This is a genomic window from Sphingomonas sp., from assembly GCF_031372575.1.
Taxonomy (GTDB): domain Bacteria; phylum Pseudomonadota; class Alphaproteobacteria; order Sphingomonadales; family Sphingomonadaceae; genus Sphingomicrobium.
In genome coordinates, this window is the sequence record NZ_JANMLM010000016.1 from 52,284 (window position 1) to 109,954 (window position 57,671).

Consider the following 57,671-nt stretch of genomic DNA (forward strand, 5'->3'; position numbering starts at 1 on the left):
GATCCGCGCACCGACCCTGTCGCCGGGCATGAGTTCGGACAATTGGCGCTTGAGCGTCGTCACATCGGGCCCGACCACCACGTCGACCACCGCGATCAGCATGTTGTTTCGGTCGTACAGGGTCAGGCTGGTGGTGCCAGCCTTCTTGCCGAGCACGTAGAGCGAACGGTTGGTGAGCGGCAGCAGATCGGCGATCTCGGGATTGCCGATCAATGCTTTGACGTACGGTCGGTCGGACCGGATCACCTGGCTCTTGTTGACCGGAACCGCGACTTCACCGGCGCTGACACCGTCGGCGACCGTGATTCCTTCGGCTTGGCCGGACGCGGGAATGACGATCGCCGATGTGGCCATCACGACCGCGAGCAGGGCCAGCCTGCGCAAAGCTTTATGAGCCATAATTGTTCACCTCATAGTCTTTGCCTTCCGTCCCGCGGACGATTTCGACACTGTTGGACTGGCTTGGCTTAGGTGCCCTGCTGACCGGAGGCGCAACTCGGCGAACCGGCCGCTGCGCGCTGGACTGGTTAGCGGCGGCAATGCGGGCGCGGGCTGGATCGAAAGCCGCCGCGAGGGACTGGCCGAAGCCGCCGCCAGCGATCCGCGAAGTACTAACGTAGCGATTGCCGCCATAAAGGCTGTAGCGAAGGTCATTGAGGCTGACGGTCTCGACCAGCGCACTATTTTGATCTTCGCCCGGCTTGCGCAGGACGAGGCTCAATGATCCGACCTGCTGGGCCAGCGCCAGCTTCTGCGCATCAAGCGGTTGGACCTCGAGCGTTGCCGTCTTGGCGATGCTCGGCGTGCCATCGGCATTCTTCGCATTCTGGTCGATCGCGATCACCCGCACGTTCTGCAGCAGGACATCGGTCAGCTGGTTGGCATCGCCTTGGCTACCGGCCTGACGTGTGACCAGCACATCGACCGAATCGTTGGGCTGGATAAAGCCCGCCACGCCGGAGACGTCGTTCAAGCGGATCGCAGCAGCCCGTTTCCCGTCAGGCAGCAAAGCGGAGATCGACGCACTCTGGCCTTCACCCGAAAGTTTAGACGCGAGGATCAATTCGTTGACCTGCATGGGGCGCAGCGCTACGCGCTTCTTGCCCGGTGGGAGCAATTGATCGAGCGTGCGGAAGCTACCTGCGGGCAGGCTTGCATTGGGGAAGTCGACGAACCGGATTTTCTCCGGCGTGACCTCAACCCCATAATCAAGTGGAACGGCTGCGACCGCAACGCGGGTCGTGCCCACCGCAGCGGCTTCGACCTTCACTTCGGACCGCGACAGATAGATGTTGGCGAGATAAACGGCGAGAACCCCCAAAACCAGGGATACGGCAAGTGCGATCAAGGATTCGCGTTTAATCATGGTCGGCCCCCGCTTGATTGCCTCTGCCACAAACTTGCAGACTTGCTTATTCCCGGCTCAGCAACCCCCGCCGCAATTGGCGATCTTATTGCCAGAACTGTTCATCGACCCCGAAATACTGTTGCCCAGTCCAATTGCGGCCACCGCAATCGCGGCCCCGACGATCGCCAGGATCAGCGCATATTCCGCTGCACTCGCACCAGTTTGATTGCGCAAAAAGTGAGTCAAAATCTGCACGGTCGCCCCGGTGATAAGTTGCACTGGCGCTCCCGAAGCAGCGCCAGTGCAAGGCTCAAATCAGCAAGCGCCATCCTGGCAATCAAGGATCCGGCTGGCCTGCGTGTTCATCGATCCGGAAATCGTGTTGCCGAGGCCGATGGCGGCCAACGCAAGCGCCGAACCAACGATCGCCAAGATCAGCGCATATTCAGCCGCCGAAGCGCCTGAGTCATCGCGCATCATGCGAATGATCGTGTTCATCATATTTCTCCCCAATAGAAGGGCCGACAAAATCGGCGCCTCATCCAATCAGCAAGCGCCGTCCTGACAGTCTTTGATCCGGCTTGCCTGCGTGTTCATCGATCCGGAAATCGTGTTGCCCAGGCCGATTGCGGCCAAAGCAAGCGCCGAACCGACGATTGCAAGAATGAGGGCATATTCGGCCGCCGACGCGCCCGACTGATCCCTCAGCATGTTGATAAATGTCTTCATGTGTCGTTCCTTTCCCCTAATTTCAGTTCCGCCTGACGACGGAAGCACCCGCCTGAAACACAGTGGGGAAAGTCTGCATAAACCCGAGCAAGTATCCATAACCGCTACAGATGCTGCATCCGGCAAGATGCCCCCCAAGGCTTCCAGCTGCCCAAAAGCTGCGCCTGTGTTAATTTTTTGTCAACCTGAACAATTAATCGAGGTTAATGTACGGCGAATTTCCCTGTTCAATGTAAGCTTTTGAATATGAACTATTTTTTGTCAAAAAGGTTACCGCAGGTAGAGTGCGAAATCGTCCCAAATTCGAACAGTCGATTAACTGGTCTGGCCATTTGGAACGCACAACGATGAGAAATTATCGGCCAATTGCCGCCATTTAGCCACTTCGCGACTCGGGCAATTCGTCGGCCTTTCCAGCCCTTAAATCGATTTTACAAACGGCATGTTCGGTGTAGCTTGCAATCGAATTGGTGCCGGGGGGCTGCCGTGCAGTGGATGAAGCAATCACCGGCCTCGACATGGGTGCACCAATTCCTGCTGCTTCCGGCGACGGTGTTCCCAGTTCTACTCATGCTGGCGTGCTGGACCAGTTTCACCAATCCGCCGCCAATCGACTTCTTCAGTTTCTGGACCGGCGCGCAGCTGGTGCTCGCCGGCAATGCAGCGCAAGCCTATCAATCGCAGATGTCCGGCTTTGGCTTGCTCATGCCGCTCGCTTACCCGCCGCCTTTCCTGCTGCTGATCGCGCCTTTTGGTCTCATATCCTTCGGCAGCGCCTTTGCCGTCTGGAGCATCGCGACAGGCGGGCTTTACCTGGCCGCAACAGGGTCCCCTCGTCGCGCTGCCTTGGCTTGCCCGCCCGCTGCCGCCAATGCGCTGGTAGGGCAAAATGGCTTTCTCACTACCGCGATCCTGCTGATCGGGTTGCGCCAATTGACGCAGCACCCGTGGCTGGTGGGTGCGATCTTCGGCCTGATGGTCATCAAGCCCCAGCTAGCGATGCTGCTGCCGCTTGCATTGGTCGCAGGTGGGCATTGGAAAGCATTGATTGGCGCGGCGGCGTCAGCCAGTTGCCTGATTGCGCTGGCCTTTTTCGTGTTCGGTTTTGGAGCTTACCAAGGGTTTGCCGACGTCCTGCTACGTTACTCGTCATTGCTCCAAGACGGTCGTTGGCCTTGGAATGAACTGGCGAGTAGTTACGCCCTCGTCCGCTGGTCGGGCGCAGGGCATGGCGTTGCGTTGTCAGTTCATATTGGGATCGCGTCGATTGCGGCGCTGATTGTCTGGACTGCCTGGCGCAATGACTGGGCATGCAAGGTCCCGGTGTTCGCCGCCGCAACGTTGCTGATCTCGCCCTATTTGTTCACTTACGACGCCGTGCTGCTCGCCGCGCCGCTCGCCTGGCTGACCATGCGCAAGCCCGGCTGGGCAATGGTTGTCTGGTGCCTCGCACTCGTCCCGCTGCTCCGGAATGTCGGCTATCCCGGCCCCAATGCCATACCATTGGCGGTGATCGCCGCTTTGGTCGCCATGATCTTGCCGGACCGGGATGGAGCAACGGCCGGCACTGCGAGCGATCCGGTATGATCCAGAGTTTGGACGCCCCCGCGGATACTTCTCCAGTTGGCCGTTGGATCATTCTGTCGATGGGAATGGCGGCGGCACTGCTGTTGCCTGCCGCTTACAATGGCTTCCCGCTGATCTTCCCCGATACCACCGCCTATCTCGGAGTCAGCTATGGCCAATATTGGACGCTCGATCGCTCCGGTTTTTATGGCTTGGCGCTGAAACCCATCCTGATGACGGCGTCGCCGATCGCAGGGTTGTGGATCGCGGTGGCGCTGCAGGCGGCGCTGATCGCCGCCATCCTGCTGATTGCCGTCCGACGGATTGCGCCCCGCTTGCCGCTTACGGCGGTGGCTCTTCCGATGCTCGCCATCATCCTGGTGACTTCCTTGCCTTGGCACGTGTCGCAATTGATGCCCGATGCGATGACCGGCGGATTGGTGCTGCTGGTCTGGGTTGCAACATCGAGCGAGCTCAAGGCACCGGGCACGGCTCTGTCCTGGCTTGGCGCGGGCTTCCTGGCCTTGGTCCATTATACGCATCTCGGGCTGTTCATTGCGGTCGTGGTGGCGGTGCTGGCGGCCTTGGCAATTGGCCGCGTTGCGGGGCGCGAGCTTATGTCGCGGGCGGTGGCGGCGGCAGTCGTGGTGGCCGCTGTCGCAAGCGCGCATGTGGCGGTCAATGGCGCCTATTTCGGCCGCTGGTCGATCGCGCCGATGAGCCCGTTGTTCCTGTTCGCACGGTTGAACGAGGACGGGTTGGTGCCGCGCTGGCTAGACCGCCATTGTGGCCGCGACGCCCCCGCAGAGCTGTGCGCCATCCGCCAATCGCTGCCGCGCGATAGCCAGAAAGCATTGTGGGACGACGCAGCCTCTCCGTTGACCGCCCTTATTCACCGCCGCGTCGGACAGCCGGAATCATGGCGCTGGATCGACATGCTGGACGAAGCTGTACGCGGCAGCATCCGCGACGAACCACTGGCCTTTAGCCGCAATGCGGTAAGCGGCGGGCTCCGCCAATTGGCGCATTTTCAGGTGCTGGACGATGAATGTCCAACGGTGTGCGAAAGTGCAATGAACGGACTGATTGCCGTCCGCCCCGCACTTGCCGAACCGATTGGCCAATCGCGTCAGTTGCGCGGAACGGTCGATCGGCCATTGGTCCAGTGGGTCACCTGGGCACCCGCGCTAGTTGGCCAATTGCTGTTAGTGCCAATGCTGATCGTTGCTTCCCGAAAACGCGACCGGCAGGCCGCCAGCCTGATCGCCGCAATCCTGGTCGCGCTTATCGCCAATGCGTTGATGGCCGGGGCCTTGTCCGACGTCCACGACCGCTATCAGAGCCGGATCGTCTGGCTGGCTCCCTTCGCCGCCCTGTGGACCGCGATCCGCTGGAGATGGCTCAGGCCGGCACCCGGTGACGGTACGTGACGTTCACGCGGGTGGAGAGGAGGAGGTAGGGCATCCACAACACAATGCTGATCATTGTTTTTTTGATATTGCCGGTCAGCACCGGCTGAAGCGCGTCGGCGACGGTGGCGGGAAGGTCGGCCATGCTGGCCACGAGCTGCCCGGTCCCCACCTGGATCGCCAGATCGAGCGCCCAGATCGCGACCAGCAAGCGCGGGAACAACGGCACCCGGCGAAGCGCCGCGACAAAGGCAATACAGTACAAGCTGGACATCAAGACAACGTCCAAAGTCATCATGAAACGAAGCATATCGAGCCATTGCGGCACCGGCCCCGCAATCGGCGGCATGGCCGCGAAATATTCCACCGCCCGCACCGGCACGTTGAGCAACATCCCGATCAGCAGGGACACCATGATCCCGCCCGCGCCGTAAAGCGGATGGCGAAGCGCCTGCAGCCGATCGAGCGAACGCCACTTGCTGACCCGCGCCAGCCGAATGATCGGTTGCGGCAATCGGTCGCCGTCGTGAAACCAGCGCAATGCCAGTACCATCGAGGCAAAGGGCGCGATGATCAGCAGGACATAGGGGGCGATGGTCCCGGCATCGATCCCGGTTGGGATGGGAGTGATCCAGATCCTCGCCGCAGCGACAAGACCCGCCACCAGCAGCCAATAGATCATGATCCGGTCGAGGCTCGATTCGATCGAAACCAACAGCGCGGCCGACTTGGCGTGCATCTTGCGGGTCATCGAGTCGAACATTGGAGTCGCGCGCCTTTTTTGGTTGCTAGCGCGTCCTCCCTAAACGCCGAGCCTTATGATGTGGTAAATGAGCCGGAGGGGGTTGCGGTTCCCCCAACCGCCCTCGTGCGCAACCTAATCGTGCCAGGTGAATCCGTGACGCTTGGCGAATTCGGTCGCCGCGACCGGCCCGCGCGTGCCCGCCGCATAAGGTTTGGGCGTGATCTTGGCGACGGCGAGCGCGGCGCGGATGCCGTCGATCCACTGCCACTGCGCCTCGACCTCGTCGCGGCGGACGAACAACGTCGGATTGCCCTCGATCAGATCGAGCAACAGCCGCTCATAAGCGATCCGCCGGCGATGGTCGGCAAAAGCGTCGTTGCGGCCGAGGTCGAGCGGGATCTCACGCAATCGGATGCCTTTGCGGTCAAGCCCGGGGGTCTTGGCCATCATCGCCAGCCCGATCGTCTCCTCCGGCTGCAACGAGATGATCAATTTATTGGGTGAGGTCTTGGCCCCGCCGGCGGCGAAGATCGAAAAGGGGATGCATTTGAACTGGATGAAGATCTCGCTCCGCCGCGCCGCAAGCCGTTTGCCGGTGCGCAGGTAGAAGGGCACGCCGTGCCACCGCCAATTGTCGATCTCGGCCTTGAGTGCGACAAACGTCTCGGTCTGGCTGTCGCGGCCCAGCTCCCCGTCATAGCCGGGGACCGCGACGCCATCGATCACGCCCGGTCCATATTGGCCGGTAACGCTGTCGTTGGCGACATCGGCGGCACTGATCGGATGCAGCGCGCGCAGCACCTTGACCTTTTCGTCGCGGACCGCGGTCGGGTCGAAATCGGTCGGCGGCTCCATCGCGACCAAGGCCAGCAATTGCAGCATGTGGTTCTGGACCATGTCGCGAAGTGCGCCCGCGCCTTCATAATAATCGACCCGCCCTTCGAGCCCGACCGCTTCGGAAACGGTGATCTGGACGTGATCGATATGGGCGTTGTTCCACAAAGGCTCGAACATCAAATTGGCAAATCGAAGCGCGAGCAAATTCTGGACCGGTTCCTTGCCGAGATAATGATCGACCCGGAAAATCCGGTCTTCGGTGAAGCGGGCCGCGACCGCGTCGTTGATTTCCTTGCTCGACGCAAGGTCGGAGCCGAGCGGCTTTTCGAGCGCGAGGCGCACGTTGTCCGTCGCCAGTCCGACCGACTCCAGCCCGGCAATGACCGGTTCGAACAAGCTCGGCGCGGTCGACAGGAAGATGGCGAGGCGCGGTTCCTTGTCGCCCACCGCCTTGGCGAGCTTGGCAAAGCTCTGCTCGTCGTTGATGTCGAGCGGGACGTAATCGAGCCGGGCGAGAAAGCGGGCCGCGACTTCTTCATCGAAGAAGCCGTCGGGCAAATGCTCCCCGAGCGCCTGGCGGGCGAGGGTGCGGAAGCCGTCGCCATCGAGGTCCGAGCGCGCGGTGCCGACAATGTTGAGATCGGGGGCGAGCAACCCGTCCGAATCGAGTCCGTAGAGAGAGGGAAGAAGCATGCGCCGGGCCAGGTCGCCGGTCGCGCCGAACATCAGGAATGCGGTGGATTTGTCAGCCATGGGGCCGATGTAACAAGCAAAGCGCGAAATGGCAGCGAATTTTGTTCTGCATTCCTATTCGATAAGGGGGCTGGATGATTGCCGCCCCGCAGATAGCCGATTCGTGGAGCCCGGCGGGGTGGCGCGCCTGTCCGGCCGTACAGCAGCCAGATTATGCCGATCGGGAATTGTTGTTGGACGTCGAGCGCGCGCTGGCGACGGCTACGCCGGTCGTGGCGATCGAGGATAGTGCCGCGCTTAGGGCGCTGGCGGCGCGGGTCGCGGCGGGCGACGGCTTCATCCTGCAAGGCGGGGATTGCGCCGAGACGCTCGGCCAGCCGCAAGGACCGGCGGTGGCCGGGATTAGCGACTTGTTCGACCAGCTTGGAACACACTTGCCGCAACCGCTGGTGAACATTGCGCGGATCGCGGGGCAATTCGCCAAGCCGCGTAGCAGCGCAGTCGAACAGCGCGGAATCATCGCGTTGCAAGCCTATCGCGGTGACGCGATCAATGGCAGCGATTTCACCGCCGCCGCACGCGAGCCCGACCCGGCGCGAATGATCGCGATCCATGCGCAATCGGTTGAGACGGCGCAATTGCTCGCAGGGGCGCGGATCGGACGATCGCCAATCTTTACCAGCCACGAGGCGATGCTGCTGCCGTACGAGCAAGCGCTGGCGCGGTGCGATGACGAGGGGCGCTGGTGGGCCACGTCAGGGCATATGGTGTGGATTGGCGACCGGACGCGGCAGGACGATGGGGCGCATGTCGAATTTGCGTCGGGGATCGAAAACCTGGTCGGGGTGAAATGCGGGCCAAGCCAGAGCGCGGACGAACTGATCCGCCTGCTCGACCGGATCGATCCCGCCAACCAGCCAGGCAAGATTGCGCTGATCGGGCGGTTTGGGGCGGAAGCGATTGAGCAGCACCTGCCCGCGCTGATGGAGGCGACCCGGCGCGCCGGGCGGCGCGTGCTGTGGATGATCGACCCGATGCATGGCAATGGCCGAATCGAGGGGTCGCGCAAGGTTCGCCGGGTGAGCGACATGCTGGCCGAGACCCGCGCTTTCTTCGCCATCGCGCGGGCGAGCGGGGTGCATCCCGCCGGGCTTCACCTGGAGATGAGCGCCGAAAAGATTATCGAGTGCGTTGGCCCCGACGAGGCGGCGAGCACAGGACATAGTTTCCAAAGCCTGTGCGATCCACGGCTCAACGCGGCACAGGCCGCCGAACTGGTGCAGCTGGTCGCCGGTCTGGTGCCCGAGCCGGCATGAGCAAGCTCACCGCGCGGCCGGGCAATGACCTGACCGGCATCGCGGCGATCCCCGGCGACAAGAGCTGTTCGCACCGCGCGCTGATCCTTGGCGCGATGGCCGAGGGTGAGAGCGTCATCACCAATCTCAACTCTGCCGAGGATGTGATGCGGACGATGCGCGCGGTAAAGGCATTTGGGGCGGTGGTTGAGCAGGATGGCGAGCAATGGCGGATGCGCGGCGCCAAGTGGCGGACGCCCGACGGGCCAATTGATTGCGGCAACAGCGGGACTACCGCGCGGCTGCTGATCGGCGCGGTGGCGGGGATGGCCGGGGTTAGTGCAAGCTTCGTTGGCGACGCCTCGCTCACCGCGCGGCCGATGCGGCGGCTGGTCGCGCCGCTGATCCGGATGGGCGCGATGATCGAGGGCGGCGACACGCTCCCGCTGACTGCGCACGGTGCGCGGCTCGGGGGAATCGACTTCACCAGTATCCCCGCCTCGGCGCAGGTCAAATCGGCGATCCTGCTGGCGGGTTTGAGTGGTTCGAGCCCGGTGCGGGTCGCCGAGCCGGTCGCCAGCCGCAATCATACCGAGATCATGCTCGGCGAGTTTGGCTGTATCGTTGAAGCGGTGAATGGCGGGATTGCGCTCGGGGCGGAGCGCGAGTTGGCCGCTTGTGCCATTACCATCGGCACTGACCCTTCGGCGGCGGCCTTCGCACTGACGGCGGCGGCGATCATCCCCGGATCGTCGGTCACGGTGCGCGACATGCTGGTCAACCCGCTGCGCACCGGATTGTTTGAAGTGCTTGAGGAAATGGGCGCGGCGGTCGCGCTTGCCAACGAACGGATCGTATCGGGCGAGATATTGGCTGATCTCACCATCGGCCATGGCCGGTTGCAGGGCGTGACCGTCGCTGCCGAACGCATTCCGGCGATGATCGACGAGATCCCCGCATTGGCAGTGGCGGCAGCGATGGCTGATGGCGAGACCGTCATTCACGGGCTGGCCGAGCTTCGAGTCAAGGAAAGCGACCGGCTCGGCGCGACGCTCGCCGGGCTGATCGCGTGCGGGGTGACCGCGTTGGCCGACGGCGACACGCTGCGGATTTTCGGGCGAGGCTCGGCGCGCGGGGGATGGGTGCTGGCGCATGGCGACCACCGGATCGCGATGGCGTTCCTGACGCTGGGGCTGGCCGCCGACGGGCCGGTCAGCGTAGACGATGGCGCCATGATCGCCACCAGCTTCCCCGACTTCGTCGACTCGATGCGTGGCCTTGGGGCGGACATCGGATGAGCATCAACAGTTTTGGGCGCCTGTTTCGACTGACGACCTGGGGGGAAAGCCACGGGGTTGGGATCGGTTGTGTCGTCGATGGTTGCCCGCCGGGGCTGACGATCGACGAAGCGTTGGTGCAGCGCTGGCTCGACCTTCGGCGGCCGGGGACGTCGGACGCGGTGTCGCCGCGCAATGAGCCCGACCGGGTGCGGATATTGTCGGGGGTTTACGAGGGGAGGACGACGGGGACGCCGATCGCGATGATGATCGACAATGTCGATGCGCGGAGCGGCGACTATCCCGCCGACGCGCCGCCCCGACCCGGCCACGCCGATGCAGCCTATGACGCCAAATATGGCGTGCGCGATCCGCGTGGCGGCGGGCGGGCGTCGGCGCGCGAGACCGCGATGCGGGTCGCCGGCGGGGCGGTGGCGCGGCTGGTGATTCCCGAGGTCGAGATCGTGGCGAAGGTCGTAGCGATCGGGGGTGAGGCGAACGAGGCGAAATGGGCCGACATGCTCAGCGCGGCGAAGGCCGATGGCGATAGTCTTGGCGCCTTGGTCGAATGCGTCGCTAGCGGGGTTCCAACAGGCTGGGGCGCGCCGGTCTATGCCAAGCTCGACGCCGAGCTGGCGGGGGCGTGCATGGGGATCAATGCGGTCAAGGCGGTCGAGATTGGCGAAGGATTCGGCGCGGCGACGACGAGCGGCCGTGCGAGCCGCGAGGCGATGGCGGCGAGTGGGATCGACGGGGGGATATCGACCGGGCGGCCGATCGTGGTGCGGGTGGCGTTCAAGCCGACGTCGAGCATCGGCATTGGTGGACGCCACGACCCGTGCGTCGGGATACGCGGTGCGCCGGTGGTCGAGGCGATGGTCGCGTTAGTGCTGGCCGATCACAAATTGCTGCATCGGGGACAGACCGCGCGTTAGTGACATTTGAAGCGATCGAACGGTTCGAGGCAGGCGGTGCAGCGCCACTGCGCCTTGCACGGGGTTGAGCCGAAGCGGCTGATCTCGACGGTTTCGGTCGAGCCGCATTGGGGACAAGTCGCACTGCGAGCCGTATCTGGCGGAGCGATGCCGTAAGCGAGCAGCGCGGCCTTGCCGGACTCGGTCATCCAGTCTGTGGTCCAGGGCGGCGCGAGGGTGGTTTCGATGGCGACGTCGCGAAAGCCGTTTGAATCCAGTGCATTACGGATGAGCTGCTCAATCGCGTGGCTGGCGGGGCAGCCTGAATAGGTCGGGGTGATCAGCACGCGCGCTAGCGAGACGTCGCGGACGATGCCGAGATCGGTGATCGAGATGACCGGGATCTCGGGATCCATCACTGCGCCAAGCACATCCCATATCGGGTTGTCGGTCACACGCGTTCCAGCACCATCGCGATGCCCTGCCCGACGCCGATGCACATTGTGCACAGAGCCAGCTTGCCGCCGGTGCGGTGGAGTTCCTCGGTTGCGGTAAGTGCGAGGCGCGCGCCCGACATGCCGAGCGGATGGCCGAGCGCGATGGCGCCGCCGTTGGGATTCACCTTGGGCGAATCGTCGGCGATCCCGAGCTGGCGGAGCACGGCGAGCCCCTGCGCGGCGAAGGCCTCGTTGAGCTCGATCACGTCGATCTGGTCGATGTGCAGTCCCAGCCGGTCGAGCAATTTGGCGGAAGCCGGGGCCGGGCCAATGCCCATGATGCGCGGCGGAACACCAGCGACGGCCGTGCTGAGAATGCGGGCGCGCGGGGCAAGGCCGTGGCGCTTCGCCGCCGCCTCCGACGCGATGATTAGCGCGGCCGCGCCATCGTTCACGCCTGAGGCATTGCCCGCCGTCACCGTGCCGTCCGTGCGGACGATGGGCTTCAAGGCGGCGAGCTGGTCGAGGCTTGTCAGGCGCGGATGTTCGTCGGTATCAACCATTACCGCATCGCCTTTGCGTTGCGGGATGGCGACCGCGACAATCTCAGCCGCGAGCCGCCCGGACGCTTGCGCGGCGGCGGCCTTCTGCTGGCTGCGCATCGCGAATGCGTCCTGGTCTTCGCGGCTGATGTGGAAATCGTCGGCGACATTTTCCGCCGTGCTCGGCATCGTGTCGTCGCCATAAGCCTCGCGCATCTTGGGATTGACGAAGCGCCAGCCGATGGTGGTGTCATAAATCTCGGCATTGCGGTCGAACGCCGACTGCGCCTTGGGCAGCACGAACGGCGCGCGGCTCATGCTTTCGCTGCCCCCCGCGATGATCAGATCGGCATCGCCGCCACGGATCGCACGCGCCGCCATCGCCACCGCATCGAGTCCGGAGCCGCACAGCCGGTTGAGGGTCACCCCGCCGCTGCTGTCGGGCAGGCCGGCGAGCAGCCCGGCCATCCGCGCGAGGTTGCGATTATCCTCTCCCGCCTGGTTGGCGCAGCCGAGGATGACATCGTCGAGCGCGCCCCAGTCGACGCCCGGATTGCGATCGATCAGCGCACGGATCGGGATGGCGGCGAGGTCGTCGGCGCGGATCGAGGAGAGGGCACCGCCGTAGCGACCGATCGGGGTGCGAATGGCGTCGCAGATGTAGGCGTCGGTCATGCGGATCAGATCACGCCTCGACGAATCTGATCCAACTCGATGCTCTCGAACAGGGCCTTGAAATTCCCTTCGCCGAAGCCTTCGTTGCCCTTGCGCTGGATGATTTCGAAGAAGATCGGGCCGATCACATTCTGGGTGAAAATCTGCAGCAGCAGCCCCTGCCCCTCGGTCGGTGCGCCATCCATCAATATGTTGCGTTTCTCCAGTTCCTCAAGCGATTCCTCATGGCCCTGGATACGCTCGTCGAGCAGTTCGTAATAGGTGTCGGGGGTGTCCTGGAACGGAATGCCGCGCGCGCCGAGGATGTCGACCGCGTTATATATATCGTCCGAACCGAGCGCGATATGCTGGATTCCCTCGCCCTTATATTCGCGCAGATATTCCTCGATCTGGCTCTTGTCGTCCTGGCTTTCGTTAAGCGGAATGCGGATCTTGCCGCACGGGCTGGTCATCGCCTTTGAGAACAGGCCCGAAACCTTGCCTTCGATATCGAAATAGCGAATCTCGCGGAAGTTAAAGAGCTTCTCGTAGAAATCGGCCCAGGTCGCCATGTTGCCGCGATTCACATTGTGGGTCAGGTGATCGAGGTAGGTCAGGCGCGAATCGGCCGCCTCCATGGTCTCCTGCCAGCCGTCGAAGAAGTCGAAATCGGTGTTGTAGATCGAGCCATTCGCGCCATATTGATCGACGAAATAGAGCCGCGATCCGCCAATGCCTTCGATTGCCGGGATCGGCAGTTCGCCGGCTTGGATGTCGGTCAGCGCATTGGTCGCGCCGAGCGACAAGGCGCGCTGGTGCGCCACCTTGGCGTCCTTGACGCGGAATGCCATCGCGCAGGCGCACGGCCCATGATCGGCCGCGAATTGCGCCTCGAAACTGTTGGGCTCGGCATTGATGATGAAGTTGATGTCACCCTGACGGTGGAGCGTGACGTCCTTGCGCTTGTGCCCGGCGACCGCCGGAAAGCCCATCTTGGTGAACAAGGCGCGCAGCAATTCGGGATCGGGCGCGGCATATTCGACAAATTCAAAGCCGTCGGTAGCCATCGGATTCTCGAGGCCGAGCGGGCCGAGTTCGATTGAGGGCTTGGGCGATACGGTGGTGGACATTGGTGACTCCTTGGCTTGTCGCCCACTTGCGCCGGTGGAGCATGGTTTTCAAGGTTGGCGGCGTGATGCTACGAAGCGCGAATGGATATTCCGGATGGATGGGCAGCGAGCGCCGACGGCAAGGCAATCGACAAAAGCTTTGCGTTTGCCGATTTTTCGGAAGCGTTCGGGTTTCTGACGCGGGTCGCGATGCACGCCGAAAAGATCGATCATCATCCCGAATTCACCTCGGTTTGGAACAAGGTTGATTTCCGGCTGACCAGCCATGATGCCAGCGGGGTGACCGATCGGGATGCGGCGCTGGCTCGCGCGATCGACAAACTGGCGGGCCAGTGAGCCAGGACCATTATGCCATATTGGGGGTAACGCCGACCGCCCAGCCCACGGTGATCCGCGCGGCTTATCTGGCATTGATGCGCGAATATCATCCCGATCGGAATGCCAGCCCGATGGCGGCGGAGCGTGCGCAGGCGATCGTCGCGGCCTATAAAGTGCTCGGCGATTTCGACCGACGACAGGAATATGACTGGGACCGGCGGCGTGTGCGGGAGGCGGCGGTGGCCATCGCCGCACGGCCCAAGCGAACACTTCCAGCGGCGGTCGTGGTGGCCGCCGGGTTGGGGCTCGCCGTGGTAGGGGCGGTAATGATGCGGCCCGGTGCAACTGCGGTAATGCCACCCGACCGATTGGCAGATGTCGGGACTGAAGTGGCGAAAACACTAAAGCGATCCGTACCACAAGCCCCGCCGCCTGTCATCGAACTGGCGGAACGTGCACCGGTGGTGATGCCGGTGCCGAAAGTCGAGCCGGTGGAACTGGTGTCCGAACTTTATCCAGCGCCATTGCCCGAGCCGGTTACGGCCAAGCGCGCGGTTACCAAGGTTGTGGAGGCCAAGGTTGGCGCCCGCGCGCCGGTGGAGAAAGTTGCGGCGGTCCAGCCCCCGCCCAAGGCTGTCGCCACGGTGGCGGCGGTCGTGCCGAAGCCGATGGCGCGGCTGGCGGCGAAACCGGTGGCGGTGGCCAAGCCGGTGACCGCAGGCGACCTCGCTTCGCTCGACCAGTTCGTCATGTCGTTTTACGGCCAGTCGTGGCGCTATGGCGATGCCCGCAAGCGCGCCGCACTCGAGCAATCGCGGAGCCTGTTCGTCGTTCGCCGCGCAGCCTGCGCCGCCGATTCGTGCAAGCGATCGGAGATGTTGCGACTGCAGCGCGAAGTGTCGGCGATCGTCGCAAGCGAACCGCTTCGCTGAACTACAGCGCCTGCGCCGCCGCAAAGGCGCTCGACCACGCCCATTGGAAATTATAGCCGCCGAGCCAGCCGGTCACATCCACCGCTTCGCCGATGGCGAACAGACCGGGCGCACGTTTCGATTCCATCGTCTGCGAGGAAAGTTCGGCGGTGCTGATCCCGCCGATGGTAACTTCGGCCTTGGCGAACCCCTCGCTGCCGTTGGGGGTGAAGCGCCAATCGGCGAGGCGGGCCTCGGCAGCATCGAGCGCGCGGTCGGGCACATTGGCGAATTCTGACGACAAAGCGAGTTGGTCGGCGAGGGTCTCGGCGAGACGCGCGGGGAGGTGGCTGGCGAGGGTTCGGCGGAGGGTCGAGCGCGGATCTTTGCGCTTCGCAGCGCGGAGCCAGCCCGGCGCGAGATCGGGGAGGAAGTCGATTTCGACGGCATCGCCATTGCGCCAATAGGACGAGATTTGGAGGATTGCGGGGCCGGACAGGCCGCGATGGGTGAACAAGGCGGCCTCGCGAAAGCTGCCCTTGTTGGCGCGGGCGACAACGTCGGTGGCGACACCCGAGAGCGTGGCAAACAATGCCTCGTCGCCCGACAGGGTGAGTGGGACGAGCGCGGGGCGCGGCTCGACGATCTTGAGGCCGAAGCGGCGCGCGGTATCGTAAGCGAACGGGGTCGCGCCGAGCTTGGGGATCGACAGGCCGCCGGTGGCGAGCACTAAAGCGGGAGCGGTGGCATCATTGACGTGGAACTGGCCATCGCGATGCTCGACACTGGCGGAGGCGCCGAACGCAAGCGAGACTCCGCCAACAGCGCATTCGGCGAGCAACATTGCCACAATCTGTTTCGCCGAGCCGTCGCAGAATAATTGGCCAAGCGTCTTCTCGTGCCACGCGATGCCGTGCCGGTCGACCAGGGCGATGAAGTCCGCCGGGGTGTGGCGCGACAAGGCCGACTTGGCGAAGTGCGGGTTGACGGAGATGAAATTGTCGTGGGCCGCGCCGATGTTGGTGAAGTTGCAGCGGCCACCGCCCGAGATCAATATCTTGGCGCCGGGCGTGTCGTTGTGGTCGATCAGCAGGACTCGGCGGCCGCGCTGCCCGGCGAGCGCGGCGCAATACAGACCGGCGGCACCGGCCCCGATGATGATCGCGTCATAGTGGCCGGAAATTCCCATCCGCCGCCCCTATCGCACGGGGCGGCGAATGCGAACTGCCCGTTGGCTTAGAACTTCAACTGAAACGCGAGTTTGGCAGTATGGTCGCTGGCAACGCCGCCGATCGTCCCGGCATAGCCGGCCGTGACCCTGGCCGCGCCGAAGTCGAGATCCATGTCGAGACCGACCTTGGCCGCGTTATGCGCCAGCGCCGCGCCGGTGATGTCGAAATCGACCCCGCCCGACTGGAAGGCATTGGTCGTCCGGCCGGTCGTGTCGCCCATCACCCGCTGCCACGCAATGGTCGAGCGCGGGGTGAGCTTGGCCCAGCCGAGATCGGCCACTGCCGACAGTTTGAAGCCGAGCTGGGCGGTGGTCAGGTTGCGCGAGACCGAGGCCACGTCGAGCGCAGCAAGCCCGCCATTTTCGGACAAAGCATCAAGCTTCAAATGACTACGCGCGAGGCCGACGAACGGCTCGATCGTGACCCCGCTTACCATGCTGGCGTAACCCAGCTGGCCGAACAGGTGATAGCCATTGCCCTTGCGGCTCGACGAGGCGGTCTCGGCAAAGCCCGGGAAGATGATCGCCCGATCGGTCGACACCTTGTGCGCGGCATAATTGCCGCCCGCGACGGCATGGATGCCGAGATCGGCGCCATAGGCCAGCTGGCCGCCGAACAACCAGCTCTTGGCCTTGGCCCTGCTGTCGCGATCGTCGATTTCGATCTTGTCGATCACGCGGCCACCGGCGAGCGTGACTGTGATCGGGCCACGGGTCCAGTTGAAGCCGCCGAGCAGGTCGCTGGTATCGGTCGAGGTAGTCGCATTGCCGCGCGCGGTCGAATGGTCGAACGTACCCCAGCTCTTGCCCGCATCGAGCCACAGGCTCATCCCGTCGCTGCGCAGCCGGTTGCTGGCCATCGCATCCTGCAGCCGGTCGCGCTTGGCGAAGATGGCGGTCTGGGTCGAGGTGTAGATTTCCCCCGACAGCGCATCATAAGCTTGCCGCGCGCCATCCGCCGACTGGACCAGCACCGCGTCATAGAGCGGGCTGACGCCGAGCGACTGGACCGACCCGGCCACTGCCGCCTGGTTGGGGTTGGCCGCAACATCGGTGAAGTTGATGTCGTTGCGGCGTAGCACCAGCACCACTGAGCGCGGATTATATTCGAGGCCCGGGGTGAGGAAGGCAAGGTTGGAGGTGATATTGGCGAAGGTACCGGTGACCGATGTCGGTGTATCGAGGATCGTGTAGCGGGTCAGCGGATTGTAGGCGGTGCCGGTGGCGAGCACCTGGACGGTGCCACCGTTGATCGTGATGTTGCCGGTGGCGCTCACACTGTCGGCCGCGGTCGGGGTGGTTTCGACCTGGAAGATCGACCCGGCCGCGAAGCTGAGCGGGCCATTGACCGTGAGGTGGCCGATCGAATTGCCCGGCGCGAGGATCCCGCCCGAGAGGATCGAAACTGATCCGGTGATCAGGCCATTGCCACCGAGACGGCCGCCATTGTTGACACTGACGTTCGACGCCAGCGATCCGTTGATCGCCAACGATCCGGCGTTGATCGCCATTGCCGTAACAACGTTGTTGCCGGTCAGGTTGACGAGACCGACGCCGATCTTGCTGCCCGTTTCGAAGCCGGTGAAATTGCCGGCGTAGGTGACCGAGCCAGCGACGTTGAACAGCAAGCTGTCGGTGCCTGCGCCGCCATCGACATTAACGCTGATCGCGCCACCAAATGAGGTGAAGCTGTCATTGCCGGTGCCGAGCAGGGCGCCACCGAGGCTTCCGGTCGAGGCCAAAGTGAAGGTATCGATGCCGGTGCCGCCCGCAGCGTTATAGACGCCGTTGAGCGCGCCCGCGACAGTGGCGATGCGCGATCCCGCTCCGGCGGAGAGGATCGTGCCATTGGTGATCGATCCGGCCTGGAGGTCGATGCTGACCGCATTGTCGGTCGCCACCAGCACCGATCCGGTGCCGCCGCCGATCGTTCCGCCCGACTGGTTGACGAGCGATCCGCTCGACCCGGCCGCGAACTGGACGCCATAGCCGAACGTGGCATTGTTACCGCCGGTGAGCGTCCCCGAATTGGTGATGCTGCTGGCACCAGTGACGGCGATGCCCGAGGCATTGGCGGCCGAGATGGTCCCCGAGTTGGTAATATTTGCCGCGGCGCCATTGAATACCGTGACCCCATCGACGGGGTTGGCCGAGTTGGTGCGGATGGTACCGCGATTATCGAGAGTCAGCGCACCGCCGGCATTCACGCCGGCGCCGTTGGTGGCGGTAATGGTCCCGCTGTTCGTCAACGACTGGCTCGTTCCACTGTAACTCATCACGCCGTTGACTGTGCCATTGATCGTCCCGCTATTGGTGACGATCGCGCCATTGGCGTTGGTGACGATGCCGGTGTCGGCGTTGATCAGCCCGGCATTGGTCAGATTGACCGCGCCGCCCGTGGCGTAAATGCCCCAGCCGCCGCTGCCGAGTGCCGTGATCGTGCCGCCGAGCTGATTGGTGACCGTGCCACCGCCGAACAGGCTGACACCATTGTCGATCGCCGCGCGTATCGTGCCGGCGTTGGTCACGGTGCCAAGGCCGCCGGCGATGTAGACGCCGCGATACTGACCGTCGATCAGGCCGCCGGCGAAGTTGTTGACGGTGCCGCCGTTGAAGAACAATGCGGCATAACCCTGCGACGCGGTGGCGGCCGTGCTGGTGATCGTACCGCTGTTGTTGAGCACGTCATTGGCGCCACTGAACTGGACGGCGCGGGCGGCAGTGATGGTGCCGCCGACATTGTTGGTCACGCTCGAGTTTGCGCCAAGCAGATATACGCCATAGTCGAATGCGTCGGTGCCGCTCATGATGGCACCGCCGTTGGTGACGGTCGAATTGGCACCCGTGGACGTCACCGCCTCGATGTTGGACGTGATGCTTGCGCCACTCCGATTGTCGAGAATGAGCCGGTTGTAGCTGATCACCCCATAGACGTTACCGCTGATCTGGCCGCCGGCGAGGTTGGTGACGCTGCCACCTTGATCGAGTTGGATCGCGTTATTGCCACCCACGGTGATCGTGTCGCCACTGATCGTGCCCGAGGCGATGCGCCCCGAATTGGTGATGACATCGCCAGCATTGCGGCCGACCACGCCCCAGCCCGACCCGACTATGTCGCCCGCATTGCTGAGCGTCAGGCGCCCGCCATTCGACATGTCAATCGCCGAGCCGAACACGACGCGGACGATGTTGCCGCTGGCGTTGTTGGTAATGTTGAGGTTGCCGCCGCCGGTCGAGACCACGCCGCCGGTGATATCGCCCGAGTTGGTGATCGTGGTCGCTGCAACGCCGGTCGACTGGAACGCCGCCGATCCGCCGTTGATCGTCCCGCCGAGACGGTTGATGATGGTGCCGCCGCCCGAGGTCAGGATGGCGGTGTTGTTGGCCGTGACCGAGCCGTCGTTGGTCAGCGTGAAGGCGGCGTTGGCAACGATCGCCTGCGTGACGCCATTGAGCTGGCCACCGGCGAGATTGTTGATCGTCGCGCCATTGGTCTGGTTGAAGATCGCCGTGTCGCCGCTGATCGTCCCGGCGTTGGTGATGGCGAGGCCATTGCCAGTGAGGTCGGCAATGCCATTGGTTGCACCATTGACGGTTCCGCCAGCGAGATTGTTGAGCGTCAGGCCATTGCCAACGGTGTAAATGCCGAAGCCGCCATTGCCGTTGGCGTTGGCGCCGTTGATCAACCCGGCGTTGGTGACGCTGAGCGCCGCGCCGGTGGTGTAGATGCCGCTGATCGAGCCCAAGATCTGGCCGCCGGCGAGGTTGTTGATCATGCCGCCGTTCAGCGCCTGTACGCCGTCATTGCCGTCGGAGTAGCTGAAGGTCGTGCCGCTGAGCGTGCCCGAGCCAATCAGGCCCGAGTTGGTCAGGTTGATCGCACCGTTCGACTGAACGCCGGCAGAGCGGCCGACAATTTGACCGGCATTGGTGATCGTCACCATCGTGCCGCGCACGCCAATCGCGCTGTCGCCGATGATCTGCCCGGTCGAGCGGTTGGTGAGGTTGAGGATCGGGCTGTTGATACCGTCGAGCGACGTGCCGTGGATCAGGCCGTAATTGTCGACGGTCAGCAAGGCATTGCCCGAGGCGACACCAATGAAGCCGCCAGTGATCGACGCGTTGGAGTCGGTCGCCGAGCCGTTGTTGATGACTCCGCCGCCAGCAAGATTGACCGCAATGTCGTTGGTCGATGCAATCGCGCCCAGATTGTTGACCGTTGCAGCGTTGACCGGAGCAAAGATCGCCGGTGTGTTGCCGGTGGAGACCGAGGCATTGTCGAGCACGTTGACGGTCGCGCCAGCACCATTGATCAGCACCGCAATGCCGCTGGTGGCATTGGCCGTGCCGCCAATGGCGATGGTCGAACCGTCGTTGAGGTCGATGCCGCTGTTGGTGAGGTTGCCGGCGAAGGTCAGGGTTTCGCCCGCGCCAAGCCCGCTGACGCCGATACGGCCCGATCCGCTGATATTCTGAGCGACGGTGCCGCTGGCGGGCTGGACGTAATTGAGCGCGCCGTCCACGACGATCGAACCGCCCGAAATGGTGTCGCTCGCGCCCTGCAGCGTCGCGCCGCTATCGATGGTCGTCGTCCCGGCCCACAGATTGGCGGTGTTGGTCAGGACGATCGTGCCATTACCGCCGATGGTGACATATTGATCGCCAACCATCGGATCCTGCGTGATCGAGCCGGTCAGCGTCGCGGTCGCGCTGTTCAAGGCTTCGAGGCGGGTCGGATCGAGGCTGCCGTCGCCCGGGACCGACAGCAGGATGTTGTTCGAATAGGTGCCGGTCGCGGCATATTGGACGGTCGGGTCGATGGTGTGGATCGTGCCGGTGCCGAACGCGCCCGCAGTGTTGGCGCGGATGATCGCGCCATTGACGTAAATGTCGCCGGTTAAACCGGTGGTGCCGTCAAAGATCAGCAGGCCATCGTCATTATAGCCATTGCCGGCGAAGATTGCGGCATCGAGCGAGGCCGAGGTGCCGGTCAGGATCAGGGTTCCAAGGCCGATTTTCTCGATCGATTCAAACGCGATCAGTGCGTCGAGGCCCAACGACGACGAACCGCCATTGGCGATATCGGCGGTGAAGCGGTCATTGCCCGCGCCGCCATCGAGCGTGCCGCCGATCGTGCCACCGAACGTGGTGAAGCTGTCGTCGGCGCTGCCGAACAGGACATTGGTCAGCGATCCGGCGGTGCCGAGCGTGACATTGCTGTTGCTGGTCGCGGCGCTGGCGTCGATCGAGCCATTGAGCGCGCCATCGACATTGATCGCGCGCGATCCGCCACCGATAGCGACGATATCTCCGTTGGTGATCGACCCGGCGAGCAGATTGATGGTGGTATTTCCATCGACCAGCACCGCCGTCGTCGTCCCGCTGCCCGCCGTAAGGGTGCCGCCACTGGTCAGGTCGAGACCCACCTTGGCGTTGATCGCAAAGCCGAACACGCTGCCGCCGCCGGTGATGTTTCCGCCGGCCTGGTTGTTGACCGTCAGCAAGCTGTCGAACGCGACCACGCCGGCGTTTCCGGCAGCGGAAATCGAGCCGCTGTTGGTCAGGTTCAGGGCACCGAACGCGCTGATCCCGTCCTGGTTGGCGCCGCCCGTGCCACTGCTGATGATCGAACCGCTGTTGGTGACCATACCGCCAGCATTGAGGAACAGGCCGCTGTTGCCGCCATCGATCGTCCCGCTGTTGTCGAGCGTGAGTGCGCCGCCGGCGTTCACCCCGGCGCTGTTGGTGGCGACGATCATGCCGGCATTGGTCACATTGGCCGTGCCGCCAGTGCGAATACCGTCGCTGTTCGCGTTGATCGATGCGCCAACCTGGTTGTCGACGGTCAGCGGACCAGTATTAGTATAAATGCCCGCGCCGCCCGATGAGGAAATCGTCCCGCCCGACAGGTTGGTGACATTGGTCGCCCCGCTATTGCCGAACACGCCATAGGTGCCGCCGCTGATCTGGCCCGAATTGGTCAGGCCGAGCGTCGCATTGAAGCCGCTGACGCCGGTATTGGTGCCAGCGATCGAGCCGCTGTTGGTGACCGTTCCGCTAGTGCTGTCGATCGACGCGCCGAACTGGCCGGTGATTGAGCCCGCGTTAGCGATCGAGCCAGCGGTGCTGAAGATGTACGCGCCATAGCCATTGGCGTTGGCGATCGTGCCGGTCGCATTGTTGGTGATCGAACCACCGCCAAACAGGATGACCGCGATATCATTGGCGAGGGTCGAGGTGATCGAGCCATTATTGATGACCGTCGTCGTCGAGGCCCCTTGGCCGCCGATGCCGCGGCCCGAACTGGTAATTACGCCCGTCGCGGCATTGGTGATCGTTCCGCCGTTGAACAGGACGATCGCGGTGCACTGGAAGCTGGGGGCGGCGCAGTTGGAGGTGATCGTGCCCGCGTTGGTGATTGTTGCGGTACCCGTGGCCTGGACGCCGCGACCGCCGGTGATCGTGCCGCCCAGCTGATTGTCGAGCGTGCCTCCGGCGGTCGTGAAGTAGACGCCGCGATTGAACTGGCCGGTGCCGCCGGTGATCGAACCGGCGTTGGTGACGCTGGTGACACCGCTCGTTTGAACGGCGGTGGTACCAAGGATCTGGCCGCCCGCCAGATTGGTGACGCTACCACCCGATGCGAGCAAGACCCCCTGATTGCCACCACTCGTGATGGTGTCGCCGCTGATCGTGCCCGACGCGATGCGCCCCGAATTGGTGATGCTGTCGCCCGCATTGCGACCGACAATGCCCCAGCCTGAACCAACCACATCGCCGGCATTGGTCAGCGTCAGCGCGCCGCCATTCGACAAATCGATCGCCGAGCCGAACACGACTCGGACGATGTTGCCGCTGGCCGCATTGTCGATGATGAGGTTGCCGCCGCCGGTCGAGACGATACCGTTGGTGATGTCGCCGCCATTGTTGATCGTCGTGGCACCGAGGCCGGCCGACTGGATCGCCTGCGTCGTGCCGCTGATCGTACCGCCCGCTGCATTGTCGACGGTGAACCCGCCGCTGCCATTGACCAGGATCGCGCCACTGCCGCCGCTGATCGCGCCGCCGCTGATCAGCGATACGTTACCGTTGCCCGTAAAGGTGACGACGTTTCCCGACACGCCGGTTAGCGCAAATGCGCCGGTGTTGAAGGTGGTGAGATCGGTGATCGTCGGCAGTCCGCCGGTCAGCGTGATCGCGTTGTCGAGGATGATCGTGTCGCTACCCGCGCTGGCGTTGGCGGCGTTGATCGCGGCGATCAGGCTGGCTTCGTCGGTGACGTTATAAGTTGCCGCCGCAGCGGGACCGGCAACCAGCGCGGTCGAAGCGAGGAGAATTGCAAGGCGCCGCGAGTTGATGAGCGGGTTGGAACGGTTCGACAGGGCCACGGCATAATCTCCATTTTGGTGAGGAGATTGTGCGGGCTGATCGACCGCGAGCGGCGAATCCTCGCCGGACGGATCAGATGAAACGCGTACAAGCCCCCCTTAGGGCGAGTAAGCGCGATTGCATTAAGTCGGTTACGGATCAATGAATTTTTGTTAATCGGATCAAAATAAATATTGGCGTTTTGAGGTGGTTAATAAGCGACTCTTGATAAAGGTGGCGTTCACTGTCCCAGTGCGATATCCATGCCCCATGAATGCAACGCTCCACCCCGATCACAACAATGCGCGCACCCTTTATTATACGAAGGTGGTGGAGTTCGGCTGAGCGCGTCCATTCGCTCCGGCCCATCCGCCGCCCCGCCCTAGCCCCCTCGCTTCGGCGGGGTTTTTTATTGCCCACAAGGAATTGACCATGTTTCAGCCCGACACCGCCACTGCCGCCCGCCAGCCGACCCGCTGGCAGGATTATGTCGTGGCGCAGGATTGGGCGCATTTCACGGCCCAAGAGCATGATGTGTGGGATCTGCTGTTCGCGCGGCAGGTGCCCTATCTCGGGACGCGGATCGTTGCGCCGTTCCTCGCCGGGATCCCTCTGCTCGGGCTCGATGGGCCGGGGATCCCGGAGCTTGGGGCGCTCAACGCGCGGCTGACGCCGCTGAGCGGCTGGACCCTGGTGCCGGTCGCCGGGATCGTCCCCGACGCGGCGTTCTTCGCGATTCTCGCCGAGCGCATGTTTCCGATCGGTAATTTCATCCGTGGTGCCGACAGCCTCGATTATCTCGAGGAGCCCGACTGCTTCCACGATATTTTCGGCCATGTGCCGATGCTCAGTTCTCCCGCGATCGGGCGGCTGATGCAGGCGATTGGCAAGCTTGGGGTCAAGGCGATTGCGGCGGGGCATGGCGACACGATCGCCCGGCTCTATTGGTATAGCGTCGAATTCGGGCTGGCGCGCGAGGGTGGAGAAGTGAAGATTCTCGGCGCCGGCCTCGCCAGCTCGTTCGGCGAAGCGCATGTCGCGATCGAGGCTGATTTGCCGCGCCCGCGGTTCACGCTGACCGATGCCGCCCGCACGCCGTACCGCAACGACATTTTCCAGCCGCTTTATTTCGTGTCGGACTCGCTCGAGGGCGTCGCTGCCGAGCTCGAGGCGCTCGACCTTGCCGGATTGAAGGCGCTGGCGGCTCCGCTATAGCGGCAGGCATGTCGACCGACGCACCGCCTTCTTCCCCCCGCGAATATCGCGCCGGGTCCGACCCCCGGACGTTGCGCGACGCCCTGGGCTGTTTCGCGACCGGGGTGACGGTGGTTACCTGCCTCGACGCCGACGGCCAGCCGGTTGGCTTAACCGCCAACAGCTTCACCAGCGTCAGCCTCGATCCGCCCTTGCTGTTGGTGTGCATCGGCAAGAATGCGGCGAGCGCGGCGGCGATGATCGGGGCCAGCCACTTCGCGGTCAATGTGCTCCAGACCGAGCAGCAGCCGGCCTCAATCCGCTTTGCAACGCGCCACGAGGATCGCTTCGGCCCCAACGACTGGTCGCCCGGTGAATATGAAGCGCCGTTGCTCGAAAGCTCGCTCGGGGTGTTCGAATGCGAGGCGCATGCAGTGCATGATGGCGGCGATCATCACATGCTGATCGGGCGGGTGGTGAAGGCACGGTTCGACGCCGCACTCGACCCGTTGCTCTATTTTCGCGGCAGCTATCGCCGGCTGCATTTCGATTAGCGGATCAACGAATAGCCGATCGCGATTGCGGCCAGCGACAGGATCACGCTCAGCCCGACATAGCCAAAAGCAAGCCCGGCCTCGCCGCGCTGGTATAAGGTCAGGGCGTCGAGGCTGAACGCCGAAAAGGTCGTGAAACCGCCCAGCACCCCGGTGATCAGGAACAGTCGCGATGACTGGCCGACCCCCGGATGCGTGGCGAACCAGCCGGCCAGCAGCCCCATGATCAGGCTGCCCAACATATTGACTATCATCGTGCCCACCGGGAAGCCAGTGCCCCCCAGCATGACAGTCACTCGCCCGACCGCGTGACGCAGCACTGCACCGATCCCGCCGCCGATGAACACGAGCAGCGCCGAACCCATTGTCAGTCGACGATCAAGTCTTCGGGACGCTTGGTCAAGCGGCGGACGATCACGACGATGATGCCGCCAACGACCAGTCCCGCCACGGCACCGCCAAGCGCGGTGACCAGCCATTCGACCAGCGGCCCCAGTGGGCCCGCCTGGCCGCCGACCGTGACCGACCAGTCATGCAGGGTGAGCGGAATGACCTCAGCGACGTGCAGCTCCTCAAGGCCGTGGACGATGATCCCGCCGCCAACCCACAGCATCGCCGCAGTGCCGATTCCCGACAACCCGGTGAGCAATTTGGGCACGACGTGCACCAGTCCGTCGCCAAATGCCCGAGCAACGCCATTTTTGCGCTGGGCGAGGTGAAGGCCGATATCGTCGAGCTTCACGATCAGCGCGACCGCCCCGTAGACACCGGCGGTGATCGCGAACGACACTGCGGTGAGCGCCGCAGCAGTCATCGCCAGCGACATCTTGCCCAAGCTGGCCAGCGCGATCGCCATAATCTCCGCCGACAGGATGAAGTCGGTGCGGATCGCGCCCTTGACCTGCATCGCTTCAAGGTCGGCGGGATCGGCCATGGCGTCGACCAATTGGTCCTCATGGTGATGGTCGTGGAGCAATTTTTCGGCGATCTTCTCCGTCGCCTCGAACGCCAGATAAGCGCCACCAATCATCAACAAGGGGGTGATCAGGGCCGGCGCAAAGGCAGTTAGCAGCAAGGCAATCGGCAGCAGGATCAGTAATTTGTTGCGCAACGAGCCGATCGCGATCTTGCCGATGATCGGCAGTTCGCGCTCGGGCGCCAGCCCGACGACATAACGCGGGGTTACCGCCGTATCGTCGATCACCACCCCCGCCGCCTTGGCCCCGGCCTTGGCGGTGGCGGCGCCGATGTCGTCGAGCGAGGCAGCAGCGAGCTTGGCAATGGTCGCGACATCGTCGAGCAAGGCAATTAATCCGGACGGCATAATGATCTCGCGGTAGTGGCGGTGAACCTCGCTCTAGCTACCGCCAGCGCGTGCGCCAAGACGTGATCAGGCGGCGGAAAGGCGCTCGCCGTGAATTTCGAAGAAACCTTGGAATTGAGCGCGCAAATTGGCGTCACGGATGGTGGCGAGGATAGCCAACAAGCGCTGTCCCTGGTCATCTTCGGGACGAACCAGGCCCATGTCCCATTCCCCGAACTGGCGATCGTCGACATCCCGTTGGTCGACGATGACGGGCGCATAATGTCGCGTATCGCCCAATATCCGGTCGTATGTCGCGCGAACCGCTGCCTCATCGCCTTCGAGCAATTGCAGGAAGCGTCGATTGCCAACCATCAACAAGCCGGTAACCCCAGATCGCCGGTTATTGACCCTCGATGTTCTCAGAATCTGCTCGATATCGGCGGGTTCGAGCGTGGTCCTGGCCGAACTGATGTAACAAAGTAGGTACGTGCATGCCTCTGGGTTGGCGCGATTGAACCGCACTCGATTATCGACGGTGCGTTAATCTGAAGTAAACAGCATGGGCGGAATGCCCGTGCTTGCATGCCGCAGTTGAGTGCGGCAGTGCGAGCGTCATGTTGAGTTTGGATTTCATCAAGACCAACCGCGCCGATGTCGAGCGCGCGATCCGCGACAAGGGGGTCGCGATCGACCTCGACGCACTGCTTGCGCTCGATGCCGAAATTCGCGGCGCGAAGGGCGAGATCGAGACACTGCGGGCGAGCCGCAATGCGATCAGCGCGCGCTTCAAGGATGCCGCGCCGGAGGAGAGAGCCGCGCTTGGGGCCGAGGCCAAGGCGGCGGGCGCCAAGGCGAGCGAGCTTGAGGGCGCACTCGGCGAGAAGGAGGCGGCGCTCAAGCACCTTATGCTCGAACTCCCCGGGATCCCGTGGGATGGCGCGCCGGTCGGCCCGAATGAGGATTCGAACATTGTCATCCGCACCGAGGGCGCGGTGCCGCAATTCGGGTTCGAGCCGATCGATCATGTCGCGCTGATCGAGAAGAATGACTGGGCCGAATTGAGCCGAATCGTCCAAGTGTCGGGCAGCCGGACCTATTGCCTCAAGGGGCGGCTGGCGTTGCTCGAAACCAAGCTGATGGGCTGGGCGCTCGAGCAGATTGCAGACCACGGCTTCACCCCGATCACCGTCCCGGCCATCGCGCGCGAGCAGGCGTTCCTCAACCAAGGCCAGTTTCCGGGACACGTCGAGGAAACCTACGCACTGCCCAATGACGATGCGTGGCTGGCGGGGACGGCCGAAGTTGCGCTGACCGGGCTTCATTCGGGCGAGATCCTCGATCTTACGTCGCTCCCGGTGCGCTACGCCGGTTTCTCGCCTTGCTTTCGCCGCGAGGCGGGGAGCGCGGGCAAGGATGTGCGCGGACTGCTGCGCGTCCACCAGTTTCTCAAGGTCGAGCAATATGTGATCTGCGAGGCCGACGAGGCGGTCAGCGCCGAGTGGCATGCGAAGTTGCTCGGCTTGGCGGAGATGCTGCTGACCAAGCTCGAGATTCCCTATCAGGTGATAGAGACCTCGACCGGGGATATGGGGCTGGGCAAGTTTCGAATGAACGATATCGAAAGCTGGGTGCCGTCCTTAAGCAAATATCGCGAGACGCACAGTTGCTCGACATTGCACGACTGGCAGGCGCGGCGGGCCAACATTCGCTATCGCGATGCCCAAGGCAAAGTGCGGTTCGCGCATACGCTCAACAATACCGCGCTCGCGTCCCCGCGGATTCTGGTGCCGTTGCTCGAAAATCACCAGCAGGCCGATGGGCGGGTGCGGCTGCCTGAAGCGATCCGCAGCCTGATGGGCGGCGATGAATATCTCTAGGACCGACGAGGAAGCGCCCCCGTCGTGGATGCGGCTGTCCGAAGCGGCGTGGCTTGGCGTGCGGGCGTGGCGCGGGTTCGGGCACCTCGGGCCACGCGGGCCGATCAATGGACCGCCGGCGTTGGTCATTCCGGGCTTCATCGCCAGCGACCGCACGACGATGGCCCTGCGCCGTGCGCTCGCCGCCGATGGCTGGCGGGTGCACCCGTGGGAATTGGGGTGGAACATGGGCGCCACCGCCGACACGGTCGAGCGATTGCGCGCGCGGATCGACACCATCTCGCCCGACCAGCCGATGCTGATCGTCGGCTGGAGCCTGGGCGGAGTGTTTGCCCGGGCGTTGGCGCTGGCTCATCCCGAGCGGGTCAAGGCGGTGGTGACATTGGGCTCGCCATTCTCGGGCGATCCGCGCGCCAACAATGTGTGGAAATTGTACGAGCTGGTGGCGGGACACAAGGTCGATGCACCGCCGATCCAACGTAACAGCGCCAAGCCGCAGGTGCCAACGCTTGCCATCTGGTCGCGCAAGGACGGGATTATCGCCCCCGCCGCAGCGCGCGGCCAGCCGCACGAGAGCGACCGATCGGTCGAGCTGGATTGCACCCACATGGGCTTTGGCGTGTCCAAACGCACCGCCAGCCAAGTGGTGCGCGAAATCCATAGCTTCGTGAAAAGTGCCGCCTGACCGCGACAAATTCTTGTTACGGTAACCAAAGCACCCCAGTTTAGCCGCATGAAGTGGGAACGGACCCCCGACGCACCCGCCGCCGCGCCCCCAGCGGCGCCTGCGCTTGATTCCGATGCGCTGGCACCGCCGTCGTGGCACAGCTTGGTCGAGGTAATGTGGCACTTCCCGCGACTGCTGGCCGGATTGGGGCCGCTCGGTCCGCGCGGGCCCGTGGACGGGCCGCCGGTTTTGGTGGTGCCCGGATTCCTGGCCACCGATCGCACAACGATGGATTTGCGCCGCGCGCTGGCGCGGGGCGGGTGGCGCGCACACCCGTGGCTGATGGGGATGAACAAGGGCGCCAAGATCGATACGCTCGACCTGATGTGCAGCCGCCTCGACGCCATCTATGACGGGCGGCCAGTACTGCTGGTCGGGTGGAGCCTGGGCGGGATGTTCGTCCGCGAAATGGCCTATCGCTGCCCCGACAGGATCCGCGCGGTGGTGACGATGGGCACGCCTTTTTCGGGCGATTTGAAAACCAACACCAACATTCGCGAATTTTACGAGCGGATTGCCGGGCATGACGTCAATCTGCCGCCGTTCGAGCGGCACCAGGGCAAGCTCGCTGTGCCGAGCCTGTCCTTCTGGTCACGGCGCGACGGGATCGTCGCACCGGCGGCGGCGCGCGGCGATGGCGAAGTCGACAAGTCGGTCGAGATCGACACATTGCACATGGGCTTTGCGGTCGATCGCCCGGCCTTGAGCCGGATGGTGCGCGAGATCGCCATTTTCCTGACCGCGATTGAGGGCAAGGCCCCGGTAATGGGGAAAATTCCGGTCAAATAAGTCCGTCGCTTGACTCTCGAACGCGAGCGGGAGGATAAGAACAAAAGTAGAACAACGTGATGCGAGTCGTGTGGCAGCAGGTCTTTCCCTGGTGCCCGGCGGCGGGATTGCGCGCGGGCCCGACGGGTCCGGCGATCCTGGCCGTGCGGGCCATCGATCGGCGAGGGTTTCCCTCGGTGAACCATGGCGGCTGCCAGGTGCCGGTGGTGGGTCGCCGACCCTGTCCGAAATCTTCGCCGCTTCATCGCGCGATGGCGGCTGGGCGGGGTTCCTGTTGGGGCAGATCCACGCCAGGCGGCCATTGCTGTGGGTGCAGGACCGGATGGCGATCCTCGAGAGCGGGCGGGTGCATCCGCCGGGACTTTTGGCGGCGGGACTGGGCGTGGCCGAGCTCATCCATGTCGAGGCACGCGATTCCAAAGCGGCGCTGTGGGCGATGGAGGAAGGCTTAAGATGCGCCGCGATCGGGGCCGTGATCGGCGAAATCTGGGGCGACCCGATAGCACTGGACTTTACCGCCACGCGGCGGCTTGCCGTGGCGGCCGAGCGGCATGGTGTCGCGGCCTATCTGGTGCGGCTAAGCAGCACCGCCAATTTGAGCGGGGCGCGGCTGCGCTGGCGGGTGGCGAGTGCGCCCAGCCTGCCCCACCCGCTCAACCCGCGCGCGCCGGGGCAAGCGACGTGGCAGGCCGAGCTGTTCCGCGCGCGGGGTTCACAACCCGGAACGTGGCAGCTCGCGCATGAAGCGGATGGTCTCCATCTGGTTGCCGAGCCTGTCGATCGAACGCTGGACGAAACTGGCTTCAAGCGAGTCGGGCGCAAATGACTCAAATGGGCGCGTCGCTTTGGTCGATGAGGGGCCGCACGGCCAGTTGATCGGCGCGGTGACCGAGGCGGCGCGGGCCGCCGGTGTGCGCCCCGGAATGCGACTGACCGATGCACGTGCGCTCGATCCCGGACTGGTCGCGGTGGCCGCCGATAATGCTGGCGACCGCGATTTGCTCGACCGGCTGGCGCGCTGGTCATCGCGCTGGTCGCCACTGGTCGAGGTCGATGGCGCTGACGGGATCAGGCTCGACGTCAGCGGGGTCGCGCATCTGTTCGGCGGCCAGGCAGGGCTGTTGCGCGACATCGAGACGCGGTTCGCCTCGATCGGGCTGACCGCGCGGGTGGCGATGGCGGAGACGGCGGGCGCGGCGTGGGGACTGGCGCGGTTTGGGTCGGGACGGACGGGCGACGGAATCGACGCGGTCGCGCCGCTACCGATCGCGGCATTGCGGTTGCCGGCGGGGGTGGTACGGACCTTGCAACGGCTGGGTTTGAAGACCGTTGGCGCGTTGGTCGGAGTGCCGCGGCGGAGCCTGGCGCGGCGGTTTCGCGAGGCGGATAATCCGCTCGATGCGCTCGACCGGATGCTTGGGCGGACGCCCGAGCCGCTCAGCGCGACCCCGGTCGATCCGCCGCCGCGCGCGTTGCTGCGGCTGGCCGAGCCGGTCGCCGACCCGAGCGCGGCGGCCCAGGCACTGGCGCTGCTGGTGCCCGATCTTGCCAGGCAATTGGAGGCGCGGCGACTGGGGGTGCGGCGGCTGGTGCTGGCCGGGTATCGGGTCGATGGCGAGGTGCAGGTGGCGGACGCGGCGTGCGCGATCCCGACGCGCGAGGCGGCGCATCTGCTGCGGTTGCTCAAGGACAAGACCGACACGCTCGATCCGGGGTTCGGGTTCGACGCGTTTGCGTTGGAGGCGAGCTGGTTCGAGCCACTGGATTCGGCGCAGGACGGGTTGGTTGGCGGGCCGCCAGCCGCGCTCGAGGTGGCGCGGCTGGTCGATCGGTTGAGCGTCAAGCTGGGCGCGGACAAGGTGCGGCGGCCGGTCGCGCGGGCTAGCCATGTGCCTGAGCGGGCGAGCGGGTGGCGGTTGGCGGTTGAGGAAGGCCCCACCCCCGACCCCTCCCGCGAGCGGGAGGGGGGAAGTCGCCCGCAACGCCTGCTCGACCGGCCCGAGGCGATTGCGGTGATTTATGCGACTCCCGAGGGGTTGCCGCGGCGGTTCGTGTGGCGGCGCGGGGTGCATGATGTGATGCGCGCCGAAGGGCCGGAGCGGATCGCGCCCGAATGGTGGCGCGAACGCGGGAGCGCACGGCTACGCGATTATTACCTGGTCGAGGACGCCCAGGGGCGGCGCTACTGGATTTATCGCGAAGGCTTGTTCGGCGACGGGCGCGGGGGCGATCCCGTCTGGTATTTGCATGGCCTGTTCGGATGAACATCACTAAATCAAAAGCGTTCCCCTGATGCCCGAAACCAGCAATTTCGCACGGCGCAAACTGGTGCGCGACGAGGGGTCGGCCGAGGTGCTCGCCAAGGCGCCGTTCGTCGAGCTCGGGCTGTCGTCCCCATTCAGCTTCCTGCGCGGGGCGTCGGATTCGATCGAGCTGGTGCTGACCGGGCTTGAGCATGGGATGGACGCCATCGGGATTGCCGACCGCAACACGTTGGCCGGGGTGGTGCGATTGCATAGCGCGGCGAAGGGCGCGGGGATGCGGCCGCTGATCGGGTGTCGGCTGGATCCGGTCGATGCGCCGAGCCTGCTCGCTTACCCGATCGACCGCGAGGGCTATGGCCGGCTGTCGCGGATGCTCAGCCTCGGCAAGATGCGCTCGGCAAAGGGCGAGTGCGACCTTAAGCTGTCCGAAGTCGCACTCCACCATGAGGGCATCGCCTTCATCGCCCTGCCCGAGGAGAATCTCGACGCGTTCGAGAAAGCGCTGCCCGCGCTGGTCGCCGCGCTTCCGGGGATGCGCCATGTCGCGGCGGCGCATCTGTATCGCGGCGATGATCTGGCGCGGATCGAGCGGCTCGACCGGATGGCGCGCAGCCACGGCCTCGCGATCCTCGCCACCAACGACGTGCTGTATCACGCCCCCGACCGCCGCCCGCTGCAGGACGTGATGAGCTGCATCCGCGAGAAAGTGACGCTCGAGACGGCGGGCTTCCTGCTCAACCCCAATGCCGAGCGGCACCTCAAATCGCCGACCGAGATGATGCGTCTGTTCGAGCGCTGGCCGCACGCGATTGAAGCGACCCGCGCCTTTGCCGATGCGCTCCACTTCAGCCTCGACGAATTGAAATATGAATATCCGCGCGAGAGCGTTCCCGACGGGCGCAGCCCGCAGGCGCAGTTGGAGCATCTCACCTGGATCGGCGCCTCGCGGCATTGGGTCGGCGGGGTGCCGCCCGCGATCGTCAAGCAGTTGAAGCATGAGCTGAAGCTGATCGCCAAGCTCGACTTTGCGCGTTACTTTCTCACCGTCCACGACATCGTCGCTTTCGCGCGCAGCCTCGACCCGCCGATCCTGTGCCAGGGACGCGGCAGCGCGGCCAATAGCGCGGTCTGCTATTGCCTGGGGATCACGGCGGTCGACCCGTCGACCAACAGCCTGCTGTTCGAGCGGTTTATCAGCGAGGAGCGAAAGGAGCCGCCCGACATCGACGTCGATTTCGAGCATGAGCGGCGCGAGGAAGTGATCCAGCACATTTACGGCAAATATGGCCGCGAACGGGCGGGGATTGCGGCGACCGTAATCCATTACCGCCCGCGATCGGCGATCCGCGAAGTGGGCAAGGTGATGGGGCTGAGCGAGGACGTCACCTCGGCCATCGCATCGACCCATTGGGGCAGCATGGAGGCCGATATCGAGGACGCGCGGGTCGGCGAGGCGGGGCTCGATTTTTCCGATCCGCACCTGCGCCGGACGATCAGGCTGGCCAAGCAATTGATCGGCATGCCGCGCCATCTGAGCCAGCATGTCGGCGGCTTCATCCTGACCGAGCGGCCGCTGACCGAGACGGTGCCGGTGGGCAATGGCGCAATGCCCGACCGCACGTTCATCGAATGGGACAAGGACGATATCGAGGAGCTTGGCATCCTCAAGATCGACGTGCTCGCGCTCGGCATGCTGACGTGTATCCGGAAAGCGTTCGACCTGATCGAAGCGCATCATGGCGAGCGGTTCGAACTGGCGACCGTCCCGCGCGAGGTACCGGAAGTCTACGACATGCTGTGCAAGGGCGATTCGCTCGGCGTGTTCCAGGTCGAAAGCCGGGCGCAGATGAACATGCTGCCCCGGCTTCGTCCGCGCTGCTTCTACGACCTGGTGATCGAGGTGGCGATCGTCCGCCCCGGGCCGATCCAGGGCGACATGGTCCACCCGTTCCTCAAGCGGCGGCAGGGCAAGGAAGCAGTGACCTTCCCCTGCCCTGACAGCGATCATGGCGAACCCGACGAGCTGGAGAAGATTCTTGGGCGAACCTTGGGCGTCCCGATCTTCCAGGAGCAGGCGATGAAGATCGCGCTCGACGCGGCCAAGTTCAGCCCGGCCGAGGCCAATCAGTTGCGCAAGGCGATGGCTACGTTTCGATCGCGCGGGACGATCGACTTGCTGCAGGACAAGATGGTCGGACGAATGGTCGAGCGCGGCTACGACCCCGAATTCGCCGCGCGCTGTTTCCACCAGATCCGCGGGTTCGGCGAATATGGTTTCCCCGAGAGCCACGCGGCGAGCTTCGCGCATCTGGTCTATGTCTCGAGCTGGATCAAATGGCGCTATCCGGCAGCGTTCGCCTGCGCCTTGCTCAACAGCCAGCCAATGGGGTTTTATGCGCCGGCGCAGATCGTGCGCGATGCCAGGGAGCATGGGGTTGAGGTGGCCGGGGTGGATGTCAATCACAGCGAGTGGGATTCGGTGCTGGAAGACGCGACCCTCCGCCTCGGCCTGCGCCAGATCGAGGGGCTTCGGCTCGATGCCGCGACGCGGATTGTCGCCGCGCGGGGCGACACGCCCTACGCCAGCGTCGAACAGGTCCGCAGCCGATCGGGCACCAATGTCGCAGCGGTCGAGCGGTTGGCGGAGGCCGATGCGTTCCGGTCGATCAAACTCGACCGGCGCGGAGCATTGTGGGATGCGCGGGCATTGAAGGGGGCGCCGGAGTTGCCGTTGTTTGCCCATGCCGACACGCGCGATGAGGGGTGGGAGACCGAGGTGGTGCGGCTGCCCGCAATGCCCTTGTCCGAGCAGGTGGTGAGCGATTACCAGACCATCCGCCTCAGCCTGAAAGCCCATCCGATGCGCTTCCTCCGAGCGCATTATGCGCGCCGCCGGTTCGTCACGGCGGGCGAGCTTCGCGGGCTTCGCTATGGCCGGCGCGTGTCGCTTGCCGGGCTGGTGCTGATCCGCCAGCGGCCGGGGAGCGCCAAGGGGGTGTGCTTCATCACGCTGGAGGATGAGACCGGGGTCGCCAATCTGGTGGTGTGGCCCGACAAGTTCGCGGCGCAGCGCAATGTCGTCATGGGGGCGCGGCTGATGGTGGTCCACGGGCTGGTCCAGCATGACGAGGCAGTGGTGCATGTGGTGGCGGCGCGGCTGGAGGATGACACGCACATGCTGCGCCAATTGTCGGAGGATTCGCTGCCCTCGACCTTGAGCGCGGGGGATGGCGGCGGAAGCTGGCGGCCGCCCGCCGGATCGCACCCGCGCGACGTCAATATCATCCCCAAAAGCCGCGATTTCCATTGATGCCGTTGCACGGAGCCGCGCGGCAAGGCAAAGCGCCACCGTGAGCAGCGTCAACCAGTGGATCGAGCAATATGGCGTGCTCGGGGTGTTCCTTGCCGCCGCGGCGGAAGGCGAAATTGGCGTGCTTATCGGCGGCGCGATGGCGCATCTCGGTCGGCTAAGCCCGGTGATGGTCGGGCTCGCCGCCTGGGCCGGATCGTTTCTTTCGACCCAAGCTTTTTTCCACATCGGCCGGTCGCAGCGCGACGGGCGCTGGGTGCGCCACGTCAAGCGCCGCAGGGCCTTCGCCAAGACCATCAAGTGGATCGAGAAACGCCCGCGAACATTCTGTTTCTTCTATCGCTACGTCTACGGATTCCGCGTCGCCGGACCGATCGGGATCAGCCTGAGCAAGGTCAGCGGCACGACCTTCGCGGTGATTAACCTGGTTTCGGCCTTGCTATGGGGCATCGGAGCGACCGCGCTTGGCTGGTGGGCCGGGCCGACCGTGTTCAGGAAATTGGGGCAATGGTTCGATTGGCACGACCTGCTGATCGTCGCGGTCGGCGGAATGACGCTGTTGCTGCTCACCCTTGGCTGGCGCAGGATGCGGCCGAAAGAGGAGTAGACCCATGCTGTCGATGTTCGCGCTGATTGCGGCGCAGGATGCGGTTACCCCGGCTGGCCGGTGGAAGAATCCGTCAGGCAGCGTGATCGTCGCGATCGACAATTGCGGCGCGGCTTATTGCGGCAGGGTCGACTGGGCTTCGGACAAAGCCAAGGTCGACGCGCGCCGGGGCGGAACCGCGACGCTGGTCGGAACCCAGTTGATGACCGACTTTACCCCGGCGGGCAGCGGACGATGGAAGGGTCAATTGTTCATTCCCGACATGAACCGCCGCAGCAAAGCCGAGCTTCGAGTGCACGGCGTCGGGCAGCTCAAGGTCACCGGTTGCGCCGTGGGGCGAGTGATCTGCAAATCGCAATATTGGACGAGGGCGGACTAGGCCCCAATCTCCCCCGCCAGCACTGCCGCCTGCAATGCGGCCATTTCGTCGGCCCAATAGCGGTCGGTTTCGAGGTGGGGCGACAGGCTGCGAACCTTGGCATGCACCGCCTGAAGCTTGGGCGAGGTCTTGACCGGCGCGTGATAATCGACCCCCTGCGCCGCCGAGATCAGCTCGATCGCAATCACCCCGGCGGCGTTGCGCGCGATGGTCACCGCCTTGCGCGCGGCGATCGGCGCCATCGAGACATGATCCTCCTGCCCGGCCGACGTCGGGATCGAATCGACCGACGCGGGGAACGCGAGGCCCTTATTCTCGCTGACCAAAGCGGCGGCGGTGACCTGCGGGATCATCAGCCCCGAATTGAGCCCGCCGTCGTCGGTCAGGAACGCCGGCAAATGGCTCATGTGCGGATCGACCAGCACCGAGGTGCGGCGCTCCGAAATCGACCCGACTTCGCACAGCGCCATGGCGATGATATCGGCGGCGAAGGCAACCGGCTGGGCATGGAAATTGCCGCCGCTGATGACTTCGTCCGCATCGGGGAACAGGATCGGATTGTCGGTCACCGCATTGGCCTCGATCGTAAGCGTCCGCGCGGCGTTGGTCAGCAAATCGAGGCTCGCGCCCATCACCTGCGGCTGGCAGCGGAAGCTGTAGGGGTCCTGCACCCGGTCGCATTCATGGTGGCTGGTGACGATGTCGCTTCCGTCGAGCAGGTCGCGCATCCATGCCGCGACCGCGATCTGCCCCGGCTGACCGCGGAGCGCGTGAATCCGCTCGTCGAACGGGGCGCAGCTGCCCTTCAGGGCATCGACCGACATTGCGCCGGCGTGGATTGCGGCATCGAACACGCGGGTACCGAGGAACAAGGCGTCCAATGCGATGGCGGTCGAGGCCTGGGTACCGTTGATCAACGCGAGCCCTTCCTTCGGCGCGAGGACGAGCGGGTCGCGGCCCATGCGGCTTAGCGCGGCGGCGGCGGGGATGATTTCGCCGCCAAGGTCGATCCGTCCTTCGCCCATCAGTGCCGCGACCAGATGCGCCAACGGTGCAAGATCGCCCGACGCGCCGACACTGCCCTGGCTGGGAATCAAGGGCATTGCATCGGCATCGAGCAGCGCCTGCAACGCGTCGATCACGTCGCGCCGAACCCCCGAATGCCCGCGCCCGAGGCCGATCAGTTTGAGGATGATCATCATGCGGACAGTGTTGCGCGGGAGCGGGTCGCCGAGGCCGCAACTGTGACTGAGGATCAGGTTGCGCTGAAGATCGGCCAGTTGCGCGGCGGGGATGCGGGTTTGGGCGAGCAGGCCGAAGCCGGTGTTGATGCCATAGACCGTCTTGCCCGAGGCGACGACCCGGTCGACCGCAGCCGCGGCGATGTCGATCGCGGTAAGCGCGCTATCGGCGAGGCGAGCGGGCGCGCCGCTCCACAAGTCGCGAAGTTGGTCGAGGGTAACGGTGCCGGGGGTGAGAATGATCATTGCGCCATCTAATCTGATTTGCGCGCGGCGAACATGCCTTTGGTTCGGCTGGTGAGGTGAAACTGGCGGCACAAGTCGCAGCGGTAGGGGGTTAACCGGAACGGTGCATCGCGGCCTGCCGACGCAGCGGCCGCAGCGGTCGGATAGCGCTTCTTCCGGGTGCAAATGTTGACGCTGGTACGCATTGGCTAAAGGATCATCGGCAAGTCGAGACCCTGTTCGCGGGCGCAGTCGATTGCCTCGTCATACCCTGCGTCGGCGTGGCGCATGACGCCGGTGGCGGGGTCGTTCCACAGGACTCGTTTAAGCCGCCGTGCGGCGTCGTCGGTGCCGTCGGCGACGATCACCATGCCTGAGTGCTGCGAATAGCCCATGCCGACGCCGCCGCCGTGGTGGAGCGAGACCCAGGTTGCGCCGCTGGCGGTGTTGAGCAAGGCGTTGAGCAAGGGCCAGTCGCTGACCGCGTCGCTGCCGTCCTTCATCGCTTCGGTTTCGCGGTTAGGGGAGGCGACGCTACCGCTGTCGAGGTGATCGCGGCCGATGACGATCGGGGCCGAGACTTCGCCATTCCTGACCATTTCGTTGAAGGCGAGGCCGAGCCGGTGGCGCTGTCCCAGCCCGACCCAGCAGATTCGCGCGGGGAGCCCCTGAAACGCGATGCGTTCGCGCGCCATGTCGAGCCAGCGATGAAGGTTGGCGTCGTCGGGGATGAGTTCCTTGACGCGCTGGTCGGTGCGGTAAATGTCCTCGGGATCGCCGCTCAATGCCACCCAGCGGAACGGGCCGACGCCGCGACAGAATAAAGGGCGGACGTAAGCCGGGACGAATCCGGGGAAGTCGAACGCGTTAGCGACGCCGTCGTCGAGCGCTTCCTGGCGGATGTTGTTGCCATAATCGAAGGTCGGGATGCCCATCGCCTTGAATGCGAGCATCGCTTCGACATGGCGGGCCATCGAGTGGCGGGCGGCGGTGGCGACGGCGGCGGGATCGCTTTCGCGTTTCGCAATCCATTCGGCGACGGTCCAGCCGGCGGGGCAATAGCCGTTGGCGGGATCGTGGGCGCTGGTCTGGTCGGTGACCGCGTCGGGGCGGATACCGCGTGCGACCATTTCGGGCAGGATTTCGGCGGCATTGCCGAGCAGCCCGACGCTGGTCGGTTCGGTCGCGGCGGCGATGATCGCCAGCGCCTCGTCGATGCTGGTCGCGCGATGATCGAGGTAGCGCGTGGCGAGGCGCTTTTCGATCGAGCTTTCCTGGCATTCGACCGCGATGCAATGCGCCCCCGCCATGACGGCGGCGAGCGGCTGCGCCCCACCCATCCCGCCGAGGCCGGCCGTGAGGATCCACTTGCCCGACAAATCGCCACCATAATGCTGGCGGCCCATTTCGGCGAAGGTCTCGTAAGTTCCTTGTACGATGCCCTGCGTACCGATGTAGATCCACGATCCCGCAGTCATCTGGCCGTACATCATCAGCCCGAGCCGATCGAGCTCGTTGAATTTCTCCCACGTCGCCCATTTGGGGACGAGGTTGGAATTGGCGATTAGCACGCGCGGGGCATCGGCGTGGGTCTTGAACACGCCGACCGGCTTGCCCGACTGGACCAGCAGCGTCTCGTCGTTTTCGAGGCGCTCGAGCGTTTCGACGATGGTGTCGTAGCATTGCCAGTTGCGCGCGGCCCGGCCGATCCCGCCATAGACAACCAGGCTCTGCGGGTCCTCGGCGACCTCGGCGTCGAGGTTATTCATCAGCATCCGCACTGCGGCTTCGGTGAGCCAGCTTTTGGCGACAAGGGTGGAGCCGGTGCGCGCCTTGATGTGGCGGCTATTGTCGAGGCGGAGATTCTTGCCGGTCATCCGAACATCAGTGCCCACCAGCACAATATCAGCCCGGCCAGCGACACGCTGAAGACCATCGTGCGGATCTTGGGGATGCCCGCGGCATAGAGGGGAAGATAGATCAGGCGACCGATGGCGTAGAGGCTAGCCCCCACTTCGGTTTTCCAGCCGAGCCGGTCGAGATAGGCCGCGCCGAGCACGGCGGCGATGAACAGGGGAAGGGTCTCGTAGAGATTGGCCTGTGCGCGGAGCAAGCGAGCGGCGAGCGGGTTAAGCGGTGGCATCTTTTCATCGCGCGCGCCCATGTTCCATTCGGTGCCATATTGTCTGGTGCGGACATTCCCCGCCCACAAGATGTTGATCAACGCGAGCGCGATGGTCGCGCCTAGCATGATGAACTCGATCTTCATTCGCCGCCCCTTTGATTGTCCATCCCGCCGAAAATCCGCCGTTCCGGTCCGGGCATGCCGATCCAATAGCCGAGTTCACTTAAGTCATCGACCCGCCACGCGCAGAGGTCCGCCGCCTTGCCGGCTTCGATGCTGCCGATGTCATGCGCAAGGCCGAGTGCGCGCGCCGCGTTGATGGTCATTCCGGCAATCGCTTCTTCGGGCGTAAGTCCGAACAAAGTGCACGCCATGTTCATCGCTAGTTGCGGGTTGAGCAAGGGCGAGGTTCCGGGGTTGCAATCGGTCGCGATGGCGATCGGGACGCCGGCGTCGCGCAGCATCTGTACCGGCGGTTTGCGGGTTTCCTGAAGCGCGTAAAAGGCGCCGGGGAGCAATACCGCAACGGTACCCGCGGCGGCCATTGCCTTGGCCCCGGCGGCGTCAAGATGTTCGAGATGATAGGCCGACAGCGCCTTATATTTGGCGGCCAGCGCGGCGCCGTTCTGATTCGACAATTGCTCGGCGTGAAGGCGGACGGGCAGCCCGTTGGCGCGCGCCGCGGTGAACACGCGCTCGACTTCGGCGGGGGTGAAGGCGATGCTTTCGCAAAAGGCGTCGACGCTGGTCGCGAGCCTTGCTTTGGCGACGGTGGGGATCATCTCGTCGACAATCATCTTTACATAGACGTCGCGGTCCGCACCCGGCGGGAGCGCATGGGCGGCGAGCAGCGTCGGGACGATCCGCACCGGCTGGTCGCGGCCGATCGCGATGGCGGTGTTGAGCATCCGCATCTCGGACGCCGTATCGAGCCCGTAGCCCGACTTGATCTCGACCGTGGTCACCCCGCCCGCCATCAGCGCCTGCAGACGGCGGCGCGATTGATCGCGCAGTTCGTCCGATCCGGCGGCCTTGGTCGCGGCAACGGTCGAGGCGATGCCGCCCCCGGCCCCGGCGATCTCCGCGTAGGACGCGCCAGCACGGCGCATGGCATGTTCCGCCGCGCGGGTGCCGCCGAACACCAGATGCGTATGGCAATCGACCAGTCCCGGCGTGACCCACGCCCCGCCCAGCGCGACCACTTCCTTCGCCCGGAAGCCGGCCAATTCGGTGCGCTTGCCGACGCGGACGATCCGCCCGCCGTCGATCCCGATCGCGGCATTGGGGAATAGCCCGAGCGGGTTGCCGGGCTGTGGCACCATCGTCGCGACGTGGCAGTCAGTGATCAGGCGGTCCCACATTTAGGGTTCAAACCGACGGCTAGCGAGGATCGCGACGCGTCGAGTTCGGATGCGGGGCGAGAAGCAGAGCGAAGAACGGGCCATTGGCCCCCGTTCGAGCGCCGCGACGAAGTGCCGCGCCGAAATCGACGCGCCCTGCGGGTGGGAAGAAAAAGCCGACTGGCGCGTTCGCTTGATTGACAGATAGGCTCCGCAATCTGTCGGCTCGCGCTCACTTCCAGCCAGCTTTTTCTTCTCCATCGCGACCTCGCTAGCCGTCGGTTTGAACCCTTAGGGTGGCAATGGCGGCGCGCGATGCTAGTCGTCAAGCATGTGCTGGCCCAACCTCACCGACCTGTTGATCGCCGCCGATGCTGATGCACCCATAGGATTGGTCGGCGCGCCGCTGGCCGCCGGATCGGTCACGCCGGGGCGCTGCGACTTGGCGCCGGCCGCATTGCGCACGGTGTTGCGGCGGATCGGTCGTTACGATGTCGAAACCGGCCGCGAACTGGCGAGCCGGATCGCCGACCATGGCGATGTCGCGATTGACGGGATGAGCATCGAGGCCGCGACTGGGCCGATCCGCGATGCCTGCGCGGCGAGCGTCAAGCGGCACCGGCTGACCTTGTTGGTGGGCGGGAATAATGCGGTCACGCGGCCAGCGGTGCACGCCATCGGGCTGCCGCTCGAGCAAATCGGGCTGATCACCCTCGACGCGCATTTCGACCTTCGCAACACCAGCGACGGGCTTGGCAATGGCAATCCAGTTCGGGCGCTTCGGGAGGATGGTCTGCCGGGGCGCAACATCGCGCAAATCGGCCTCGCGCCGTTCGCCAATTCGGTCGCGATGCACCGCGATGCGATCAACGGGGGGCATATGGTGGCGACGATCGGCGAAGTGCGAACCGCCGGCATCGCGGCAGTGATCGAGCGCGCTTTGGCCCAGGTCGCGCACTGCACCGCGCTGGTCGTCGATTGCGACATTGACGTGATCGACCGCGGTCAATTGCCCGGCGCACCTGGCGCGCGGCCTGGCGGAATGGCGGCAAGCGACTTCTTCGCCGCGACGCGGATGCTCGCGGCTTGTCCCAAGGTGCGGCTGATCGATCTGACCGAATGGGACCCGCCGCTGGACCCAACTGACCTGAGTGCATTGGTCGCCGGACGATGGCTCGCGGAATGCCTTGCCGGGTTCGAACAGCGCCCCGGCTGAAGGCCGCGCCGAGGCGTTTGAAATCCCCGATTGGGACGCCTCGTACATGACCCAATCCATTGACTCACATCAATTATGGTTACACCAACGTTAACGCGCGTTTAAGCGAGTCGTCGGACGGCCAGCCGATAATGCGCGTTCATGATTGGGGGATCGTGCATGGGGGCTCGGGACAATCGTTATGCGCTGGGGGCGGTCATCGCCGGGACCAGCCTGTTGGCGGCAATGCCCGCTGCCGCGCAATCGCTCGCACCGACGCGCGACGAACTCACCCGCCAGCAACCCGATGCCACGCCGCCCAAATCGACGCTCAATGTGATCGGCGGGGTCGAGCGATCACCCTGCCCGCTGGCCGACCCCGAATTCAAGGATGTCCGGGTCAAGCTGAGCGATGTCCAGTTCAATAATCTCAAGGGCGCAACCGACGTCGAGCTTCGTCCAAGCTGGGCCGATTATGCCGGTACCGACCAGCCGGTGGCGGTGATTTGCGAAATCCGCGACCGCGCCGCCACTTATTTGCGCGACAAGGGCTATCTCGCCGCAGTCCAGGTCCCGACCCAGAAAATCGAGAACGGAGTGGTCCGGCTCGAGGTCCTTTTTGCCCGGGTGACGACGATCCGCGCGCGGGGCCAGACCAGCGGTGCGGAAGCCAAGCTTGCCGGTTATCTGTCGAAGCTGACCGAGGACGAGATTTTCGATCGCAACCGCGCCGAGCGTTACCTGCTGCTGGCGCGCGATCTCCCCGGCTATAACGTCCAGTTGACGCTCAAGCCAGCCGGAACCGGGCCGGGCGAGTTGATCGGCGAAGTGTCGGTCATCCGCCAGGCCTATGCGCTCGATGCCGTTATCCAGAATCTCGCGGCGAGCGAGACGGGCCGTTGGGGCGGGCAATTGCGCGGGCAGGCCTACGGGCTGACCGGGCTTGGCGATTCGACCTTTATCTCGGCTTATTCGACGCTCGATTTCAAGGAACAGCAGATCCTTCAGATCGGGCACAGCTTCCGCCCCGGATCCGAAGGACTGACGATCAACGGGCAGGTTACCTATGCCTGGACCCAGCCGTCGATCGACCGCAATCCGGGCGACCCGAGGATCAAGGCGCGAACCTTGTTCGCCTCGCTCGGCGTGTCCTATCCGCTGATCCGGACCCAGTCGCATAATTTGACGCTTGGCGGCGGGTTCGATTTCGTCGACCAGAAGGTGAATTTTTTCGGCCCGCTGACGCGCGATCATCTGCGGGTTGCCTTCCTCCGCGCCGATTTCAATGCGATCGACCTGACGTCGCGGCGTCCGCAATGGAAGATTGGTGGCGGGATCGAGTTTCGCCAGGGACTGAACATTTTCGGTGCCAGCGAACGCTGCCCCTGTGTTGGCGAAACCCCGCCCAGCCGCGCCGATGGCCGCGCCACCGCGACCGTGCTGCGCGCCAGTGCAAGCGGCGAATTCGCGATCGGCAAGTCGCTTGCGATCGCGGTCAGCCCGCGGGCGCAGATCGGTTTCAATCCGGTGCTCAGCTTCGAGGAGTTCACGGTCGGCAATTACACCATCGGGCGCGGCTATGACCCGGCAGTGATTGCCGGCGACAGCGGGGCCGGCGTGGCGGTCGAACTGCGCGGCCCGCGCTTCACCCCGTTCAAGCGATCGAGGGCGGTCGTCCAGCCATATGTGTTCGGCGATGCCGCCTGGGTGTGGAACAAGAATGACGGGCTTGGCGCCGAACATGCCAAATCGGCCGGCGGCGGATTGCGCGCCGGGCTCAATGACCGGCTGGCGATCGACGCGGCGGTCGCCGTCCCGCTCGAACGGGCCGGCATCGACAATCGACGCGGAAGTCCGCGCTTCCTGCTGACCCTGACCACCCGCTTGCTCCCATGGAGATCCTGATGCGTAACCTCGCCATGCCGTCGCGCCGCGCCCGGACCAGCTGCTCGGTCCTTGCGCTGGCCACCGTCATGCTGGTCGGGCCGACCCCGGCAGCGGCGCAAAGCTTTCTTGGCAGCGGGACGTTCGCCACCAATGGCGGCGGGGTTGCTGGGATTACCAACCCGACCGCGACGACCACCACGATCACCGTCAATGGCGGGCAAAGCGTGATCGACTGGACGCCGACCGACAATGCGACCGGTGGCGGGAACATTGCCTTTCAGCTGAGCGGCACCACCGCAACCTTCACCGGCGCGACCGACTTTGCCGTGCTCAACCGCATCAACCAGTCCGACATGAACCGGGCGATCTCGCTCAACGGCACAATCAACTCGCTGGTCAACGGCCAGCAGGGCGGCAGCCTCTATTTCTATTCGGCGGGCGGCTTCCTGCTCGGCGGCAACAGCATCATCAATGTCGGTTCGCTGGTGCTGTCGGCATCGCCGCTAACGCTCGATGGGTCGGGCAATTTCATCAATGGGACCAGCGTCACCTTTGGGCAGGCGCTCAACCCCACGGCCGGGATAGTTACCGCCAGCACGTCGGCGATCAATGCCAATGCCGGCGATGCTTATGTCGCGATGATCGCACCGAATGTCACCCACAACGGGGGGATTGTCGTCAATGGCTCGGCGGCGCTGGTTGCGGCGGATGCGGCAACGATCAATTTCTCGCCCGACGGGCTGTTCGACATCCAGGTGACGTCGGGAACCAGCGCTAGCACGGGGGTAAGTGTTAACGGTGGGACGATCACCGGTTCGGCGAGTAGCGGGGCTGGCGATATTCACCGTGCCTACCTGGTTGCCGTGCCCAAGAACAACGCACTGACGCTGCTGATCAGCAATGGGAGCAGCCTTGGTTTTGACGTTGCCAGCGCGGCGAACGTCGTCGGCAATACGGTAGTGCTGTCAGCGGGATATGACGTGGTTGATGGCGCAATCCAAACGACCCGGTCGGCTGGGGGTGGAACAGGGCTCAGCGACATCACCGTCTACGACACCGATTTTACATCACAGGTGGAAGCGTCGGCAACTGACCTTGGGCTGTTCGTGGCGAGCTTGACGACGGCCAGCATGGCTGCAGGCCTCAATTTACGCGCCGCCGACGCGCAGTTCAACGCGTTCAACGCCGGCATCCACCAGGTTACCGGCTCCGTCTTCCTTGATAGCAACAACTTTGGTGTCGGAACCGGCCAGACCGGCGGCCGATCAAGCGTTTTCGCCGGGTCGGGCGGGACGATCAATATCGGCGGGGACCTGACCGTGCGGTCGCAGGGCATCGGCCTGGCAGGAGTCAGTGGCACCGGCGGTCTGGCCACAATTGGCTCCAATTTGGGCAGCAGTATCTCGGTTGGCGGCATATTGCGCCTGAATGCCGACGGTATCGGCGGCGCGGGCGCGATGGGCCTCGGTGGCTTCGTCGACCTGGTTGCCGGGACGAATTCCGCATTGTCAGCCGGATCGCTCAACGCCAGTGCCGACGGCGTTGGCGGAGCCGACGCCGGGTCGGGCGCCGGCAATGGCACCGGCGGAAACGCGCGCTTGCTCGCCACGGGGACGGAATCGTCGATCACGATCGCCAACATCGTCACGGGGGGTACCCAGGACCAGCGCGACTTCATCTCGGTGGAGGGGCGCGGCGGCCGGACCAATGGTAACGGCAGTGGCATTGGCGGGACGGGGCAAGGCGGATCGCTGTTGATCCGAGGCGAGGCTGGCGGATCGATCGCTTTGCCCAATATCGCTGACTCGGTCGCGGTGCGGATCCTGTCGCGTGGCTATGGCGGCAATGCCTCGGTCAGTGGCACGACGGGCGGATTGGGCGTAGCGGGCGCGCTCAACCTGCAACTCGACAATGCGACCTTGACGGCCGGACCGCTGCTATTGAGTGCCGTCGGGCTGGGTGGCTTCTCGGTTGGCACCGGCGATATAAACGGTGGCAATGCCATCGGCGGAACGCGCGCCATCAGCGTGCTCAATGGATCGACATTGACGCTCGGGCTGCCGGGCGGGGTTGCCGGTGGCGGCGGCGGTGATGGAAGTGGGACCGGGGTCGGCGGCAATGCGAGCGGCGGAACGGCCAGCTTGCTGGTCGACAATTCGACTGTGAATTTCAGTTCACGAAGCATCATCATCACGCAAAACCAGGGCGGCACGGGAAGCACTGGCGGCAGCGCGAGCGGCGGCAACACCAATGTGACGATTCGCAACGGCGGGATCGTCAATGTGGCGGACGATCCACTCACGACCGCCGACCTGTCGATCGGGTCAAATTCGTTCGGTAGCGATATTGCCGCCCTAGGAAACGGGGGCAGTGCGACCGCCGGCAACGTCAATGTGGCGCTTCAGGGCGGCACCATCAATCTGGCTGGTGGGTTGGTGGTTTCGGCGGAGGCCTATGGTGGCGGCGCCGCAAGTAATGGGAACGGCGGCAATGCAACCGGCGGCAATGTAAGTTTCGTCGCCAGCGGCGGAAATAACTCGATCACCGGGCCAGGGTCGGCCACCTTCACGGCCAATGCCTACGGCGGCGGATCGGCGGCTGGAAATGGTGGCAACGCAACCGGCGGCAATGTGAATGTCAGCACGGCCACCGGTGCGGCGTTGACCATCGCATCGTCGTTGATTGCGAGCGCCAACGGCTTCGGCGGGATTAGCGTCACACTTGGCGGCAACGGGTTTGGCGGATTTGCCCAAATTTTTGCCGGAAGCGGAAGCAGCCTGACGATTGGCGGTCTTGCGCAGATCGAAGCGAACGGGCTGGGCGGCGCGGGCAACGGCGGCGAATGCTTTAGCTGCAATGGCCAAGGCGGCTTCGCCGATGGCGGTGTCGCTGCAGTTTCGGCCTTAAGCGGCGGCGCACTCACATTTAACGGCAACGTGACGGTCAGCGCGTCGGCGACCGGCGGAAGCACGAGCGGCGGACTGGGCGGCGACGCGTTAGGCGGGACCGCTCGCCTGGCAGCCAATGGTGGCACAATTTCAGCTGGCGCGGGTCTCACGCTAGATGGTAGCGCGACTGGTGGCACCGGGAGCAGCGGCGGCAATGCCATTGCCCTCGTTTCGCCACCGACCAACGAATCGTCTCCGGTTGCGGTGGCTCTCTATGCCACCAACGGCGGCTCGATCACGATCAGCGGCGGAGCGACGCTCGATGGTCATGCCATGGGTGGCGTGGCATTGAACGGCAACGGCGGCAATGCGATCGGTGGCGAAGCCGACGTGGTTCCCTTTGTCGGCGCCATCAGTCTTGGCAGCCTCTCGCTTAACGTCAGCGCCCAAGGCGGCAATGGCGGCAATGGCGGCAATGGCGGGTCTGGTCAGGGCGGCGTCGTCGACGTGGCCTTCGGCTTGAACAACGCCCCGATCAACGGAACGATCACCCTTGGAAGCGCGACGATTAGCGCCGATGGATATGGCGGCAATGGCGGCGCCGGAAGCAACGCCAATTTCGGCGGCAATGGCGGCGCCGGTGGCGCTGGGTCGGGCGGCTCAATCGGGTTTGTTGGAAGCGCCGCGGGCGGCACGCTCAACAGTGGGCCTGCCATCCTGACGGCACTTGGCACTGGCGGGCAAGGCGGCGCTGGCGGCAATGGCGATTCAGGCACTGGCGGCAGCGGCGGCAGCGGCGGGGCTGGCACCGGCGGCTTCATCCAAGCCGGAACAGTCAGCCAAAGCAATTCACCCGGATCGGGCGGCGGCGCTAATTATAGCACACTCACAATCAACTCCAGCGCGATCGGCGGCAGTGGCGGCAACGGTGGTACCGGCGGCGGCGGCGATGGCGCGGGCGGCAATGGCGGTAACGCCAATGGTGGCCGATCCACTTTCCTGATGCGCGGAGTCTTGGGAACAGCTGATAGCGTGACGCTGATGGCTAATGCGACCGGCGGCGAGGGCGGCTCTGGCACGGTCCAAGGCAACGGTGGCAACGCCGTTACGGGCAGCATTGCGGTCGAGTCAAAAGACCGGTTCGAAGTGCCGGCCGAGCGTGGCGTACTTAATGTCAATTCGATCGTCGGAAGCGCAATCGCGCTTGGCGGCGGCGGTGCGACCAACGGCACATCCACCGTGATCGGCGGCAGCTACTTCCGCGTTCTCAACGGCGACGCGACCATCGGCTCGGTCTCGATCACCCTGTCCGGAAACCTGATCGACTCGAGCTTCGGTCCGAGTTTCGTCTCGGTCCGCGACGGGACGGCAAATATCGGGTCGTTCAGCTTCGTCACCGACGGCACGCTGGCGCTCGACGCCAACAACGGCGCGATGGACGCCGCTTCCATCCAGCTCCATGCGGCCGATTTCGTGCCCCATGTGGTCGACCCCGCGCCGGTCGTCGGGGGCACTTACTCGGCCGACAGCTTTGACATCCTGACCGACAGCAATTTCGTTACCACCGCGCATCTCGACAGCGTCCAGACGCTGACTATCGTCGCGCCCGGTGCGATCCAGATCGGCAATGTTACTGGCGGCAGTGACATCTTCCTCGAGGCGCAGGGTGCAGAGGTCGATATCGGCACTGTCCTCGCGGGGGGCGGGATCGACCTAAACGCGGCCGGCTTCATCACGACCGGCAACATCGCCGGCAACGGAATCATCGATCTTGATGCCGGATTGTCGATCGGCACTGGCTCGATCCTCAACACAAGTAACACCAGCCTCAATGCCGGAACCTTGATCAATGTCGGCACGATCAATTCTGGCTCGGGCAGCGTCACGCTGGTCACCAACAATTCGGGCTACATCTCCGGCAGCAGTGTCGCTGGCGGATCGATCTTTGCCGACAGTGATGGCGACATCTTCCTCGGCAATCTGACCGCGCCGGGGGATATCGAGCTGGTCGCGATCGGCAACATCCTCGTCGGCAATGCGCTGGCGGGCGAATCGATTGATCTCGACGCGGGCGGCTACATCGATGGCGGCACCATGACCGCGGGCGATTCGGTTTATGCAATCGCTGGCGGATCAATTGACCTGCTCGATATCTCGGCCGGGATCATCAACCAATCTACCGGCTATGACGCCGATTATAATGTCGGACTGCTCGCCGGAACGACGATCGACAGTGGCGATATCGAGGCGTTCAACAGCATCGGCCTTGGCGCAGCGGGAAATATCTTCACCGGAACCATCGACGCCGGGGACATCTTCTTGGCGCTCGGTGGCGGCAATATGAGCTTCGGTTCGATCAATTCGGGCGGCACCACCTACCTCGCCGATGATTCGATGATTCCGCTCGGCGGCAACCCGTTCATTGGCGATTTCGCCGCCTCCCCGATCCTCGCGGCGACCCCGGTTGTCAGCGGCGGGTCGATCACTTTACGCGGCCCGGTGGCAGCCGGGCGGTTCATCGCTGCGGCGGGCAGTACCCTGACCGGATCGACGATTACCAGCGATAGCTCGATCTATGCCGTGAGCGGCGGCCTGCAGAGCCTGACAGATCTCGACGCGGGGACGTCCATCTTCCAGCGCGCATCGGGTACGATCACCGAAAATGACCTGACCGCAGGGACGTTCATCGACGTCCGATCGAACGGCGCCATGTCGCTCGGCGATTTGGGCGCCGGCGATTATATCGACCTTCGCTCCAACAATGCGATTGGCCTGGGCAACGCGACCTCGGGCCAGACAATCAACTTCCAGACCCTCGGCACGTTGACGGGTCTCACCATCACGGCAGGCAATTCGGTGCTTGGCCAGTCGGTCGGGGCGATGCAGCTTGGCGCGATCACGGCGGGCATTACCAACCCGAGCAATGTGCCGGGCGCAATCTATCGCGTCGGGCTGGCATCGGATGGCAATATCACGACCGGGAACATCAATTCGTTGGGCAACATCGGATTTGGAACGCCGGCCAATCTGGTCACCGGCAATCTGACGTCCGGCGGCGGCATCATGGCCCTGATCGGCGGCAATTTGACCGCCGGATCAATGACTACGGGCAATAGCGGCTACGTCTATCTCGCCAATTATTCGATGTCCCCGCTGGGCGGCGCGTTCCTGACCTTTAATCGGGCACCGATACTGGCCGTGTTCCCGGTTGCGACGGGCGGCTCGATCACGATCGGCGGACCGGTCGTAACCGGCAATTTCCGCGCCTCTGCGGGGACCACGTTCGACGCCGGCGCAATCACATCCGACACCATCATCCTGGTCGATTCCGGCGGCAACATAACGCTAGGCAATCTCAACGCCGGGCTTTCGCCCGGAGGTGTCGATACCGACGCGATCCGATTCAACAGCGGCGGGAACATCGTCTTCGGCAACGCGATCGCCAAGGACGGGATCGACTTCGACGCCCAAGGCAGCGTGACCGGGGGTAATTTGACCACCGGGCGAGAAATCGGCGGCAACGCTGAAGGGGCAGTCACGCTCGGCAACCTGTCCGCCGGAATCGTCAATCCGCAAGGCCCGCTCGATGACGCCTTCTCGGTCGGCATCAGCTCGGCCACGTCGATCTCGGTCGGCAATGTCACCGGCGCCGAGGCGGTCGGTTTCGCTACCCTCGGCGCGATCACCACCGGGACGATCAACGCCGGCACCGACTTCCTGGTCATGGCGACCGGCAATATGTCGTTCGGCGCAATCACCGCTGGCGGTCGAGTCTATCTGGCCGATTCCTCGATGTTCATCGCTGCGGGCGGTGGCGACGCCGACAATTTCGATCCCGAGCTGGTATTTGCTGCAGCACCGGTCGCGTCGGGTGGGTCGATCACCGCTGGCGTAATCAATGCGGGCAGCGTCCAGGCAGCAGCCGGGACCACGCTCAACGTCGGCACAATCAGCGCCGGCGGGCTGGTCGACCTGTCGTCGGGCGGCGCGATGCAGACCCAGAATATCACCGGCGGAGATGCACTGCGGCTGACCTCGGGCGGTTCAATCACCGGCGGCAATCTGGTCGCCGACACATCGGTCCGCGTGTCCGGTGCCGGCGCGGTCAACGTCGGCAATATCACCATCGTCCATCCGCAAAACTTTGCCCCAGTAATCGGCGGCGTAATCTTTGACGTCGGCCCGGGATCGCCGGTCGAACTATTCGGCGCGTCGATCGCGACCGGCAACATTGCGACCGACGGCTATGTCGGGCTCTACACACCGGGCACGTTGACGGTCGGCACGATCAACGCCAGCCATGATGTCATCGCGCTCGCCGGGGGCAATGCCAGTTTTGGCGCGATCGCCACGCCCGAACGCTTCCTGCTGGGCGGCTACACCATGTTTGCCGGGCTCGGTGCCGGCCTTGCCTTCAACCCGGGGTTGGCGTTCGGCCTGCCCAAGACCAGCACCGGCGGATCCGCGACTTTCGGCGGCGCATCATCGGCCAGTTCATTCCAGGCCTATGTCGGCGGCGCCGTGTCGCTGCAGTCGCTGACCACTTCCAATTCAGCGCTGATCGACGCGCTCGGGCTGTTCACGCTAGGCGGCACGCTCAATGGCAATAGCCAGATCATCTCGAACGACATCGACATCGGCTCTGGTGGCGCGGTCAATACCGGCAACTTGCAACTGGTCTCGCGTAACGCCACCCAGACCGTGGTCGGCGACGGCGTGACGGGCGCCGGTTACCTATTGTCCGATGCCGAATTCGACCGGATTCATACCCCGCTGTCGGTGGTCGCGGACGTCTCCTATGGCGCGGCGGCGAGGATGCTGATCGGCGACCTCACTGCGACCGTTTCAGGCGTGAGCCAGACCGGATATGATTATCTGTTCGCAACACGCAACGGCAATAGCGCAACTTCGGTTGGGTCGATCAAGGTGCTTGGCGACGTGACGTTCACGGGCCTTAGCCTGACCGACGAAGTGACGTTCCAATCGAACCGGTTCGAACTCGACGCGGCGACCGGATCGATCAATCTGTTCGGATCGGGGACGACGCTTGGCGGTATCCTCGGGCTTTACGCACCCAACGTATGGGTCGCGAGCGGAGACATATTAACCAAGCTTGAGGCCAATGCCCGTTACCCGGGCTACATCGCCGAACTCAACGCACCGGCCGCCGTCCAGCGTCCGGAAGGCGTGCTTCGCGCAGCATCGATCGATATCGACACCGGGCAGGAGAATCTCCAAAGCTTCCTCGTCCAGAACACTGGGACCCAGCTGACCCCTGCTGGCTTCCTGATCAATGCTGATAGCGTCGGCGACGACGGCGAGGACACTAACCCGCCCGGCTCGGTCAACCTTGTCATCAACGGGCAGCTCATCACCCAAGAGGGAACGCTTACCGGAATCGCGGTCCGCGACTTCTTCGTCGCCGAGCTCGGGACCACGCGCTTCGTCGCGGAGAGCATGATCAACGGCTGCCCGCTGACCGGCGACTGCAACGCGCCGCCGCCGCCGCCGCCAACGTTTAATACGGTGGTCAGCACCGACGTTCAGTTGAGCGACAATAGCGGCCTTGGCGATAGTCTATTCGGCAATGAGGCCGATATTGCGGGCGAAGCCGGCACCGCGGGCGAAGGTGGCGGCGCGGACGAAGGTGGCGGCGACCAGTCAAGCCCAATCTCCCCGCCGACTCCGTTGTTCGATACGCGACCACTCAATGCGTCCGACGACGTTAACGATCCGGCCTCCGGCGCAGGCAATCCGTCGCTTTACGGCAACCCCGACGAAGATGATCAAAGCGACGAACAAAAGAAGGCCAGTAAGGCCAAGAAGGGAGACGGCAAGTGAGCCGCATTACCGCCGTGACTTCGCGCCTCCTGTTGCTGGGAACGGCCATTGCATCGACATCGGCAGCGATCGGCGCGCCCGCGCTGCCAATCGCCAATCGCTCGAGCTTCCGGCTCGGCGATGCGGGGGTGATGTGTACCGCCCAGTCTCGCGCCACCGACCCCCGCCTGACGGGAATCTTCGATCGTGGCTATATGCTCACCTGCCGGGATGCGGCGAGCGCGGTGGGGAGCCTGCTCGCGGTGCGGCGCAGTGTCGATGCAACGACCGAGCCGAGTGCGCTCAAGGCCGGAATCCTGTCGTGCGGGGCGCCAACGCAGGTGGTGGTCGAAGGGGCCGGAGCGGCAACCAGCCTGACGTGCCGCGACGAGGCGGCCAAGCTCGATTACAAGCGTTATTCGCTGACCCGCGGCAAGACGAGTTACCTGGTCGAAGGTCTGTCCGGTTACGATCCAGCGCTTCGCTTTGCACTCGGCTCGGTGGTCAGTGACCGGCCCCAGAGCGGCGCGGTGCGCGTTGCCACAACCGAAGTCAGCGACGCTGCGGCCTTTGCCAGAACCCAGGCCGGATCACTTGATCCTGCGGCCGCCCGGATTGAGGCGTATACGCTCAACAATGGCGGGCAATTTGCCCAGTCGGAGCAGTTTTTCGAGACCATCGCTCTGCGCGACCGCAACGATGCGCCGGCGCTTGCGGAAGCGCTTGCCAACCAGGGGCTGCAGCAGTCCAACCTCAGCAACTTCAGCGCCGCGATAAGATTGTTCGACCAGGCCGAGAGCAAGGCGCCGCGGACCGACCCGGTACTCCAACGGTTGATCCGCAATTATCGTGCAATCAATCAGATCAACCAACGCCAGGCCGATAATGCGCTGACCGAACTTGCCAAGCCGGTGGCCACGATCCAGTTGACCGAAGACCAGGACTTGCGCAACGGGCTGATTACGCTGGCGTTGGCCGACGAAATCAACCGCGAAAGCAACGCGTATAAACAGGTCGATGTCGGCACTGGTTTGCGCCCCGCCGAGCGTGCCATGGTGCTCGACGCGCAAGCATTGCAATTGTCCGGGATTGCCCTGCGGATGAACAGCAAGCTTGCCCAAGCCAGCGCGGACCTGAGCAAAGCACAGGGGCTATTGAGAAAAGTTCGCGACGGCAAATTGGCGTCGGCCGGATGGTTGAGCGCCGACATCGAGGTCGAGCGGGCGTTAGTTGCCGAGGCGTCTGGCAACGGCGGATCAGCCATTGCCGCTTATGATTCGGCGATCAATTTGCTGGCCCATAACTACCCCGATTCGCCGATGCTGCTCGCCGCCCGGGCACGCAAAGCCTCGTTTCTGGCGCGGAGCGGTGACGCGGTCGGTGCGCGCACCTTGTTCGCCGACCTGGTCGACCAAAGCGCCTTAATCCCCGATAGCGGAATCGCGCTCCGCAACCTGCTCACCCCTTATTTCGAACTGCTGGCGAAGGATGGCTCGGCAGCTTCGGCGGTGCTCATGTTCCGCGGTGCACAAGCGCTTGCCCGGCCAGGGGTCGCGCAGACGCAGGCCGTGCTCGCCCGGCAATTGTCCGAAGGAGATGGTGAGGCATCCGCGCTGTTCCGGCTCGCGGTCAAGCGCACCCGCGAGATTGCGCGGACCGAGGCCGAATTGATCGACCTATCGGCCAAGAAGGCACCGAGCCCCGCTGATGTCGCGACGCTAACCGCGACCAAGGCCAGCATCGAGCAGATGCGGGCGGACCAGACCAGCCTGCAATCGCAGCTCGCCGCTTTCCCGCGCTACAAGGTGCTCGCCCCGCAACAGACCGATTTGTCCGAATTGCAATCGGCGCTTCGCGCTGGCGAGGGCTATTACAAGATGATGGCGGTCGGCGACCGACTTTATGCCGTCTTCGCAACCCACGAAACCGCGCGGGCGATGCGGATCGGCCTCAATCGCAACGTCATGGCCGACAAGGTATCGCAGATCCGCAATAGCATCGTTCGGTTTGAAAATGGCCAGGCGACCACCGATCCGTTCGACGCCGATAATGCGCGGTCGCTCTATCTCGACCTGTTCGCGCCGATCGATGGCGAGGTGCAAGCGCTGAAACATCTGGTGTTCGAACCCGATGGCCCAATGCTCCAGCTGCCGCCTTATTTGCTGATTGCCAAGCAAGGCGGGCTCGACGCGTACAAAGCTCGACAAAAGCTGGTCAATGCCGATGAGTTTGACATGCGCGGGGTCGATTGGCTCGGTCGCGGGCGTGAAATTTCGATTTCGGTCAGTCCGCGAAGCTTCCTCGATGTGCGCGCGATCGCGCCATCGCGGGCGCGCAACGCCTATCTCGGGCTGGGCGATAATGCGCCAATCACGGTCAAGCCAGTCGCCGCCGTGGCCGACGATTGCGACTGGCCGGTGCAGCAGTGGCAGACGCCGATCTCGTCGGCCGAGCTGACGCTGGCAAGCGCGGTCTTCGGGCCGTCGAACAGCAAGTTGCTGACCGGCGCGGCCTTCACCGACACCGCCTTGCTTCAGGATGGCCAACTGGACAACTACCGGATCCTGCATTTCGCGACCCACGGGCTGGTTACGGCCCCGCGTCCCGATTGCCCGCCACGACCGGCGTTGGTCACATCGTTCGGCGGCCCTGAATCAGACGGCTTGCTCAGCTTCCGCGAAATTTTCGACCTCAAACTCGATGCCGACGTCGTCATCCTCTCAGCCTGTGACACTGCCGGGGCCGCGACCACTGGAGCGTCGCGCGAGGCTGGCGTCATGACCGGCGGCAATTACGCCCTCGACGGGCTCGTGCGCGCGTTCATCGGTGCCGGCGCGCGATCGGTGATCGCCAGTCATTGGGCCGTCCCCGACGCCTATGACGCGACCAAGCGGCTCATCTCTGGCCTGATTGAGGCACGTCCCGGCGAACCGTTGGCGATGGCGCTGGGCAATGCGCAGCGCGGGCTGATGGACGATGCACAAACTTCGCACCCATTTTACTGGGCCGCGTTCATCATCCTGGGGGACGGTGCCAAGCCGTTGATCAACAGCGCGCCAACGCGGGTCGCCGGCAAATAGGCGACAAGCCGCCGATTGCCTTTCGCGCCGCCCGACCGCACGATGGCGGCAGGGTGCGCTGGAGAATGCGGATGAAGCTTGCAACGATGGCCCTGTTGGGCGCGCTAATCAGCAGCACGGGAACCGCCGCCATTCCGACCGCGGCGCAGCGCCTCGCCCAGCGCGCGGCCACGATCACCATCGCCCGCGACCAGTGGGGCATTGCCCACATCCGTGGCCGCACCGACGCCGACGCGATTTTCGGCATGGCCTATGCGCAGGCCGAGGACGATTTCAACCGCGTCGAAACCAATTATCTTACCAGCCTTGGCCGCCTGGCCGAAGCCGAGGGCGACGCGGCAATCTGGAAAGATCTGCGTCAGCGATTGTGGATCGACGAGGCCGACCTCAAGGTCAAATATTCGGCCAGTCCGACCTGGCTTCGGCAGCTTATGCAGGGCTGGGCCGATGGGCTGAACTTCTATCTCGCGTCGCACCCGGCCGTGCGACCGCGCGTCCTGACACGGTTCGAACCGTGGATGGCACTGAGCTTTTCGGAAGGAAGCATTGGCGGCGATATCGAATATGTCGACCTCGACGCACTCCGTGCCTTGTACGACCGCGCCGCGCCGCACGTCGCCAGCGCCAAGCCGTGGAGCGAACCGCAAGGATCGAACGGAATCGCAATCGGGCCATCCCGCTCGACCAGCGGCAATCCATTGCTGCTGATTAACCCGCACACCAGCTTCTTCTTCCGCGACGTCGTCCAGGTCACCAGCGGCGAGGGTCTGAACGTCTATGGCGCGGTCACCTGGGGGCAATTTTTCGTCTACCAGGGGTTCAACGCCAGGGCGGGCTGGATGCACACCACGAGCGGGCTCGATAATCGCGACGAATATGCCGAAACGTTTGCCAAGCTACCCAATGGCAAGCTGGGCTATCGCTTCGGCGGCGACCTGCGGCCGGTGGCGGTCAAGCCGGTCACGATCCGCATCCGCGCCGCCGATGGCGGATACAGCAATCGCGCCTTCAGCGTGATGAAAACCATGCATGGTCCGATCATCCGCAGTGGGAATGGCAAGTTCATCGCCTTCGCCATCCTCGACGATCCTGCCCACGCGCTCGAGCAGAGTTTCAAACGGACCAAGGCGGGCAATCTCGACGAATTCATGCGCGCCTCCGCACTGCGCGCCAATTCATCGAACAACACCTTGTTCGCCGACTCGAGCGGCAACATCGCGTATTTGCACCCGCAGTTCGTACCGCTGCGCGACGACCGGTTCGATTATCGCGGCGTCGTCAGTGGCGGAGATCCGCGGACGCTGTGGCGCGGACTGACCGCGAGTGAAGGACTGCCGAACATCGTCAATCCCAAGTCGGGGTTCGTGTTCAATAGCAATGACGCGCCTTGGTCGGCAGCGGGGACGGGGTCGCTCGATCCGGCGAAATTCCCGCGGTACATGGATCAGTATGGCGCGAA

The 57,671-nt window shown here is 64.3% G+C and carries 41 protein-coding genes (2 of these 41 cut by a window edge); 22 read left to right on the forward strand and 19 right to left on the reverse strand.

All coding sequences use genetic code 11. The features are described from left to right. The 5 genes in view from RMN73_RS01340 to RMN73_RS01360 are tightly spaced (at most 57 nt apart) and all read right to left on the reverse strand, a layout consistent with a single transcriptional unit that may run on beyond the window. Nucleotides 1-399: the start of a type II and III secretion system protein family protein gene (locus tag RMN73_RS01340; protein ID WP_309601519.1), read on the reverse strand. 1,113 nt of this gene lie to the left of the window's left edge; the window shows 399 of its 1,512 coding nt (coding positions 1-399); the start codon lies at nt 397-399; its stop codon lies off the left edge, out of view. Next, nucleotides 389-1,366 (reverse strand): Flp pilus assembly protein CpaB, encoded by a 978-nt coding sequence (gene cpaB, locus RMN73_RS01345; protein WP_309601520.1) that lies wholly within the window; start codon nt 1,364-1,366, stop codon nt 389-391. The genes RMN73_RS01340 and cpaB overlap by 11 nt, the downstream gene beginning before the upstream one ends. A 57-nt stretch (nt 1,367-1,423) precedes the next feature. Next, a complete protein-coding gene (locus tag RMN73_RS01350; protein ID WP_309601521.1) occupies nt 1,424-1,627 on the reverse strand; it encodes a Flp family type IVb pilin in 204 nt (67 codons plus the stop codon). Nucleotides 1,628-1,663: 36 nt separating this feature from the next. Then, nucleotides 1,664-1,846 (reverse strand): Flp family type IVb pilin, encoded by a 183-nt coding sequence (locus RMN73_RS01355; RefSeq protein WP_309601522.1) that lies wholly within the window; start codon nt 1,844-1,846, stop codon nt 1,664-1,666. A 48-nt stretch (nt 1,847-1,894) separates the two neighbouring features. Next, nucleotides 1,895-2,077: a Flp family type IVb pilin gene (locus tag RMN73_RS01360; protein WP_309601523.1), complete on the reverse strand. Its 183-nt coding sequence runs from the start codon at nt 2,075-2,077 to the stop codon at nt 1,895-1,897. A gap of 495 nt (nt 2,078-2,572) precedes the next feature. On the opposite strand from RMN73_RS01360, the gene RMN73_RS01365 reads away from it, so the two are divergent. Both RMN73_RS01365 and RMN73_RS01370 read left to right on the forward strand, forming a co-directional pair. Beyond that, a complete protein-coding gene (locus RMN73_RS01365) occupies nt 2,573-3,664 on the forward strand; it encodes a glycosyltransferase family 87 protein (protein WP_309601524.1) in 1,092 nt (363 codons plus the stop codon). A gap of 65 nt (nt 3,665-3,729) precedes the next feature. Then, nucleotides 3,730-5,073 carry a hypothetical protein gene (locus RMN73_RS01370; protein ID WP_309601525.1) on the forward strand — a complete coding sequence of 448 codons (1,344 nt, stop codon included), beginning with the start codon at nt 3,730-3,732 and terminating at the stop codon, nt 5,071-5,073. Here the strand turns inward: RMN73_RS01370 and RMN73_RS01375 are convergent. After that, entirely contained in the window at nt 5,045-5,815 is a 771-nt protein-coding gene (locus tag RMN73_RS01375) for a DUF2569 family protein (RefSeq protein WP_309601526.1), read from the reverse strand. The genes RMN73_RS01370 and RMN73_RS01375 overlap by 29 nt on opposite strands. Before the next feature lie 114 nt (nt 5,816-5,929). Continuing rightward, nucleotides 5,930-7,387, reverse strand: a complete 1,458-nt coding sequence (zwf, locus tag RMN73_RS01380) for a glucose-6-phosphate dehydrogenase (protein WP_309601527.1) — start codon at nt 7,385-7,387, stop codon at nt 5,930-5,932. Between the two features lie 74 nt (nt 7,388-7,461). Between zwf and RMN73_RS01385 the strand changes: the two genes are divergently transcribed. The 3 genes from RMN73_RS01385 to RMN73_RS01395 are packed head-to-tail and all read left to right on the forward strand — an operon-like array spanning nt 7,462 to nt 10,834. Continuing rightward, nucleotides 7,462-8,643 carry a 3-deoxy-7-phosphoheptulonate synthase gene (locus RMN73_RS01385; RefSeq protein ID WP_309601528.1) on the forward strand — a complete coding sequence of 394 codons (1,182 nt, stop codon included), beginning with the start codon at nt 7,462-7,464 and terminating at the stop codon, nt 8,641-8,643. Then, nucleotides 8,640-9,920 carry a 3-phosphoshikimate 1-carboxyvinyltransferase gene (aroA, locus tag RMN73_RS01390; RefSeq protein ID WP_309601529.1) on the forward strand — a complete coding sequence of 427 codons (1,281 nt, stop codon included), beginning with the start codon at nt 8,640-8,642 and terminating at the stop codon, nt 9,918-9,920. Before RMN73_RS01385 ends, aroA begins: the two co-directional genes overlap by 4 nt. Further along, nucleotides 9,917-10,834: a chorismate synthase gene (locus RMN73_RS01395; RefSeq protein WP_309601530.1), complete on the forward strand. Its 918-nt coding sequence runs from the start codon at nt 9,917-9,919 to the stop codon at nt 10,832-10,834. Before aroA ends, RMN73_RS01395 begins: the two co-directional genes overlap by 4 nt. Here the strand turns inward: RMN73_RS01395 and paaD are convergent. From paaD to hppD, 3 genes are read right to left on the reverse strand one after another with little or no spacing between them, the layout of a single operon-like run. Further along, nucleotides 10,831-11,268, reverse strand: a complete 438-nt coding sequence (gene paaD / locus RMN73_RS01400; RefSeq protein ID WP_309601531.1) for a 1,2-phenylacetyl-CoA epoxidase subunit PaaD — start codon at nt 11,266-11,268, stop codon at nt 10,831-10,833. The two genes, RMN73_RS01395 and paaD, sit on opposite strands and share 4 nt — an antisense overlap. Then, nucleotides 11,265-12,467: a 3-oxoadipyl-CoA thiolase gene (gene pcaF / locus RMN73_RS01405; protein WP_309601532.1), complete on the reverse strand. Its 1,203-nt coding sequence runs from the start codon at nt 12,465-12,467 to the stop codon at nt 11,265-11,267. Before pcaF ends, paaD begins: the two co-directional genes overlap by 4 nt. A 5-nt stretch (nt 12,468-12,472) precedes the next feature. Beyond that, the gene (gene hppD, locus RMN73_RS01410) at nt 12,473-13,576 is read right to left on the reverse strand and encodes a 4-hydroxyphenylpyruvate dioxygenase (RefSeq protein ID WP_309601533.1); all 1,104 of its coding nucleotides are present in this window, start codon (nt 13,574-13,576) and stop codon (nt 12,473-12,475) included. Between the two features lie 81 nt (nt 13,577-13,657). Here hppD and RMN73_RS01415 point away from each other — a divergent pair, with 81 nt between their 5' ends. Both RMN73_RS01415 and RMN73_RS01420 read left to right on the forward strand, forming a co-directional pair. Continuing rightward, nucleotides 13,658-13,912 carry a 4a-hydroxytetrahydrobiopterin dehydratase gene (locus RMN73_RS01415; RefSeq protein WP_309601534.1) on the forward strand — a complete coding sequence of 85 codons (255 nt, stop codon included), beginning with the start codon at nt 13,658-13,660 and terminating at the stop codon, nt 13,910-13,912. Further along, a complete protein-coding gene (locus RMN73_RS01420; protein ID WP_309601535.1) occupies nt 13,909-14,826 on the forward strand; it encodes a DnaJ domain-containing protein in 918 nt (305 codons plus the stop codon). The genes RMN73_RS01415 and RMN73_RS01420 overlap by 4 nt, the downstream gene beginning before the upstream one ends. 1 nt (nt 14,827) lies before the next feature. On the opposite strand, the gene RMN73_RS01425 is transcribed toward RMN73_RS01420, so the two are convergent. Together RMN73_RS01425 and RMN73_RS01430 are read right to left on the reverse strand one after the other, a co-directional pair. Continuing rightward, entirely contained in the window at nt 14,828-15,994 is a 1,167-nt protein-coding gene (locus tag RMN73_RS01425) for an aminoacetone oxidase family FAD-binding enzyme (protein ID WP_309601536.1), read from the reverse strand. A 47-nt stretch (nt 15,995-16,041) separates the two neighbouring features. After that, complete coding sequence (locus tag RMN73_RS01430; RefSeq protein WP_309601537.1) at nt 16,042-23,424, reverse strand: hypothetical protein; 7,383 nt, start codon at nt 23,422-23,424, stop codon at nt 16,042-16,044. Nucleotides 23,425-23,836: 412 nt separating this feature from the next. On the opposite strand from RMN73_RS01430, the gene RMN73_RS01435 reads away from it, so the two are divergent. Further along, on the forward strand, nt 23,837-24,619 hold the full coding sequence (locus RMN73_RS01435) for a phenylalanine 4-monooxygenase (protein ID WP_309601538.1): 783 nt from the start codon (nt 23,837-23,839) through the stop codon (nt 24,617-24,619). An 8-nt stretch (nt 24,620-24,627) separates the two neighbouring features. After that, nucleotides 24,628-25,152 carry a flavin reductase family protein gene (locus RMN73_RS01440; RefSeq protein WP_309601539.1) on the forward strand — a complete coding sequence of 175 codons (525 nt, stop codon included), beginning with the start codon at nt 24,628-24,630 and terminating at the stop codon, nt 25,150-25,152. Here the strand turns inward: RMN73_RS01440 and crcB are convergent. From crcB to RMN73_RS01455, 3 genes are all read right to left on the reverse strand, one after another. After that, a complete protein-coding gene (gene crcB / locus RMN73_RS01445; RefSeq protein WP_309601540.1) occupies nt 25,149-25,517 on the reverse strand; it encodes a fluoride efflux transporter CrcB in 369 nt (122 codons plus the stop codon). The two genes, RMN73_RS01440 and crcB, sit on opposite strands and share 4 nt — an antisense overlap. Before the next feature lie 2 nt (nt 25,518-25,519). Next, a complete protein-coding gene (locus tag RMN73_RS01450) occupies nt 25,520-26,476 on the reverse strand; it encodes a DUF808 domain-containing protein (RefSeq protein ID WP_309601541.1) in 957 nt (318 codons plus the stop codon). A gap of 66 nt (nt 26,477-26,542) precedes the next feature. Beyond that, nucleotides 26,543-26,980, reverse strand: coding sequence for a BLUF domain-containing protein (locus RMN73_RS01455; RefSeq protein ID WP_309601542.1), 438 nt, complete (start codon nt 26,978-26,980; stop codon nt 26,543-26,545). A gap of 92 nt (nt 26,981-27,072) precedes the next feature. Between RMN73_RS01455 and serS the strand changes: the two genes are divergently transcribed. The 8 genes from serS (at nt 27,073) to RMN73_RS01495 (ending at nt 36,411) form a co-directional block, all read left to right on the forward strand. Next, nucleotides 27,073-28,335, forward strand: a complete 1,263-nt coding sequence (gene serS / locus RMN73_RS01460; RefSeq protein ID WP_309601543.1) for a serine--tRNA ligase — start codon at nt 27,073-27,075, stop codon at nt 28,333-28,335. Then, nucleotides 28,322-29,020, forward strand: coding sequence for an alpha/beta fold hydrolase (locus RMN73_RS01465; protein ID WP_309601544.1), 699 nt, complete (start codon nt 28,322-28,324; stop codon nt 29,018-29,020). Before serS ends, RMN73_RS01465 begins: the two co-directional genes overlap by 14 nt. Nucleotides 29,021-29,068: 48 nt before the next feature. Beyond that, nucleotides 29,069-29,851: an alpha/beta hydrolase gene (locus RMN73_RS01470; RefSeq protein ID WP_309601545.1), complete on the forward strand. Its 783-nt coding sequence runs from the start codon at nt 29,069-29,071 to the stop codon at nt 29,849-29,851. A 70-nt stretch (nt 29,852-29,921) separates the two neighbouring features. Then, nucleotides 29,922-30,677, forward strand: coding sequence for a hypothetical protein (locus RMN73_RS01475; RefSeq protein WP_309601546.1), 756 nt, complete (start codon nt 29,922-29,924; stop codon nt 30,675-30,677). Then, nucleotides 30,592-32,115 (forward strand): DNA polymerase Y family protein, encoded by a 1,524-nt coding sequence (locus RMN73_RS01480; protein WP_309601547.1) that lies wholly within the window; start codon nt 30,592-30,594, stop codon nt 32,113-32,115. The genes RMN73_RS01475 and RMN73_RS01480 overlap by 86 nt, the downstream gene beginning before the upstream one ends. Nucleotides 32,116-32,143: 28 nt before the next feature. Next, nucleotides 32,144-35,425, forward strand: coding sequence for an error-prone DNA polymerase (locus RMN73_RS01485; protein ID WP_309601548.1), 3,282 nt, complete (start codon nt 32,144-32,146; stop codon nt 35,423-35,425). Nucleotides 35,426-35,465: 40 nt separating this feature from the next. Further along, complete coding sequence (locus RMN73_RS01490; protein WP_309601549.1) at nt 35,466-36,032, forward strand: DedA family protein; 567 nt, start codon at nt 35,466-35,468, stop codon at nt 36,030-36,032. 4 nt (nt 36,033-36,036) lie between these two features. After that, on the forward strand, nt 36,037-36,411 hold the full coding sequence (locus RMN73_RS01495; protein WP_309601550.1) for a DUF2147 domain-containing protein: 375 nt from the start codon (nt 36,037-36,039) through the stop codon (nt 36,409-36,411). On the opposite strand, the gene hutH is transcribed toward RMN73_RS01495, so the two are convergent. From hutH to hutI, 4 genes are all read right to left on the reverse strand, one after another. Further along, nucleotides 36,408-37,898, reverse strand: a complete 1,491-nt coding sequence (gene hutH / locus RMN73_RS01500; protein WP_309601551.1) for a histidine ammonia-lyase — start codon at nt 37,896-37,898, stop codon at nt 36,408-36,410. The two genes, RMN73_RS01495 and hutH, sit on opposite strands and share 4 nt — an antisense overlap. Nucleotides 37,899-38,086: 188 nt before the next feature. After that, nucleotides 38,087-39,754, reverse strand: coding sequence for a urocanate hydratase (hutU, locus tag RMN73_RS01505; protein ID WP_309601561.1), 1,668 nt, complete (start codon nt 39,752-39,754; stop codon nt 38,087-38,089). After that, a complete protein-coding gene (locus RMN73_RS01510) occupies nt 39,751-40,146 on the reverse strand; it encodes an MAPEG family protein (protein ID WP_309601552.1) in 396 nt (131 codons plus the stop codon). Before RMN73_RS01510 ends, hutU begins: the two co-directional genes overlap by 4 nt. Continuing rightward, nucleotides 40,143-41,363, reverse strand: a complete 1,221-nt coding sequence (hutI, locus tag RMN73_RS01515; protein WP_309601553.1) for an imidazolonepropionase — start codon at nt 41,361-41,363, stop codon at nt 40,143-40,145. The genes RMN73_RS01510 and hutI overlap by 4 nt, the downstream gene beginning before the upstream one ends. Before the next feature lie 310 nt (nt 41,364-41,673). Between hutI and RMN73_RS01520 the strand changes: the two genes are divergently transcribed. From RMN73_RS01520 to RMN73_RS01540, 5 genes are all read left to right on the forward strand, one after another. Then, nucleotides 41,674-42,558 carry an arginase family protein gene (locus RMN73_RS01520; protein ID WP_309601554.1) on the forward strand — a complete coding sequence of 295 codons (885 nt, stop codon included), beginning with the start codon at nt 41,674-41,676 and terminating at the stop codon, nt 42,556-42,558. Between the two features lie 159 nt (nt 42,559-42,717). Beyond that, nucleotides 42,718-44,442, forward strand: coding sequence for a ShlB/FhaC/HecB family hemolysin secretion/activation protein (locus RMN73_RS01525; protein WP_309601555.1), 1,725 nt, complete (start codon nt 42,718-42,720; stop codon nt 44,440-44,442). Continuing rightward, entirely contained in the window at nt 44,442-53,153 is an 8,712-nt protein-coding gene (locus tag RMN73_RS01530) for a hypothetical protein (RefSeq protein ID WP_309601556.1), read from the forward strand. The genes RMN73_RS01525 and RMN73_RS01530 overlap by 1 nt, the downstream gene beginning before the upstream one ends. Next, a complete protein-coding gene (locus tag RMN73_RS01535; protein ID WP_309601557.1) occupies nt 53,150-56,212 on the forward strand; it encodes a CHAT domain-containing protein in 3,063 nt (1,020 codons plus the stop codon). Before RMN73_RS01530 ends, RMN73_RS01535 begins: the two co-directional genes overlap by 4 nt. A gap of 71 nt (nt 56,213-56,283) precedes the next feature. Next, nucleotides 56,284-57,671, forward strand: the 5' portion of a protein-coding gene (locus RMN73_RS01540) for a penicillin acylase family protein (protein ID WP_309601558.1). It continues 802 nt past the right edge of the window; the window shows 1,388 of its 2,190 coding nt (coding positions 1-1,388); its start codon is at nt 56,284-56,286; its stop codon lies beyond the right edge, outside the window.

Excerpts from the sequence above, each read along its gene's own strand:
- hutH (WP_309601551.1), bottom strand. The coding sequence starts at position 37,898 with ATGATCATTCTCACCCCCGGCACCGTTACCCTCGACCAACTTCGCGAC.
- RMN73_RS01440 (WP_309601539.1), top strand. The coding sequence starts at position 24,628 with ATGTCGACCGACGCACCGCCTTCTTCCCCCCGCGAATATCGCGCCGGG.
- RMN73_RS01470 (WP_309601545.1), top strand. The coding sequence starts at position 29,069 with ATGAAGTGGGAACGGACCCCCGACGCACCCGCCGCCGCGCCCCCAGCG.
- serS (WP_309601543.1), top strand. The coding sequence starts at position 27,073 with ATGTTGAGTTTGGATTTCATCAAGACCAACCGCGCCGATGTCGAGCGC.
- RMN73_RS01360 (WP_309601523.1), bottom strand. The coding sequence starts at position 2,077 with ATGAAGACATTTATCAACATGCTGAGGGATCAGTCGGGCGCGTCGGCG.
- RMN73_RS01425 (WP_309601536.1), bottom strand. The coding sequence starts at position 15,994 with ATGGGAATTTCCGGCCACTATGACGCGATCATCATCGGGGCCGGTGCC.
- zwf (WP_309601527.1), bottom strand. The coding sequence starts at position 7,387 with ATGGCTGACAAATCCACCGCATTCCTGATGTTCGGCGCGACCGGCGAC.
- RMN73_RS01385 (WP_309601528.1), top strand. The coding sequence starts at position 7,462 with ATGATTGCCGCCCCGCAGATAGCCGATTCGTGGAGCCCGGCGGGGTGG.
- hutU (WP_309601561.1), bottom strand. The coding sequence starts at position 39,754 with ATGACCGGCAAGAATCTCCGCCTCGACAATAGCCGCCACATCAAGGCG.
- RMN73_RS01395 (WP_309601530.1), top strand. The coding sequence starts at position 9,917 with ATGAGCATCAACAGTTTTGGGCGCCTGTTTCGACTGACGACCTGGGGG.
- hppD (WP_309601533.1), bottom strand. The coding sequence starts at position 13,576 with ATGTCCACCACCGTATCGCCCAAGCCCTCAATCGAACTCGGCCCGCTC.
- RMN73_RS01480 (WP_309601547.1), top strand. The coding sequence starts at position 30,592 with ATGAAGCGGATGGTCTCCATCTGGTTGCCGAGCCTGTCGATCGAACGC.
- RMN73_RS01495 (WP_309601550.1), top strand. The coding sequence starts at position 36,037 with ATGCTGTCGATGTTCGCGCTGATTGCGGCGCAGGATGCGGTTACCCCG.
- RMN73_RS01520 (WP_309601554.1), top strand. The coding sequence starts at position 41,674 with ATGTGCTGGCCCAACCTCACCGACCTGTTGATCGCCGCCGATGCTGAT.
- crcB (WP_309601540.1), bottom strand. The coding sequence starts at position 25,517 with ATGGGTTCGGCGCTGCTCGTGTTCATCGGCGGCGGGATCGGTGCAGTG.
- aroA (WP_309601529.1), top strand. The coding sequence starts at position 8,640 with ATGAGCAAGCTCACCGCGCGGCCGGGCAATGACCTGACCGGCATCGCG.
- RMN73_RS01435 (WP_309601538.1), top strand. The coding sequence starts at position 23,837 with ATGTTTCAGCCCGACACCGCCACTGCCGCCCGCCAGCCGACCCGCTGG.
- pcaF (WP_309601532.1), bottom strand. The coding sequence starts at position 12,467 with ATGACCGACGCCTACATCTGCGACGCCATTCGCACCCCGATCGGTCGC.
- RMN73_RS01510 (WP_309601552.1), bottom strand. The coding sequence starts at position 40,146 with ATGAAGATCGAGTTCATCATGCTAGGCGCGACCATCGCGCTCGCGTTG.
- RMN73_RS01375 (WP_309601526.1), bottom strand. The coding sequence starts at position 5,815 with ATGTTCGACTCGATGACCCGCAAGATGCACGCCAAGTCGGCCGCGCTG.
- RMN73_RS01530 (WP_309601556.1), top strand. The coding sequence starts at position 44,442 with ATGCGTAACCTCGCCATGCCGTCGCGCCGCGCCCGGACCAGCTGCTCG.
- RMN73_RS01525 (WP_309601555.1), top strand. The coding sequence starts at position 42,718 with ATGGGGGCTCGGGACAATCGTTATGCGCTGGGGGCGGTCATCGCCGGG.
- cpaB (WP_309601520.1), bottom strand. The coding sequence starts at position 1,366 with ATGATTAAACGCGAATCCTTGATCGCACTTGCCGTATCCCTGGTTTTG.
- RMN73_RS01485 (WP_309601548.1), top strand. The coding sequence starts at position 32,144 with ATGCCCGAAACCAGCAATTTCGCACGGCGCAAACTGGTGCGCGACGAG.
- RMN73_RS01415 (WP_309601534.1), top strand. The coding sequence starts at position 13,658 with ATGGATATTCCGGATGGATGGGCAGCGAGCGCCGACGGCAAGGCAATC.
- RMN73_RS01465 (WP_309601544.1), top strand. The coding sequence starts at position 28,322 with ATGAATATCTCTAGGACCGACGAGGAAGCGCCCCCGTCGTGGATGCGG.
- RMN73_RS01355 (WP_309601522.1), bottom strand. The coding sequence starts at position 1,846 with ATGAACACGATCATTCGCATGATGCGCGATGACTCAGGCGCTTCGGCG.
- RMN73_RS01370 (WP_309601525.1), top strand. The coding sequence starts at position 3,730 with ATGGCGGCGGCACTGCTGTTGCCTGCCGCTTACAATGGCTTCCCGCTG.
- RMN73_RS01365 (WP_309601524.1), top strand. The coding sequence starts at position 2,573 with ATGAAGCAATCACCGGCCTCGACATGGGTGCACCAATTCCTGCTGCTT.
- hutI (WP_309601553.1), bottom strand. The coding sequence starts at position 41,363 with ATGTGGGACCGCCTGATCACTGACTGCCACGTCGCGACGATGGTGCCA.
- RMN73_RS01450 (WP_309601541.1), bottom strand. The coding sequence starts at position 26,476 with ATGCCGTCCGGATTAATTGCCTTGCTCGACGATGTCGCGACCATTGCC.